This is a genomic window from Curtobacterium phyllosphaerae (assembly GCF_049341865.1).
Classification (GTDB): domain Bacteria; phylum Actinomycetota; class Actinomycetes; order Actinomycetales; family Microbacteriaceae; genus Curtobacterium; species Curtobacterium phyllosphaerae.
Genome location: NZ_JBMPIU010000008.1, coordinates 57,216 through 113,990 on the forward strand (window position 1 = coordinate 57,216; position 56,775 = coordinate 113,990).

General features: G+C 70.9%; 52 protein-coding genes (1 of these 52 cut by a window edge). 28 read left to right on the plus strand and 24 right to left on the minus strand.

The annotated features are described in order from the left end of the window. Positions 1-442, plus strand: the 3' portion of a protein-coding gene (locus ACO0E0_RS13925; RefSeq protein ID WP_422872039.1) for a VOC family protein. It extends 128 nt beyond the left edge of the window; 442 of the gene's 570 nt are visible here — the last part of the coding sequence; the start codon falls outside the window, past its left edge; the stop codon is at positions 440-442. Positions 443-502: 60 nt separating this feature from the next. Here ACO0E0_RS13925 and rsmA read toward each other — a convergent pair whose 3' ends face one another. From rsmA to rsmI, 4 genes are all read right to left on the minus strand, one after another. Then, positions 503-1,405: a 16S rRNA (adenine(1518)-N(6)/adenine(1519)-N(6))-dimethyltransferase RsmA gene (gene rsmA / locus ACO0E0_RS13930; RefSeq protein ID WP_422872040.1), complete on the minus strand. Its 903-nt coding sequence runs from the start codon at positions 1,403-1,405 to the stop codon at positions 503-505. Then, the gene (locus ACO0E0_RS13935) at positions 1,402-2,313 is read right to left on the minus strand and encodes a TatD family hydrolase (RefSeq protein ID WP_422872041.1); all 912 of its coding nucleotides are present in this window, start codon (positions 2,311-2,313) and stop codon (positions 1,402-1,404) included. The genes rsmA and ACO0E0_RS13935 overlap by 4 nt, the downstream gene beginning before the upstream one ends. Continuing rightward, on the minus strand, positions 2,310-3,884 hold the full coding sequence (gene metG / locus ACO0E0_RS13940) for a methionine--tRNA ligase (RefSeq protein ID WP_422872042.1): 1,575 nt from the start codon (positions 3,882-3,884) through the stop codon (positions 2,310-2,312). The genes ACO0E0_RS13935 and metG overlap by 4 nt, the downstream gene beginning before the upstream one ends. A 177-nt stretch (positions 3,885-4,061) precedes the next feature. Then, entirely contained in the window at positions 4,062-4,883 is an 822-nt protein-coding gene (rsmI, locus tag ACO0E0_RS13945; RefSeq protein ID WP_422872043.1) for a 16S rRNA (cytidine(1402)-2'-O)-methyltransferase, read from the minus strand. Positions 4,884-4,973: 90 nt separating this feature from the next. On the opposite strand from rsmI, the gene ACO0E0_RS13950 reads away from it, so the two are divergent. Then, positions 4,974-6,629 (plus strand): dolichyl-phosphate-mannose--protein mannosyltransferase, encoded by a 1,656-nt coding sequence (locus ACO0E0_RS13950; protein WP_422872044.1) that lies wholly within the window; start codon positions 4,974-4,976, stop codon positions 6,627-6,629. A gap of 77 nt (positions 6,630-6,706) precedes the next feature. Here the strand turns inward: ACO0E0_RS13950 and ACO0E0_RS13955 are convergent, their stop codons facing one another. After that, complete coding sequence (locus tag ACO0E0_RS13955; RefSeq protein WP_422872045.1) at positions 6,707-7,378, minus strand: TetR/AcrR family transcriptional regulator; 672 nt, start codon at positions 7,376-7,378, stop codon at positions 6,707-6,709. Between the two features lie 198 nt (positions 7,379-7,576). Here ACO0E0_RS13955 and ACO0E0_RS13960 point away from each other — a divergent pair, with 198 nt between their 5' ends. The 10 genes from ACO0E0_RS13960 (at position 7,577) to ACO0E0_RS14005 (ending at position 21,424) form a co-directional block, all read left to right on the plus strand. After that, the gene (locus tag ACO0E0_RS13960) at positions 7,577-9,133 is read left to right on the plus strand and encodes an MFS transporter (RefSeq protein WP_422872046.1); all 1,557 of its coding nucleotides are present in this window, start codon (positions 7,577-7,579) and stop codon (positions 9,131-9,133) included. Between the two features lie 194 nt (positions 9,134-9,327). Next, entirely contained in the window at positions 9,328-10,185 is an 858-nt protein-coding gene (locus ACO0E0_RS13965; RefSeq protein WP_422872047.1) for a sulfurtransferase, read from the plus strand. A gap of 201 nt (positions 10,186-10,386) precedes the next feature. After that, the gene (locus ACO0E0_RS13970; protein ID WP_422872048.1) at positions 10,387-10,938 is read left to right on the plus strand and encodes a GNAT family N-acetyltransferase; all 552 of its coding nucleotides are present in this window, start codon (positions 10,387-10,389) and stop codon (positions 10,936-10,938) included. After that, positions 10,935-11,990 (plus strand): NAD-dependent epimerase/dehydratase family protein, encoded by a 1,056-nt coding sequence (locus ACO0E0_RS13975; RefSeq protein ID WP_422872049.1) that lies wholly within the window; start codon positions 10,935-10,937, stop codon positions 11,988-11,990. The genes ACO0E0_RS13970 and ACO0E0_RS13975 overlap by 4 nt, the downstream gene beginning before the upstream one ends. Positions 11,991-12,037: 47 nt before the next feature. Then, a complete protein-coding gene (locus ACO0E0_RS13980) occupies positions 12,038-14,050 on the plus strand; it encodes a thioredoxin domain-containing protein (protein WP_422872050.1) in 2,013 nt (670 codons plus the stop codon). Positions 14,051-14,100: 50 nt separating this feature from the next. Continuing rightward, positions 14,101-17,991 carry an ATP-dependent RNA helicase HrpA gene (hrpA, locus tag ACO0E0_RS13985; RefSeq protein WP_422872051.1) on the plus strand — a complete coding sequence of 1,297 codons (3,891 nt, stop codon included), beginning with the start codon at positions 14,101-14,103 and terminating at the stop codon, positions 17,989-17,991. A gap of 27 nt (positions 17,992-18,018) precedes the next feature. Continuing rightward, positions 18,019-18,864, plus strand: a complete 846-nt coding sequence (locus tag ACO0E0_RS13990; RefSeq protein WP_422872052.1) for an amidohydrolase family protein — start codon at positions 18,019-18,021, stop codon at positions 18,862-18,864. Between the two features lie 122 nt (positions 18,865-18,986). Next, on the plus strand, positions 18,987-19,844 hold the full coding sequence (locus ACO0E0_RS13995) for a fumarylacetoacetate hydrolase family protein (RefSeq protein WP_422872053.1): 858 nt from the start codon (positions 18,987-18,989) through the stop codon (positions 19,842-19,844). Then, on the plus strand, positions 19,841-20,596 hold the full coding sequence (locus tag ACO0E0_RS14000; RefSeq protein WP_422872054.1) for an SDR family NAD(P)-dependent oxidoreductase: 756 nt from the start codon (positions 19,841-19,843) through the stop codon (positions 20,594-20,596). The genes ACO0E0_RS13995 and ACO0E0_RS14000 overlap by 4 nt, the downstream gene beginning before the upstream one ends. Before the next feature lie 150 nt (positions 20,597-20,746). Further along, positions 20,747-21,424, plus strand: coding sequence for a FadR/GntR family transcriptional regulator (locus ACO0E0_RS14005; RefSeq protein WP_422872055.1), 678 nt, complete (start codon positions 20,747-20,749; stop codon positions 21,422-21,424). Positions 21,425-21,467: 43 nt separating this feature from the next. Here the strand turns inward: ACO0E0_RS14005 and ACO0E0_RS14010 are convergent, their stop codons facing one another. The 7 genes from ACO0E0_RS14010 to ACO0E0_RS14040 form a co-directional block, all read right to left on the minus strand. Further along, on the minus strand, positions 21,468-22,442 hold the full coding sequence (locus ACO0E0_RS14010; RefSeq protein WP_422872056.1) for an aldo/keto reductase: 975 nt from the start codon (positions 22,440-22,442) through the stop codon (positions 21,468-21,470). Beyond that, positions 22,427-22,819 (minus strand): L-rhamnose mutarotase, encoded by a 393-nt coding sequence (locus ACO0E0_RS14015; RefSeq protein ID WP_422872057.1) that lies wholly within the window; start codon positions 22,817-22,819, stop codon positions 22,427-22,429. Before ACO0E0_RS14015 ends, ACO0E0_RS14010 begins: the two co-directional genes overlap by 16 nt. Beyond that, on the minus strand, positions 22,819-24,240 hold the full coding sequence (locus ACO0E0_RS14020; protein WP_422872058.1) for an alpha-L-fucosidase: 1,422 nt from the start codon (positions 24,238-24,240) through the stop codon (positions 22,819-22,821). Before ACO0E0_RS14020 ends, ACO0E0_RS14015 begins: the two co-directional genes overlap by 1 nt. 139 nt (positions 24,241-24,379) lie before the next feature. Continuing rightward, positions 24,380-25,306, minus strand: coding sequence for a carbohydrate ABC transporter permease (locus tag ACO0E0_RS14025; protein ID WP_422872059.1), 927 nt, complete (start codon positions 25,304-25,306; stop codon positions 24,380-24,382). Further along, entirely contained in the window at positions 25,299-26,285 is a 987-nt protein-coding gene (locus ACO0E0_RS14030; RefSeq protein WP_422872060.1) for a carbohydrate ABC transporter permease, read from the minus strand. The genes ACO0E0_RS14025 and ACO0E0_RS14030 overlap by 8 nt, the downstream gene beginning before the upstream one ends. 117 nt (positions 26,286-26,402) lie before the next feature. Further along, positions 26,403-27,641 carry an ABC transporter substrate-binding protein gene (locus tag ACO0E0_RS14035; protein ID WP_422872061.1) on the minus strand — a complete coding sequence of 413 codons (1,239 nt, stop codon included), beginning with the start codon at positions 27,639-27,641 and terminating at the stop codon, positions 26,403-26,405. Between the two features lie 68 nt (positions 27,642-27,709). After that, on the minus strand, positions 27,710-29,044 hold the full coding sequence (locus tag ACO0E0_RS14040) for an enolase C-terminal domain-like protein (RefSeq protein ID WP_422872062.1): 1,335 nt from the start codon (positions 29,042-29,044) through the stop codon (positions 27,710-27,712). Positions 29,045-29,452: 408 nt separating this feature from the next. On the opposite strand from ACO0E0_RS14040, the gene ACO0E0_RS14045 reads away from it, so the two are divergent. Then, a complete protein-coding gene (locus ACO0E0_RS14045) occupies positions 29,453-29,695 on the plus strand; it encodes a hypothetical protein (RefSeq protein ID WP_422872063.1) in 243 nt (80 codons plus the stop codon). A gap of 34 nt (positions 29,696-29,729) precedes the next feature. Continuing rightward, a complete protein-coding gene (locus tag ACO0E0_RS14050) occupies positions 29,730-30,473 on the plus strand; it encodes a class I SAM-dependent methyltransferase (RefSeq protein ID WP_422872064.1) in 744 nt (247 codons plus the stop codon). Positions 30,474-30,647: 174 nt separating this feature from the next. Here ACO0E0_RS14050 and ACO0E0_RS14055 read toward each other — a convergent pair whose 3' ends face one another. From ACO0E0_RS14055 to ACO0E0_RS14065, 3 genes are read right to left on the minus strand one after another with little or no spacing between them, the layout of a single operon-like run. Then, positions 30,648-31,340 (minus strand): esterase/lipase family protein, encoded by a 693-nt coding sequence (locus ACO0E0_RS14055; RefSeq protein ID WP_422872065.1) that lies wholly within the window; start codon positions 31,338-31,340, stop codon positions 30,648-30,650. Further along, complete coding sequence (locus ACO0E0_RS14060) at positions 31,337-32,116, minus strand: alpha/beta fold hydrolase (protein WP_422872066.1); 780 nt, start codon at positions 32,114-32,116, stop codon at positions 31,337-31,339. The genes ACO0E0_RS14055 and ACO0E0_RS14060 overlap by 4 nt, the downstream gene beginning before the upstream one ends. Further along, positions 32,113-32,886, minus strand: a complete 774-nt coding sequence (locus ACO0E0_RS14065) for an alpha/beta fold hydrolase (protein ID WP_422872067.1) — start codon at positions 32,884-32,886, stop codon at positions 32,113-32,115. The genes ACO0E0_RS14060 and ACO0E0_RS14065 overlap by 4 nt, the downstream gene beginning before the upstream one ends. A 60-nt stretch (positions 32,887-32,946) precedes the next feature. Between ACO0E0_RS14065 and ACO0E0_RS14070 the strand changes: the two genes are divergently transcribed. Both ACO0E0_RS14070 and ACO0E0_RS14075 read left to right on the plus strand, forming a co-directional pair. Then, positions 32,947-33,507, plus strand: a complete 561-nt coding sequence (locus ACO0E0_RS14070) for a dihydrofolate reductase family protein (protein WP_422872068.1) — start codon at positions 32,947-32,949, stop codon at positions 33,505-33,507. 145 nt (positions 33,508-33,652) lie between these two features. Continuing rightward, positions 33,653-34,945 carry an NAD(P)/FAD-dependent oxidoreductase gene (locus ACO0E0_RS14075; RefSeq protein ID WP_422872069.1) on the plus strand — a complete coding sequence of 431 codons (1,293 nt, stop codon included), beginning with the start codon at positions 33,653-33,655 and terminating at the stop codon, positions 34,943-34,945. A 1-nt stretch (position 34,946) separates the two neighbouring features. Here ACO0E0_RS14075 and ACO0E0_RS14080 read toward each other — a convergent pair whose 3' ends face one another. Continuing rightward, on the minus strand, positions 34,947-35,720 hold the full coding sequence (locus ACO0E0_RS14080) for a class I SAM-dependent methyltransferase (protein ID WP_422872070.1): 774 nt from the start codon (positions 35,718-35,720) through the stop codon (positions 34,947-34,949). A gap of 107 nt (positions 35,721-35,827) precedes the next feature. Here ACO0E0_RS14080 and ACO0E0_RS14085 point away from each other — a divergent pair, with 107 nt between their 5' ends. Further along, complete coding sequence (locus tag ACO0E0_RS14085; protein ID WP_422872071.1) at positions 35,828-36,715, plus strand: aminoglycoside phosphotransferase family protein; 888 nt, start codon at positions 35,828-35,830, stop codon at positions 36,713-36,715. 29 nt (positions 36,716-36,744) lie between these two features. Here ACO0E0_RS14085 and ACO0E0_RS14090 read toward each other — a convergent pair whose 3' ends face one another. After that, positions 36,745-37,608: a PHP domain-containing protein gene (locus ACO0E0_RS14090; protein ID WP_422872072.1), complete on the minus strand. Its 864-nt coding sequence runs from the start codon at positions 37,606-37,608 to the stop codon at positions 36,745-36,747. Positions 37,609-37,645: 37 nt separating this feature from the next. Then, positions 37,646-38,869: an alcohol dehydrogenase catalytic domain-containing protein gene (locus ACO0E0_RS14095; RefSeq protein WP_422872073.1), complete on the minus strand. Its 1,224-nt coding sequence runs from the start codon at positions 38,867-38,869 to the stop codon at positions 37,646-37,648. 149 nt (positions 38,870-39,018) lie between these two features. Between ACO0E0_RS14095 and ACO0E0_RS14100 the strand changes: the two genes are divergently transcribed. Both ACO0E0_RS14100 and ACO0E0_RS14105 read left to right on the plus strand, forming a co-directional pair. Continuing rightward, complete coding sequence (locus ACO0E0_RS14100; protein ID WP_422872074.1) at positions 39,019-39,423, plus strand: DUF6640 family protein; 405 nt, start codon at positions 39,019-39,021, stop codon at positions 39,421-39,423. 34 nt (positions 39,424-39,457) lie between these two features. Continuing rightward, a complete protein-coding gene (locus tag ACO0E0_RS14105) occupies positions 39,458-40,345 on the plus strand; it encodes an SDR family oxidoreductase (RefSeq protein ID WP_422872075.1) in 888 nt (295 codons plus the stop codon). Between the two features lie 48 nt (positions 40,346-40,393). On the opposite strand, the gene ACO0E0_RS14110 is transcribed toward ACO0E0_RS14105, so the two are convergent. Then, a complete protein-coding gene (locus ACO0E0_RS14110) occupies positions 40,394-40,864 on the minus strand; it encodes a GNAT family N-acetyltransferase (protein ID WP_422872076.1) in 471 nt (156 codons plus the stop codon). A 149-nt stretch (positions 40,865-41,013) separates the two neighbouring features. Beyond that, on the minus strand, positions 41,014-41,505 hold the full coding sequence (locus ACO0E0_RS14115; RefSeq protein WP_422872077.1) for a MarR family winged helix-turn-helix transcriptional regulator: 492 nt from the start codon (positions 41,503-41,505) through the stop codon (positions 41,014-41,016). A gap of 89 nt (positions 41,506-41,594) precedes the next feature. On the opposite strand from ACO0E0_RS14115, the gene ACO0E0_RS14120 reads away from it, so the two are divergent. The 9 genes from ACO0E0_RS14120 (at position 41,595) to ACO0E0_RS14160 (ending at position 52,610) form a co-directional block, all read left to right on the plus strand. After that, a complete protein-coding gene (locus tag ACO0E0_RS14120; RefSeq protein ID WP_422872078.1) occupies positions 41,595-42,524 on the plus strand; it encodes an NADP-dependent oxidoreductase in 930 nt (309 codons plus the stop codon). A gap of 368 nt (positions 42,525-42,892) precedes the next feature. Then, positions 42,893-44,155, plus strand: coding sequence for an ROK family transcriptional regulator (locus ACO0E0_RS14125; protein ID WP_422872079.1), 1,263 nt, complete (start codon positions 42,893-42,895; stop codon positions 44,153-44,155). 155 nt (positions 44,156-44,310) lie between these two features. After that, a complete protein-coding gene (locus ACO0E0_RS14130; protein WP_422872080.1) occupies positions 44,311-45,984 on the plus strand; it encodes an ABC transporter substrate-binding protein in 1,674 nt (557 codons plus the stop codon). Positions 45,985-46,116: 132 nt separating this feature from the next. Next, the gene (locus ACO0E0_RS14135; protein WP_422872081.1) at positions 46,117-47,100 is read left to right on the plus strand and encodes an ABC transporter permease; all 984 of its coding nucleotides are present in this window, start codon (positions 46,117-46,119) and stop codon (positions 47,098-47,100) included. A 2-nt stretch (positions 47,101-47,102) separates the two neighbouring features. Further along, complete coding sequence (locus ACO0E0_RS14140) at positions 47,103-48,104, plus strand: ABC transporter permease (RefSeq protein WP_422872082.1); 1,002 nt, start codon at positions 47,103-47,105, stop codon at positions 48,102-48,104. Then, a complete protein-coding gene (locus ACO0E0_RS14145) occupies positions 48,097-49,140 on the plus strand; it encodes an ABC transporter ATP-binding protein (protein WP_422872083.1) in 1,044 nt (347 codons plus the stop codon). Before ACO0E0_RS14140 ends, ACO0E0_RS14145 begins: the two co-directional genes overlap by 8 nt. Then, on the plus strand, positions 49,137-50,162 hold the full coding sequence (locus ACO0E0_RS14150) for an ABC transporter ATP-binding protein (RefSeq protein ID WP_422872084.1): 1,026 nt from the start codon (positions 49,137-49,139) through the stop codon (positions 50,160-50,162). The genes ACO0E0_RS14145 and ACO0E0_RS14150 overlap by 4 nt, the downstream gene beginning before the upstream one ends. Before the next feature lie 163 nt (positions 50,163-50,325). Continuing rightward, a complete protein-coding gene (locus ACO0E0_RS14155) occupies positions 50,326-51,600 on the plus strand; it encodes a 6-phospho-beta-glucosidase (protein ID WP_422872085.1) in 1,275 nt (424 codons plus the stop codon). Further along, positions 51,588-52,610: an N-acetylglucosamine kinase gene (locus ACO0E0_RS14160; RefSeq protein WP_422872086.1), complete on the plus strand. Its 1,023-nt coding sequence runs from the start codon at positions 51,588-51,590 to the stop codon at positions 52,608-52,610. The genes ACO0E0_RS14155 and ACO0E0_RS14160 overlap by 13 nt, the downstream gene beginning before the upstream one ends. Positions 52,611-52,773: 163 nt before the next feature. Here ACO0E0_RS14160 and nrdF read toward each other — a convergent pair whose 3' ends face one another. From nrdF to nrdH, 4 genes are all read right to left on the minus strand, one after another. Further along, complete coding sequence (gene nrdF / locus ACO0E0_RS14165) at positions 52,774-53,775, minus strand: class 1b ribonucleoside-diphosphate reductase subunit beta (RefSeq protein ID WP_422872087.1); 1,002 nt, start codon at positions 53,773-53,775, stop codon at positions 52,774-52,776. Between the two features lie 151 nt (positions 53,776-53,926). Continuing rightward, entirely contained in the window at positions 53,927-56,032 is a 2,106-nt protein-coding gene (gene nrdE, locus ACO0E0_RS14170) for a class 1b ribonucleoside-diphosphate reductase subunit alpha (protein WP_422872088.1), read from the minus strand. A gap of 17 nt (positions 56,033-56,049) precedes the next feature. Further along, a complete protein-coding gene (gene nrdI, locus ACO0E0_RS14175; protein WP_422872089.1) occupies positions 56,050-56,466 on the minus strand; it encodes a class Ib ribonucleoside-diphosphate reductase assembly flavoprotein NrdI in 417 nt (138 codons plus the stop codon). Between the two features lie 65 nt (positions 56,467-56,531). Further along, positions 56,532-56,765 (minus strand): glutaredoxin-like protein NrdH, encoded by a 234-nt coding sequence (gene nrdH / locus ACO0E0_RS14180; RefSeq protein ID WP_055951762.1) that lies wholly within the window; start codon positions 56,763-56,765, stop codon positions 56,532-56,534. Between the last annotated feature and the right edge of the window lie 10 nt (positions 56,766-56,775).

Consider the following 56,775-nt stretch of genomic DNA (forward strand, 5'->3'; position numbering starts at 1 on the left):
GGCATCCACCTCCGATCTGGTCATCACCTGGGTCGTCTCGCTGATCACGGCGGCGGCGGGTGTCGCGGTCAGCGTCGCCACCATGACGGTGACCGTCGACACCGCGGTCGAGATCCGTCTCTGGCCGTTCTACCGCCGGCGCGTTGCGTTCAGGTCGGTCGAGCGCGCGGAGCGGATCGACATGCGGGCGACGTGGTCCGGCGGGTGGGGCGTCCGAGTCGGGCTGGGCCAGGGCACGCTCGTGCTCCTCGACAACGGCCCCGGTGTCCGGCTCCGGCTCACGGGCATGCGCGACGTGTCGTTCCGGACCGACGACCCGGAAGCGGTCCTCGCAGCGCTGGCGGCGCACGGCGTGGACGCGACGGCGGGCCGCAGCGCCGGGCAGACGGTGCGTACCGTGCGCGAAGCATCACCGGAGCCGCGGAGTTCGGGCGACGGGTGATGCTCCCTGCGCATCTCGGCGTGCGTGATCCGGGGTGGCTGACGTCACCCGGCGCGCTGGTCAGGTGCCGGCGAGGACCGTCCGACCGAGCCGTGTGAAGTCCTCGGCCGTCAGCTGCTCGCCGCGGAACGTCGGGTCGATGCCCGCTGCCGTCAGGAGCTCCGCCGCACGGGTGCTGTCGCCGAGCACGCCGGACAGGCTCTGACGGAGCATCTTCCGTCGTTGTCCGAACGCGCCGTCGACGAGCGCGAACACCTGGGCGCGGAGCGTCTCGTCGCCCGGCTGCTCGTGTCGGACGAACCCGACGAGCACGCTGTCCACGTTCGGCACCGGCCAGAACACCTGGCGGCTCACCTGCCCGGCGATCCGCCAGTCGCCGTACCACGCGGCCTTGACGCTCGGAGAGCCGTACACCTTGGAACCCGGGTCGGCAGCGAGCCGGTAGCCGACCTCCGCCTGCACCATGACGAGGGCGCGCTCGAGCGACGGGAACGTGCTCAGCAGGTGCAGGAGCACCGGCACGGAGATGTTGTACGGCAAGTTCGCGACGAGGTGGCTCGGGCCGGTTGCAGAACCATCCGCCTCGTCGAGATCGGCGGCGGTGACGGTCATCGCGTCCTGGTGGACCACCCGGAGCCGTGCGGCGGGCTGGAGCCGGGACACCGTCGCGGGGAGCTCCGCTGCGAGCCGTCGGTCGATCTCGACGGCCGTGACGGCGGCGCCGGTCTCCGTGAGCCCGAGGGTGAGTGACCCGAGCCCGGGACCGATCTCCAGCACGCGCGACGCCGACGTCACCCCGGCCGCGACGACGATGCGCCGGACGGTGTTGGCGTCGTGGACGAAGTTCTGTCCGAGTTTCTTGGTCGGGGTGACGTCGAGCCGTGCCGCGAGGTCACGGATCTCGGCGGGTCCGAGCAACCGCGCCGGCGTCCCACCGGGAGGCGACGCCGGGGCGTCGCTCACTCCGACACCGTCACCGGGTCGCGGTCCCACGCGCCGTACACGGTCTCGGTGTTCGACGAGATCTGCGCCGCGAGCATCGACGGGTCGGTGCCGAGTGTCTCCGCCATCGACCGGAGGGTGAGCGGGATCAGGTAGGGCGCGTTCGGCCGACCGCGGTACGGCGTCGGCGTGAGGAAGGGTGCGTCGGTCTCGACCATGAGCAGGTGCCGCGGGGCGACCTGGAGCGCCGACCGGAGCGACGCCGCGTTCTTGAAGGTGACGGTCCCGGCGAACGACATGTACCAGCCGCGTTCGGCGCAGAGCTGCGCGAGGTCCGGCCCGCCGGAGAAGCAGTGGAACACCGTCCGCTCCGGCGCACCGACGCGGAGCAGTGTCTCGACGACGACGTCGTGGGCGTCACGGTCGTGGATCTGGAGCGCGAGGTCATGCCGCTTGGCGATCTGGATGTGGGCCTCGAACGCCCGGACCTGGGCGTCGCGGCCTTCCGGACCCGTTCGGTGGAAGTCGAGACCGGTCTCGCCGATCGCGCGGACCCGGGGCAGGGCCGCGAGCTCGTCGATCCCGGCGAGGTGCTCGTCGAGGAGCCCCTGCGACTCGAGCTCCGGGGTGTCGTTCGGGTGGATCGCGACGGCCGCCAGCACACGCGGTTCACGCGCCGCGATCTCGGCCGACCAGCGCGAGGTCTCGAGGTCCGTCCCGACCTGCACGACGCCGCGGACGCCGACGCTCGAGGCCCGGTCGAGGTGCTCGCGGTAGTCGATGGCGTTCTCGCCGCCGTCGGCGATCTCCATGTGCGTGTGGTTGTCGTACACGGGGACGACGAGCGCCTGCGGCGACGGCGGGTACGTCAGGTCTCGGTGCTGGCCGTTGTCGTCCGCGCCGCGGGAGCGCACGTGCGCGTCGGTCACGCGGACGCCACGGCCGGCTGCTCGATGCGCGGGAAGAGTCCGCTCTCGAGGGGCACCACCGTCTCCGCGCCGGACCACTCGTACGCACGATCGATGCGCTGCTCGGCGATCGACCCGCCGGCCCCGATCGACGCCCAGAGCTTCTCGGTGGCCTTCGGCATGACCGGCGCAGCGAGCACCGCGATGGTGCCGAGTCCGCGGAGCGCCGTGACGAGCACCGTCGCGAGGCGCTCGTGCGTCGCCGGGTCCTTGGCGAGCACCCACGGCTCCTGCTCGGTGATGTACCCGTTCAGGGCGTCGACGAGTTCCCACACGGTGCTGATCGCGTCGTGCGGCGCGAACGCCTGGATCGCCGCGTCAGCCCGTTCGGTCACGGACACGGCGAGGTCGTCGATCGCCCGGTCGACATCGGTCAGTGCTCCGCGCTCGGGGACCGCGCCGTCGTGGTAGCGGCCGATCATCGCGACGATGCGGGAGGCCAGGTTGCCGAACCCGTTCGCGAGTTCCGCCTGGTAGCGCGCGGAGATGTCTTCCCAGCTGAAGTTGCCGTCCTGCCCGAAGGTGATCGCGCGGAGGAAGTAGTACCGGAAGGCGTCCGACCCGAAGGTGTCGGTGATCTCCGACGGCGCGATGCCCGTGAGCTTGGACTTCGACATCTTCTCGCCGCCGACGAGCAGCCAGCCGTGGCCGAACACCCGCTCGGGGACCTCGAGCCCGGCGGCCATGAGCATCGCCGGCCAGATCACGGCGTGGAACCGGGCGATGTCCTTGCCGACGATGTGCACGCTCGGCCAGCGACGCCGGAACTGCTCGTCGTCGACGCCGTACCCGACGGCCGTGATGTAGTTGAGGAGCGCGTCGAACCAGACGTAGAGGACGTGCCCGGTGTCCCAGGGCAGCTTGATGCCCCAGTCGAAGCTCGAGCGCGAGATCGAGAGGTCGCGGAGGCCCTGCTTGACGAAGGCGATGATCTCGTTGCGGACGCTCTCCGGCTGGATGAACTCCGGGTGCGACTCGTACAGGTCGAGGAGCCGCTGCTCGAAGTCCGACATCCGGAAGAAGTAGTTCCGCTCGGACAGGACCTCGACCGGGATCGAGTGGATCGCGCAGACCTGCTCGCCCGCGTACGCCCCGGTGCCCGGGACCAGGTCGCTCGGCTGCTTGTACTCTTCGCACCCCACGCAGTAGAAGCCCTCGAACTCGCCGGCGTAGATGTAGCCGTCGTCGTGGAGCTTCTGCAGGAACAGGGTCACGCCGCGCTCGTGCCGTTCGTCCGTCGTCCGGATGAAGTCGTCGTTGCTGATGTCCACCGTGTCGAGCAGGGGCTTCCAGGCGTCCGCGACGAGCCGGTCCGCCCACTCCTGCGGCGAGACGTCGTTCGCGGAGGCGGTCCGCAGGATCTTCTGCCCGTGCTCGTCCGTGCCGGTGAGCAGCCAGGTGTCGTCGCCCCGCTGCCGGTGCCAGCGCGCGAGGACGTCCGCCGCCACCTCGGTGTACGCGTGCCCGATGTGGGGCACGTCGTTGACGTAGAAGATGGGCGTCGTGATCGAGAACGCGGAGCCGTCGGCCATGCGGACCATCCTACGGCGACCGTCCAGCCGGTTACGGACCGAGCCGGGACCCTGTGGAGAACCCCCACCGAGCCTCCCGTCCGGCGGTTCCCGGTCCGCGTGACGCCACCCTGACCGGTTCGCGCAGAGGTGTTTCCCTGCGCGATGCGGCGAATCTGGGGTTCCGCGTTCGGCCGGTCAGCGCGCGGCGAGCGCACCCTCGTACAGCTCGCGGCGGGACAGTCCCGTCGCGTCGGCGACGGCCTGCGACGCCTCCTTCATCCGCGCACCGGCGGCCACCCGCGAGAGCACGAGCCGGACCCCCTCGGCGAGGTCGACCTCGAGCGCCGCGTCCGACGCACCGCCGACCACCACGCAGATCTCGCCACGGACCCCCTCGGCGGCCCACTCGGCGAGCTCCGCGAGCGAGCCGCGCGTGACCTCCTCGTGCAGCTTCGTCAGCTCCCGGCACACGGCGGCGGGACGCTCGTCGCCGAGCCCCGCGGCCATGTCGACGAGCGTGTCCGCGAGCCGGTGCGGGGACTCGAAGAACACGAGGGTCCGCTGCTCCCCGGCGAGCGCCGCGAACTGTCGTCGACGCTCGGCGCCACGGCGGGACGGGAACCCCTCGAACGCGAACCGGTCGGTCGGCAGGCCGGCGACGGCAAGGGCCGCGAGGACCGCCGACGGCCCCGGGATGACCGTCACGGTGACGCCGGCCGCCGCCGCCGCGGCCACGAGTGGGAACCCCGGATCGCTGATGGCCGGCATCCCGGCGTCGGTGAGCACGACGACGTCGGCGTCCCGCGCGGCCTCGACGATCTCGGCCGCGCGCGCCCGTTCGTTGTGCTCGTGCAGGGCGATGAGCTTCGGGCGGTTCTCGATGCCGAGTGCCCGGAGCAGGTGGATGGTCGTCCTGGTGTCCTCGGCGGCGATCACCGAGGCGTTCGTCAGCGTCTCGATCAGCCTCCGGGACGCGTCGCCGAGGTTGCCGATGGGAGTCGCTGCGAGGACGATCACCACACCATTGTCCAGGACCCGGTGTCCGTGCTGTCCACAATCGCAGGTGCGCCGCCCCGGGGGCATCGGTGTCGTTCGTAGGATGCTCTCGTGACGACAGGCCTGCCGACGACCGACTCGACCCCGCGGTCCATCGACGACGCGCCCCGGGGCACCGGCCCGACGGGGACCAGGCTCGACGCGTGGTGGGGACGCGTGCTCTCCGTCGGCTGGCGGGTGTCGCTCTGGCGCTGGACCGGCCCGCTCGCCGTCGCCCTGCTCGCAGCCGTGCTGCGGCTCTGGGACCTCGGCCGGCCCGACGCGCTCGTGTTCGACGAGACCTACTACGTCAAGGACGCCTGGACCATCACCCATCTCGGGTACGAAGGCACGTGGCCCGCGTCCACCGACACCGACACGAACACCACCAACGAACAGTTCGTGGACGGCCACACCGACATCTACACGTCGGCCGCGGAGTTCATCGCCCACCCGCCGCTCGGCAAGTACCTCATCGGCCTCGGCATGATCGCGTTCGGCAACGGCCAGGACCCGGCGGGCTGGCGCATCGCCGTCGCGCTCATCGGTGTCGCGACGGTGTTCCTCGTCGCCGTCATCGCCCGGTCGCTCTTCCGGTCGACGCTCGTGGGGACGCTCGCCGGCGGCCTGATGGCCATCGACGGCCAGGCGATCGTGATGAGCCGCGTGTCCCTGCTCGACGGCATCGTCGGGTTCTTCGCGCTGCTCGGGTTCGGCGCGTTGCTGCTCGACCGACGCTGGACCGAACGGCGCCTCGACGCCTGGGTCGTGCGGCGGGAGCTCGGCGGTCGGGACACCCTCTGGGGTCCGGCGCTGTGGTTCCGTCCCTGGTTGTTCGCGATGGGCGCGGCGTGCGGACTCGCGAGCGCGACCAAGTGGAGCGGACTGTACTTCCTGGCGTTCTTCGCCGTCTACAGCGTCCTCACCGACATGATGCTCCGCCGGCGCGCGGGCGTCGAGTTCTGGAGCAGCAGCGCGTTCCTCAAACAGGGACCGGTCAACTTCCTGCTGACGGTGCCGATCGCGGCCGTCGTCTACGTCGCGTCGTGGTCGGGGTGGTTCCTCACCCGCGGCGGCTACGACCGCACCTGGATCCAGGACGGCGGACAGCGATGGACCGGCGTGCTCGCCTGGGTGCCGACGAGCCTGCAGAACTGGTGGCACTACCAGACCGAGATCTACGGGTTCAACATCGGGTTGCACACCCCGCACTCGTACGCGGCGAACCCGTTCACGTGGCTGCTCATGGTCCGGCCGACGAGCATGTACTACGAGGGCCAGGACGCCGGTGTCGACGGCTGCACGTCGTCCCGCTGCGGCGAGGCGATCACCGGGATCGCGAACCCGGTGATCTGGTACGCATCGGTGATCGCCGTGGTCGTGCTGCTCGTGCTCTTCGTGGTGCGGCGCGACTGGCGGTACGGGCTCGTCGTGATGGGCGTCGGCGCGGGGTACCTGCCGTGGCTGATGTACGCCGGGCGGACCGTGTTCCAGTTCTACACGGTCGCGTTCGAGCCGTACATGGTCATCGCGCTCGCGGCAGCGCTGGCGCTCGTCCTCGGGTCGCGCGACGACCCGACGGCGGAGCGCCGCCGACGGATCGTCGGGGTCGGGGTGTTCCTCGGGGTCGCGGTGGCGGCGTCGATCTACTGGTACCCGATGTGGACGGCGATCCAGGCCCCGTGGTCGTTCGTCTCGTCGCACTACTGGTTCCGGTCCTGGCTCTGACCCGACGAGTGCCCTGCGGGCCTCGCGGCGCAGCGGACGGGAGGGACGGGACGGGCTGACACCGCGCCTCCAGTCCGTCAGTCGCGCGCGCCGTGCATCGCGCGCTCGAGGTCCTCCTGACCGAGCGGTTCGCCGCGGAGCGACGTCGGCGACGCCGGTGGGCAGATGCCGTCGACGAGGATCTGCGCGTACCGCCGCCACACGTCCGGGCCGCAGCCCTTCGTCCGGTCGGCGACGGTGCCGACCATGAGGACGAGCATCGGGACGTCCCGCGGCTCGAAGCCCTCCCGGACGGCACCGTCGAGCCGCGCCCGCTCGACGATCGCGGTGACGAGGGCGTCGAGCAGCACGCGGCTGCGCCGGACCGAGTCCGACGCGGGGACTGCGTGCACGATCACCTGGGCGAGCGCCCGGTCGCTCGCCCGGAGCTCGAGCGTGCCCATGACGTAGGCACGGAGTCCATCGCGGGCTGAGTCCATGCTCGCGGCGTGCTCAGCCAGCTCGACGAGCGACGCGAACTTGGCCTCGTGCAGGGCCCCGATGATCGCGTCCTTGTCCGGGAACCGGCGGTAGACCGTGCCGACACCGACCCCGGCCTCGTGCGCGATGTCGTTCAGGGTGACCCCGAGGCCCCGCTCCGCGAACAGTCGCCGGGCCGTCTGGAGGATGAGTTCACGGTTGCGCGCGGCGTCGGCTCGGAGCGGCCTGTCCGTCTGCGCATCCCGCTCATCGACCTCGGTGGTGATCACCCCCTGAGGTTAATCACCATTTCTGGGAACAAGCGGATGCAACTCGTCCGTTTACCCGTACACTGGTCCTAAGCGGATGCGGAGCATCCGTTTCCCGCCTGCCGGAGGCATCTCCGCCGCGCACCCCCACCTTCCTCGAGACGCCCGACGGCGCGCGCCTCACCCATCCGCTCTCCACACCGACGGAAGGACGCCCGCATGACGTCACAGACCACGGCACCCACGCCGACCGGATCCGTGCCGACGCACCGCGCCGCACAGAGCCCCTCGAACCTCTCCCCGATCGACAAGAAGGACCACCGCTGGGTGGTCCTCGCCGTCATCGGAATCGCCCAGATCATGGTCGTGCTCGACGCGACCATCGTGAACATCGCGCTGCCCTCCGCCCAGCAGGACCTCGGGTTCGGCAACGACCAGCGCCAATGGGTCGTCACCGCGTACTCCCTGGCGTTCGGGTCGCTCCTGCTCCTCGGCGGTCGACTCGCCGACCTGTTCGGCCGGAAGAACACCCTCGTGATCGGGCTCGTCGGGTTCGCACTCGCGTCGATGCTCGGCGGACTCGCGGACACCTTCGGGCTGCTCGTCGCAGCGCGGGCGCTCCAGGGCGTGTTCGGCGCGCTGCTCGCACCCGCCGCGCTGTCCCTCCTCACGACGACCTTCACCGACATGAAGGAGCGCGCCCGCGCCTTCGGCATCTTCGGTGCGATCGCCGGGTCCGGTGCGGCCATCGGCCTACTGCTCGGCGGCGTGCTCACCGAGTACGCGTCGTGGCGCTGGTGCCTCTTCGTGAACCTCGTCATCGCGGCGGTCGCGCTCGTCGGCACCTTCCTGTTCGTACCCCGTCCGGCGAAGACGGCCCGTCCGCGCATCGACTACCTCGGCGTCGTGCTCATCACGCTCGGGCTCGTCGGGATCGTCTACGGCTTCTCGAACGCCGAGACCAACGGCTGGGACGACGCGTTCACGTACGTCTACCTCGCCGCGGGCGTCGTGCTCGTCGCCGCGTTCGTGTTCGCCGAGACCCGGGTCGAGCACCCGCTCATGCCGCTCCGCGTGGTCCTCGACCGCGACCGCGGTGGGGCGCTCCTCGCGATGGGCCTCGTGGCGATCGGCATGTTCGGGATCTTCCTGTTCCTGACCTACTACCTCGAGCAGACGCTCGGGTACTCGTCCCTCAAGACCGGTTTCGCCTTCCTCCCGATGCCGCTGTCGATCATGTTCAGCTCGACGATCCTCGGCACCCGGCTCCTGCCCCGCGTCGGTCCGAAGGTGCTCATCCTCATCGGCGGCCTCACGGCGGCGATCGGCCTCGCGCTCCTCACCCGCACCGAGCTCGACAGCGGGTACGCGCCGGTCGTGCTCCCCGGTCTGATCGTCATCGGACTCGGGATGGGCCTGGTGTTCTCGTCCGCGTTCTCGACGGCGACGTCCGGCGTCGCCCGTCAGGACGCCGGTGTCGCCTCGGCGATGGTGAACACGATGCAGCAGATCGGTGGCTCCATCGGCACCGCGCTCCTGTCGACGGTGTTCGCCGACGTCGTCCGCGACCAGCTCGTCGGCACCGACGGCGGCAAGCTGGCCCAGGCGAACGCCGCCCTCACCGGGTACCACACCGCGTTCTGGATCTCGTCCTGCGTGCTCGTGCTCGTCGGTCTCGCGGGTGGCCTCGTCATCAATCGGCAGAAGGTCCGGCTCGCGAAGCTCGAGGCGGCGTCGCCGAACGTCACGGGTTCGATCCCGGTCGCCGGCCACTAGCCGTCGGGCCGGCGCGCCTGCAGGCCGCCGCGCCGGCCGCGAGTGAGCAGCAACTGTCGAGTCACCGCCTGGTAGCCGACAGTTGCTGCTCACTCGCGTGCCGTCGTCACCACTCGAGACGCCCGACGACACCACGTTGAGCCGTGTTGCGGACGACCTGGCACCTGTCGGTGGCCGGCGCTATCTTGATCGCCATGCACCTCGTCCCGTCGTCACCGCTCGTGTCGACCCAGTGGCTCGCCGACCACCTCGGGTCGGACGAGCTCGTCGTCATCGACGCCTCCGTGCGCACGCGGGGCATCGGCAGCGCCACCACCTGGGCACCCGCGTTCGACGACTACGTCGAGGACGGCCACGTCCCCGGTGCGGTGTTCGCCGACCTCGTCGACGCCCTGAGCGACCCAGACGCCGACCTCCCGTTCACCCGACCCGACTCGGCGCGATTCGAGCGTGCCATCAGCGCGCTCGGCGTCTCGAACGACGACACCGTCGTGGTGTACGACCGTGACCTCGGACAGTGGTCTGCGCGGGTGTGGTGGTTGTTCCGCTCGTTCGGCTTCGACCAGGTCGCCGTGCTCGACGGCGGCTACGCCAAGTGGCGACAGGAAGGCCGTCCGGTCCGCAGCGGCGCGATGTCCGGCACCGCTCGCGAGCGCCCGGTGACGACGTTCCTCGCGACGGAGGAACGCGCGCTCTGGGCGGACCGTGACCGCGTCGTCCGGGCCGTCGACGGTTCCGAGCCCGCCGCGCTCGTGTGCGCTGCGCCGACGGACATCGTCGGCGCGGCCCCGCCTGAGCTCATCCCCGGTACCACGACGATCCCGGTGCAGGCGCTCCTCGACGCCGACACGAACGCCCTCCTCCGGCCGAAGGCACTCACGGCGGTGCTCGAACCGGTCCTCGCCGCAACGGAGGTCGTCACCTACTGCGGCGTCGGCACCGCCGCCTGCGTCGACGCGCTGGCACTGACGGTACTGGGGCACGAACGGGTGCGGGTCTACGACGGGTCGCTCGCCGACTGGTGGCGGGAGCCGGAGCCGCTCGCGTCCTGACGAACGCCGTCGCGTGCGCGGCGGTGGTGTGCGCTGCGCCGACGTGACAGCGGCGGACGGCGGACGGCGGGTGCCGGTGCCCGCTCGGCCGTGCGCCGCTCCGGGGCGCTCATCCTCCACAGAGCGGCTCACCGGAGCAGGTGTCCACAGCGACGGCCGGGAGGGTCGGGCCGACTCGCGCAGGCGGCTAACGTTGCGCGCATGGTCACCTCCGCATCCACCTGGTCGGTCCGCTCCGTCGAACCCGCCGACGCCGAGCAGTGGGCAGGTCTGTATTCCGGCTACCGCGCGTTCTACCGGCTGCCCGACGACCCGGGTGCCGTGTCGACGACGTGGGGGTGGGTGGTCGGTCGCGAACACGGTCTGCACGGCCTCGTCGCGGTGGACCGCACCGGGCGACTCGGCGCGCTCGCGAACCTCCGGACGTTCGTGCGCCCGTCCGCGGCCGGGTTCGGGCTGTACCTCGACGACCTCTTCACGGATCCCGATGCACGCCGGAACGGGCTCGGCGGGCTGCTGCTCGACGCGGCCGCGTCCCTCGCGGCGGCGGAGGGCACCACCCTCGTCCGGTGGATCACGGCCGAGGGGAACGCCGTCGCGCGTTCGCTCTACGACACCCGTGCGACTGCGACGCCCTGGGTGACGTACGACATGGCGCCCGCGGCTCCGTCCGGCTCGACGGCTGACCCGCGGAGCGCGCACTGGCCGTCGACTCGCTCGGCGACGGCCGACCACGCGGCGGGCACCCGATGAGTGCCCGGCACGCGGTCGTCCTCGGCGGCACCGGCGGCATCGGCTCCGCGATCGTCCGGCGCCTGCTCGCCGCCGACGACGACTGGCGGATCGACGTCCTGGCACGCCACGGCAGCGCCGTCTCGGACGACCTGACGGCCAGCGGCGCCACCTTCGTCCGCGGCGACCGACGCGACGGCACCGTCCTCCGCGAGATGCTCCGGGGCGGCGCAGACCTGCTCGTCGACGGTGTCTGCGCGACCGCGGCCGACGCCGCACAGCTGGCCCCGTTCCTCCCGGACGTGTCCTCGACGGTCATGCTGTCCTCCAAGGCCGTCTACGTCGACGAGCAGGGACGGCACGCGAACTCCACCGAGCGTCCGGTGTTCCCGGTGCCGATCTCCGAGCGGCAGCCGACCGTCGCTCCAGGCGACGGCGACCCGACGAGCCGCGACGGGTACGCGGAGAACAAGGTCGCCGCCGAGCACCTGCTGCTCGACCACGGCGCCCCGGTCACGGTGCTCCGTCCATCGAAGGTGTACGGCGTCGGGATCGGCCGGCCACGGGAGTGGTTCGTGGTGCGGCGGGTGCTCGACGGTCGGGAGCGGATCGTCCTCGCCGACCACGGGCGCAGCGTGGAGCACACGACGGCGGCCTCGGGGATCGCATCGCTGGTCGAGCTCGTCGCCGCGAACCCCGATCGACGCATCCTCAACGTGGCCGACGACCCCGCGCCGAGCGTGCTCGACATCGTGCGGACGATCGCCGCACGACTCGACCACCGGTTCGACGAGGTCCTCCTCGATGCCGACGCCCCGGCGTTCCTCGGGGTCACGCCGTGGTCGACGCCGTCGCCCGTGGTGCTCGACCTCGCCGATGCCCGCGCGCTCGGGTGGGAGCCGCCGCAGTTCGCCGACGCCGTGCTGCCCGAGGTCGACTGGCTCGTCGAGACCGCCAGGAGCACACCCGCGTCGAAGGACGTCCCCTGGGCGGACGACCCGTTCTTCGAGCGACTGTTCGACTACGGCCCGGAGGACGCCGCCCTCGCGCTGCTGCAGTTCGGCCAGAGCTGACGACCCGAGCTGACCGGTCGGGTGTCCACGGGGAGCAGGCTGGGACCATGCCGGAGAGCCAGCCCACCGATGCCCGCCCGCAGCATGGTGACGACGGCCACCCGACCGACAACCGACTCGGTGACGCCGTCAGCCCGTACCTCCGGATGCACGCCGACAACCCGGTCGACTGGCGCGAGTGGGGCCCGGACGCCTTCGCCGAGGCCGAGCGGCGCGACGTCCCGGTGTTCGTGTCGATCGGCTACGCGACCTGCCACTGGTGCCACGTCATGGCCCGCGAGTCGTTCGCCGACCCCGAGGTCGCGGCGATCCTCCGCGACGGCTTCGTGTCCGTCAAGGTCGACCGCGAGGAGCGCCCCGACGTCGACGCGAGCGCGATGATGGGCGCGAGTGCGTTCACCGAGAACCTCGGCTGGCCGCTCAGCGTGTACATGACCCCCGCCGGCCGGGTGTTCTACGCCGGCACGTACTCCCCGCCGCAGCCCGTCGGCGACCACCCGTCGTTCCGGCAGGTCCTCGCGGCCGTCCGTGACGCCTGGACCGATCGCCGCGAGGAGGTCGACGCGAACGCGGACGGCATCGCTGCCGCGATCACCGCGCAGGGCTCGACCGCGGAGACACGCGCGATCCCCCGGCCGGACGACGTGCACACCGTGGTCGAGCGGCTCGCGGAGGCCGAGGACCGCGAGCACGGTGGCTTCGGCGGCGCCCCGAAGTTCCCGAACGCGCCCCTGCTCGAGTTCCTCGTCGAGGCCGGGGCGGACGTGCCGGCCTCGGGCGCGACCGGGCTGGCAGGGCGGACCCTCCGGACGATCGCGCGGTCAGAACTCCGCGACCCGGTCGACGGCGGGGTGTTCCGGTACGCCACCCGCCGCGACTGGACCGTCCCCCACTTCGAACGGATGCTCTACGACAACGCGGGACTGCTCGCCGTCGCCGGCCGGCTGGCGACCTCGCACCCCCAGGCGTCCGCGTCGTCCTCGGTCGCGACCGACGGGTCCGACGGGTCCGACGGGTCCGACGGAGACGGCGACGGCGACCTGGCCGCGGAGGTCGCGTCCGGGATCGCCGGGTTCCTCCGCGACACGCTCCGGACCGACGACGGCGTCTTCGTCGCCGCCCAGGACAGCGAGTCGACGATCGACGGACGCCGTGTCGAGGGGGCGTGGTACCGCCTCCGGGCCGAGGACCGAGCTCGCCTGGACCCCCCACCGCTCGACGACCAGGTCCTGACGGGCTGGAACGGCCTCACGATCCGCGGCCTCGCGATCGCCGGCGCAGCCCTCGGCGACGACGTGATGCTCGCCGATGCCGCACGCGCGGCTGATCGACTGCTCGAGACCGTCGTGGTCGACGACCGGGTCACGGTCCGCTCGAGCACACCCCGCGGTCCGTCCACGGCTGCACCGACCGTCGAGGACGTGGGACTCCTCACCGAGGGGCTGCTCGAACTCGCGCTCGCCACCGGGGAGGTCCGGTACGCGACGGCCGCACGACGCATCGTCGACGGGGTGCTCGATGCCGACGGCACGGTGGTCCTCGTCGGTTCGGCCGACCCGGTGCTCGCCGCTGCGGGGACCGACCCCGGCGAGCAACCCCAGACGGCGATGCGGAGCGGGACGGTCGCCCTCGCATCCGCGCTGTCGATGCTGGCCGAGCTCACGGGTTCCAGCGCATCCCTGACCTCGGCGGAGCACCTGGTCGGGCCGAGGATCGCGGACGGGCTCGCGCAGCCGCTCGGGCACGCCGACGCTCTCGCCCTCGGCCTGGCGTTCGGAGCGCCGGCGCGCGAGATCGTCCTCGTGCTCGGCGATCCGTCGGCGTCCGAGAACGACGGCCTCGTCGCGCGCGTGCGTCGGGAGCGTCGTCCGGGGACCCTCGTCGCCGTGGTGACCACCGAGCAGTGCCGGGCATGGGCGGACGCGGGGTTCGAGCTCTTCGTCGACCGGGCCCCGACCGACCGCGACGAGCAGGGGCCCGTGGTGTACGTCTGCCACGAGATGGTCTGCGACCTCCCGGTGCGGACGCTCGCCGCGCTCGAGGCGACCCTGTCCACATGACCGGCGCCGCGCCTCCAGGCCGGCACGTGCCGCGGTAGACTGGAGGGCTCATGTCTGCCACGCCACTCGCCATCACGTACCCGCCGGAACTGCCGGTGAGTCAGCGCCGTGACGACATCGCCGCGGCCATCCGCGACCACCAGGTCGTCATCGTCGCGGGTGCCACCGGCTCCGGCAAGACGACCCAGCTGCCGAAGATCCTGCTCGAACTCGGCCGCGAGCACATCGGGCACACGCAGCCCCGCCGGATCGCGGCACGCACCATCGCCGAGCGCGTGGCAGAGGAGCTCGGCAGCGAGGTCGGGGACCTCGTCGGCTACCAGGTCCGCTTCGACGACCGGGCGTCGAGTGCGACCCGGGTCAAGCTCATGACCGACGGGATCCTCCTCAACGAGATCCACTTCGACCGCGACCTCGAGCGCTACGACGCGATCATCATCGACGAGGCCCACGAGCGGTCGCTGACGATCGACTTCCTCCTCGGGTACCTCAAGCGGCTGCTGCCCCGGCGTCCGGACCTCAAGATCGTCATCACGTCCGCGACGATCGACCCCGAGTCGTTCTCGAAGCACTTCGACGACGCCCCGATCATCGAGGTCTCCGGGCGGACCTACCCCGTCGAGATCCGGTACCGGCCCCTCGTCGCCGAGACGCCGGCCGACGAGCAGGCCGACAGCGACGTCGACGCCGACCCCGCGGACGGGCGCGAGCAGCCGGACGACCGCGACTCCCTGCAGGGGATCACCGACGCCCTCCAGGAGCTGTCGCTCGAGGAACCGGGCGACGTCCTGGTGTTCCTCTCCGGAGAGAACGAGATCCGCGACGCCGAGGACGCCATCCGCGGCCGGAACCTGCCGGGCACCGAGGTCCTGCCCCTGTACGGCCGGCTGTCCGCGGCCGACCAGCACAAGGTGTTCCGCCCGAGCACGACCCCGGGCATCCGCCGCAGGGTGATCCTCGCGACGAACGTCGCCGAGACGAGCCTCACCGTCCCCGGCATCCGCTACGTCATCGACACCGGGACCGCCCGCATCTCCCGCTACTCGACCCGCGCGAAGGTCCAGCGGCTCCCGATCGAGGCGATCTCGCAGGCGTCGGCGAACCAGCGTTCCGGTCGCTCCGGCCGCACGAGCCCCGGCATCGCGATCCGGCTGTACTCCGAGCAGGACTTCGACCGGCGGCCCGAGTACACCGACCCGGAGATCCTCCGGACGAACCTCGCGGCCGTGATCCTGCAGATGATCTCGCTCGGCTTCGGCGACATCGCGGCGTTCCCGTTCTTGCAGCCGCCGGACTCGCGGGGCATCAAGGACGGCCTCGACCTCCTCCGCGAACTGCAGGCGGTCGACGCGCAGGGTGCCATCACCCGGACCGGCAAGCAGCTCACCCGACTGCCGATCGACCCGCGGCTCGGCCGGATGGTGCTCGAAGCCGGCAGACAGGGCGTCGGGCGCGAGGTCCTCGCGATCGTCGCGGCGCTCAGCATCCAGGACCCTCGGGAGCGCCCCCTCGAGAAGCGCGCGCACGCGGATCAGCTGCACGCCCGGTTCACCGACCCGACGAGCGACTTCCTGACCCTGCTGACGCTCTGGAACCACCTCGAGGACCGGCAGGCCGAGCTCGGGTCGAGCGCGTTCCGCCGCGAGGTCCGGGCCGAGTTCCTGAACCACCTGCGGATCCGGGAGTGGCAGGACCTGTTCCGGCAGCTGTCCCGTGCGGCGAAGCAGGTCGGTGTGCACGTGGCCCGCGAGCGCCGCGACGACCCGGACAGCGTGCACCGTGCGCTCCTCGCCGGGCTCCTCAGCCAGATCGGCCTCCGCGACAAGGAGAAGCGCGACTACCTCGGCTCGCGGAACACCCGGTTCGTGGTCTTCCCCGGGAGCGTCCTCGCGAAGAAGCAGCCGGACGCCGTGATGGCCGCCGAGCTCGTCGAGACCTCGCGCCTGTTCGCCAGGACCGTCGCGCGCATCGACCCGGCGTGGGCGGAGCCGCTCGCGGGCGACCTCCTCCGGCGCACCCACGGCGAACCGCACTGGGAGAAGAAGCAGGGTGCGGTCGTCGCGTACGAGCGCGTGACGTTGTACGGCGTGCCGATCGTCCCCCGGCGCCGCGTGCAGTACGTCCGGATCGACCCGGTCCACTCCCGTGAGCTGTTCATCCGGCACGCGCTCGTCGAGGGCGAATGGGACTCGCAGCAGTCGTTCGACCGCGCGAACCGTCGGCTCCGCCGGGAACTCGAGCAGCTCGAGGAGCGCACCAGACGCCGCGACATCCTGCTCGACGACGAGGCCGTGTACGCGTTCTACGACGCCCGCGTCCCGGCGGACGTCGCGACGACCCGTGGCTTCGAGGGCTGGTGGAAGCGCGCGCGGACCGAGACCCCGGAACTGCTGACCATGCGTCGGCAGGACCTGCTCGACGAGGACACCGCGGAGAAGGCCCAGGACGAGGACGAGTACCCGACCGAGTGGCGGAGCGGCGACCAGCGCCTCGGGCTCCGGTACCGGTTCGAGCCCGGCGCCGACGACGACGGCGTGTCCGTGCAGGTCCCGCTGCCGCTCCTGCCCCGGATGCGCGAGGAGGGCTTCGACTGGCAGGTCCCGGGTCTCCGGAAGGAACTCGTCACCGCGCTCATCAAGGCGCTCCCGAAGCAGATCCGCAAGAACGTCGTCCCCGCGGCCGACTGGGCGGAGAAGCTCGTCGCCGAGCTCCCCGCGGATGCGCCGACCGCCCCGACCGAGTCGTTCCGGGCAACGCTGGCCGGCACGATCCGCCGTCTGGTGCACGTCACCGTCACGGAGTCGGACTTCGACATGTCGCGCGTCCCGGCGCACCTCCTGCCGACGTACGCCGTGGTCGACGAGCACGGTCGGCGGGTCGGGTCCGGCAAACAGCTCCCCGCGCTGCAGGAGTCGCTGAAGGACCGCACGCAGGAGAGCGTCGCGCGTGCCGTCGCGGCCGGCGGCGACACCGGCGGGCCCGGTGGACGGGGGCGGGGTCGCCAGGGTCGCGGTCCCGACGGGGTCGCCGGTCGGCCGGGAGGCGCGGCTGCGGTCCCCGGGACGTCGGAGCGTTCCGGCCTGGTCGCCTGGCCGGACGAGGACCTGCCGCGGACCATCGACATCCGGCAGGCCGGCGGCACGATCCGCGCGTACCCGGCGCTCGTCGACGAGGGACGGACCGTCGGCGTGCGGTTGCTCGCGACGGAGCAGGACCGGGCGCTCGCGATGCCGGCGGGCGTCCGGCGGCTGATCGCGCTGGCCGTCCCGAGCCCGGTCACGTACGTGCAGGCCCACCTGACGTCGCAGGAGAAGCTCGCGCTCGCAACCAGCCCGTACCCGTCGACGAACGCGCTGTTCGACGACGTCCTGGTCGCCGTGGTCGACGCGGTCGTCCGCGAACGGCACCCCGACGGCATGCTGTTCACCCGCGCGGCGTTCGAGGGGGCGCGCGACGCCGTCTCCGCGACGCTCGTCGACAGCATGTTCGCTGAGGTGTCGTCGCTCGCCGCCGTGCTCACGGCCCGACGCGGTGCCGAGCGGGCGCTGAAGCAGGCGACGAGCATGGCGCTCCTCCCGGCGCTCACGGACATGCGGCAGCAGATCGAGCGACTCGTGTTCCCGGACTTCGTGTCGCTCGGCGGGGTCGATCGGCTCCGCCGGGCCAGCGTGTACCTCGCTGGTGTCGAGGCCCGCGTGACGAAGCTCCTGCAGAACCCCGGCCGGGACCGCGGGTGGATGAACGAGGTCGACACAGCGACGCTCCGCTACGAGGAGGCCGGCGGCGCGTTCCCACCCGAGCCCGGCAGCCACCCGGAGCTCGTGCACGCGCGCTGGATGCTCGAGGAGTTCCGGATCTCCCTGTTCGCGCAGGAGCTCCGCCCGGCCGAGACCGTGTCGTTGCAGCGCATCACGAAGGTCCTGGCCGCCGCTCGCGCCTGACCCCGCGGGTCGTGGGATGCTGCACGGGTGATCATCGACGCTCATCACCATCTGTGGGACCCCGCCGTCCGCTCGTACCCCTGGATGACCGACGAGGTCGCCGCGATCCGCCGCCGGTTCGCCCTCGACGACCTCGTCGCGGCGATCACCGGCACCGGCGTCGAGGAGACCGTCGTGGTCCAGGCGGTCCACGACGTCGACGAGACGGCGGAGCTGCTCGCGGTCGCCGCCGGACGCGGGCCCGTGGTCGGCGTCGTCGGCTGGGTCGACCTCACGGCACCCGACGTCGCCGACGTGCTCGCGCAGCTGCAGGCGACCGGACCCCTCGTCGGCATCCGTCACCAGGCGCAGGACGAACCGGACGCGGGCTGGCTCGCGCGACCCGAGGTGGTCCGGGGGGTGTCCGCGGTGGCCGCCGCGGGCCTCCCGTTCGACCTGCTGGTCCGTCGGCGCGAGACGGACGCGGCACTCGCCCTCGTCGACGCGCTCCCGGCGGCGACGTTCGTGCTCGACCACGCCGGCAAGCCCGAGATCGTCGACGATGCCGGCACGGGTGGTCCGGTCGCGGCCGAGTGGCGCGCACGCATGCGGATGTTCGCGGCACGGCCGAACGTGGTCGGCAAGGTCAGCGGTCTCCTCACCGAGGGCGGTCCGGACTGGCGAGAACGCCCAGTCACCCGGTACGTCCGCGAGCTCGTCGAGATCCTCGGTCCCGAGCGGTCGATGTTCGGGTCGGACTGGCCGGTGTCGACGCTCGCGGCTCCGTACGGCGAGGTCGTCGCGGTGACGGCGGGCGCCCTCGACGACCTGTCCGACGCCGAGGGCGGCGCAGTGCTGCACGAGACGGCGACCCGCGTGTACCGCCTCGACTGATCCGACGTCTCATCGGGCTCGGCCCGGTCACTCGGTCCGCGGAGGCCGTCGGCTGGCGGGAACCACCAGCGCAGACATAGGATGTCTGTGCTGCATCGGAGCAGCGATGACATGGAGGAACGATGAAGTTCGCACGACTCGGCCCCATCGGCGCGGAGATCCCGGTCGTGATCGACGACGACGGCACGGCCCGCGACCTCCGCAGCGTCACGACCGACATCGACGGGGCGTTCCTCGCCGACGACCCGGTGGCCACGGTCGGAGGTGCACGGTCCGCCGGCGCGCTCCCCGTCCTCGACGGTGCGGACGGCCTCCGCCGCGGAGCACCGGTCGCCCGCCCGGGGAAGGTCGTCTGCATCGGCCTGAACTACCGGGACCACGCCGCGGAGACCGGTGCAGCGATCCCGACCGAACCGATCGTGTTCATGAAGGACCCGATGACGGTGATCGGTCCCGACGACCAGGTCCTCGTGCCCCGGAACAGTGTCAAGACCGACTGGGAGGTCGAGCTCGCGGTCGTGATCGGGCGCACCGCCCGGTACCTGGCCGACCGAGAGGCGGCCCGCGCCTGCATCGCCGGCTCCGCGATCGCGAACGACGTCTCTGAGCGGGAGTTCCAGATCGAACGCGGCGGCCAGTGGGACAAGGGCAAGTCGTGCGAGACGTTCAACCCGCTCGGCCCGTGGCTCGTGACCCCGGACGAGTTCGACCCCGCGGGCGACACCGGTCACCGGCTCCGGCTGGCCGTGAACGGCGACGGACGGCAGGACGGCACCACGGCGGACATGATCTTCCCGGTGCTCGAGATCGTCCGGTACCTGTCGCAGTTCATGGTGCTGTACCCGGGCGACGTGGTCAGCACGGGGACGCCGGCCGGGGTCGCGCTCGCCGGCCACCACCCGTTCCTCACCGCCGGCGACGTGATGGAGCTCGCCATCGACGGACTCGGCACGCAGCGCCAGGAGGTGGGGCAGGCATGAGCGACTTCGACGGTCTCCGCGCAGTCGTCACCGGCGGCGCATCCGGCATCGGTGCGGCGATCACCCGCACCCTCCAGGCCCGCGGCGCGACCGTCGCCGTCCTCGACCTCCGCCCCGGGACCGCTCCGGACGGCGCGGTCCGGATCGTCTGCGACGTGTCCGACGACGCGTCGGTCCGTGCCGCCGTCGCCGACGCGGCGGAACAGCTCGGCGGCATCGACGTCCTCGTCAACAACGCGGGCATCGGCGCCCAGGGCACGGTCGAGGCGAACGACGACGCCGAGTGGCACCGCGTCTACGACGTCAACGTCCTCGGCACCGTGCGGCTCACCCGGGCGGCCCTCCCCTGGCTCCGGGCGTCGGACAGCGCCGCCGTCGTCAACACCTGCTCCATCGCCGCGACGGCCGGTCTCCCCGAACGCGCCCTGTACAGCGCGACGAAGGGTGCCATCGCCGCGCTCACCCGGGCGATGGCGGCGGACCACCTCCGGGAGGGCATCCGCGTCAACGCCGTGAACCCCGGCACTGCGGACACCCCCTGGGTCGGGCGGCTGCTCGACTCCGCGCCCGACCCGGCCGCGGAACGGGCCGCCCTCGAGGCGCGCCAGCCACACGGTCGTCTCGTCGCGCCCGAGGAGGTCGCCGAGGCGGTCGCGTACCTCGCGAGTCCGAACGCACGCTCGACGACCGGGGTCGACCTCGCAGTCGACGGCGGCATGCAGGCGCTCCGTCTCCGTCCAGCAGGCCAGTGACGATGGTCCGGCGCACCAGGTAGCCGGTCCGTCGGCACGGCCGACGCGACCCGCGCCTCCAGGCCCGGACGGCCGGACCAGAGGCGCGGTGCACGTATCGTGTGCACGACCGGTCCGACAGGGCCGCACGCGCACCCACGGGAGGCTCACATGGCATCGCTGACGGACGACGCGATCGCGCGCATCCAGCAGATGATCGTCGACGGCGAACTGACGCCCGGACAGCGCCTGCCGCCCGAGAAGGAGCTCAGCGAGTCGCTCGGCCTCTCGCGCAACAGCCTGCGCGAGGCCGTCAAGGCACTCGAGCTCATCCGGGTGCTCGACGTGCGACGTGGGGACGGCACGTACGTGACGAGCCTCGAGCCCGGCGTCCTGCTCGAGGCGGTGTCGTTCGTGGTCGACATGCACCACGATCGATCGCTCGTCGACCTGCTCGAGGTCCGACGCATCCTGGAGCCGGCGTCCGCGGTGCTCGCGTCGGCCCGGGCCACGGACGCGGAGATCGACGGCCTCGCGGAGCTGATGACGACGATCGACGAGTCCACCGGCGTCGAGGACCTCGTCGCCCACGACCTGCTGTTCCACTCGACGATCGCCGGCATCGGCGGGAACGCCTACCTCACCGGGCTCCTCGACGCGCTGTCGAGCAAGACCGTGCGCGTCCGGGTGTGGCGGGGCCTGACGCAGGACGGCTCGGTGCGGCGGACGCTCGACGAGCACGCGGCGATCGTCGACGCGATCCGTCGCCGGGACCCGCAGCTCGTGCAGGCACTCGTGACGGCGCACGTCGAGGGTGTCGAGCGCTGGTTGCGGCGGTCGCTCGACTGACGCCGCGGCGGTGGGACCCGGTCGAGACCAGGCGTCGACGGGCTCAGGCGGGCAGCAGCCCCTCGGCCACGAGCGCGTCCCACAGCGCCGAGGGCACTGACACCCCCGCCCGCGCGACGTTCTGCCGCACCTGCTCCGGGCTCTGCACCCCGACGGCGATCGCCCGGACCGCGTGCGCGCCTCCCGCCGTCGCTCGGAGCGGGAACGCGAGCGCGGCCTCGGGGAGCGTCACACCGTGTTCCAGGCACACCGACCGGATCGCGAGGACCCGCTCGAGGAGCGGCGCGGGCACCGGTGCGTAGTCGTACGTCAGCGAGGCGTCGGGGAGCTCGACCCCGAGCAGGCCGGAGTTGAACACCCCCACGGCGACGACCTGCACCCCGAGCTCGGCGCACCGGGCGACGAGTGCCGCTGCCGGTTGCTCGAGCAGGGTGTACCGACCGGCGAGCATGATGACGTCGACGAGCCCGGTGTCGACCGCCGCCGACAGAGCCGCCACCGAGTTCGACCCCACCCCGACGGCGCGGAGCGCGCCCTCGTCGCGGAGTCCGGCGAGCGCCGGCAGCGCCGTGGCGAGAGCCGGTTCGAGCCCGTACACGTCCGGGTCGTGCAGGTACGCGATGTCGACACGGTCGAGGCCGAGCCGGTCCAGGGACTCCGACAGCGACCGGCGGACGCCCTCGGCCGACGCGTCCCACGACCGGACGAGGTCGTTCGGCACCGCGAACCCGTCGTCGTCGACCCCGTCGCCGGGACCCGGCACGAGGCGGCGGCCGACCTTGGTGCTGAGCAGGTACGAGTCCCGCGGGCGCGACCGCAGTGCAGCACCGAGCCGTCGCTCGGACAGGCCGAGGCCGTAGTGCGGGGCGGTGTCGAACCCCCGCACGCCGGCATCCCACGCGGCGTCGACGGTGGCGCGGGCGTCCTCGTCGGAGATCGCCCGCGCCAGGTTGCCGATGCCGGCACCGCCGAACCAGAACGGCCCGCGGTCGAGGTCGAGCGTCACCGGGTCGCCCATCCGGACGACTCGGACGACCCGGCTGGATCGGCCGACCCGGCCGGCTCGGACGCCGTCGCGAGCTGGTCGGCGAGGCTCCAGACCCGCGGCACGCCGTCGTCGTTCCCGGAGTAGTCGTCCGAGGCCGCCAGCAGCGGGTTCACGATGGCCTGCCACTCCGCGTTCACCGGGTCGTCCGCGAGCACCCGGCGCATCGAGCGGTAGTCCTCGACGTCGATGACGTGGAACAGGTCGAGCCCGTCCCGCCAGATGCGCCAGTCGTGCACCCCGGCGTGCCGCAGTCGGTCCGCGAGCGCGGCGGGCACGACGGCGTGCACGCGCTCGTAGTCCTCCTCGGAGCCGGGTGCGAGCCGGGTGTGCACGGCGACGTGCTCCATCAGGCGGCGGAGCCCGGACCGGCAGCACCACCGGCGGCACCACCGGCGGCACCACCGGCGGACCCGCCAGCACCGCCCGCCAGCACGGCCGCGCCCTCGTCGGTCAGGAACAGCTCCACGACGGGCACCGCGACGTCCGGCCGGACGATCGGCAGCGTCAGGGTGATCGTCCCGGCGGGCTGCCCGCCGACCCCGGTGGTGAGCGCCCGCACGCTCGGGTCGATCACGCGGATGTCGATCTCGGACGCGTCGTTCAACAGCTGCGCGTACTCCACGAGCCCAGCGAGACCCGCGAGGTGCACGTTCTCGAACGGCCAGGCGAACAGGTGCAGGTACAGCCGGTTCCCGCGCAGCGTGTACCGGGTGTTCGCCGGCGGGGTGGCCGTCGTCGGCCCGGCTCCGTAGATCGACCGGGCGTGCCGGTGCATCCAGTCGCCGATCCCCGCGAGCGTCGTGCGGGACACGGCGTCGAGCTCGCCGCGTCCGGTCGGTCCGACGTTCAGGAGCATGTTCCCGTTGTTCGAGACACCGTCGACGAGCATCCGCACGAGGAGGTCCACGCTCTTGACGGTGAGGTTGTCGCGGTCGTACCCCCACGACCCGTTCAGCGTCTGGCAGGCCTCCCATGGCACCTGCACGCCGTCGACCTCCATCGGCTTCTCGGGCTGGTACTGCTCGGGCGTGACGATGTCGCCGGGGATGTCGAGCCGGTCGTTCACGACGATCCCGGGCTGCAGTCGGCGGGTGAGCGCCATGAGCTCGTCACTCCCCCAGTCGTCGCGCCCCTTGCCGCCCCACACGTCGTGGTGGTCGTCCTCGCGGTACGAGAAGTCGTAGAACAGGTAGTCGATCCGTCCGTAGTTCGTCAGGAGCTCCTCGACCTGCCCGTGCAGGTACGCCCGGTAGCGCGCCATGTCCCGGCCGTCGTTGAGCGCCGCGATGGCCTCCTCGCCGTCGTTCCGCCGCGGGTGGTGACCGTCGATGGTGAAGTCCGGGTGGTGCCAGTCGATGAGCGAGTGGTAGAAGCCGACGCGGAGACCCTCGGCGCGCACGGCGTCGACGAACTCCCGGACGAGGTCCCGCCCAGCGGGGGTGTTCGTCGCCTTGTAGTCGGTGAGCGCGGAGTCCCAGAGGCAGAACCCCTCGTGGTGCTTCGTCGTGAGCACGACGTACTTCATGCCCGCTGCCTTCGCCCGGCGCGCCCAGTCGGACGGGTCGAAGAGGTCGGGGTCGAAGTGGTCGAAGTACTTCTGGTAGTCGGCGTCGGTGATGTACTCGCGGTTCTTCACCCACTCGTGCCGGGCCGGGAGCGCGTAGAGGCCCCAGTGGACGAACATGCCGAAGCGTTCCTCGGCGAACCAGGGGGCGATCCCCCCGGCCTGCTCGGCCGTGTCCGGAGCGGTCTGGTCGGTGATGGTCATGTGGGGCGGGTCCCTTTCAGGCGGTGGCGGGGTGTCGGACTGGAGGCGCGGCGTAGGTCGGTCGCGCACGTGCGGGTGGGGAGGGGGGTCGGGTCCGCCGGCGGTTCCGGCGGTGGTTCCGGCGCGGGGACGAGGCGAGCTAGCGCCCGCCGAGTCCGGAGGTGACGATCCCCTTGACGAGGTGCTTCTGCAGCAGGACCAGGAGGATCACCGTCGGCAGCATCGAGATGACCGACGCCGCCATCACGAGGTTCCACTGCGAACCCTGCTGCCCGAAGAACTGCTGGAGGCCGAGCGGGATCGTACCGTGGGCCTCGACGTCGTTGACGACGACGAGCGGCCAGAGGAACGAGTTCCAGTAGGCGATGAACGAGAACACCGCGAGCACCGCACACGTCGGCCGGGCGAGCGGCAGCATCACCGAGAAGAACGTCCGGATCGTGCCGGCCCCGTCCACGCGGGCCGCGTCGTCGAGCTCCTGCGGGATCGTCAGGAAGAACTGCCGGACGAGGAACGCCCCGAGCGCGGTGAACGCCCACGGGATGATGAGCGCCTGGAACGTGTCGACCCAGCCGAAGCCCTGCATCATCACGTACATCGGGATGACGAGGACGTCCTGCGGGATCATCAGCGTCGCGAGGAACAGCACGAACACGGTGTTCCGCCCACGCCAGCGGAGCCGCGAGAACGCGTACCCGCTGATCACCGAGACGGCGACGTTCAGCGCGGTCCCGGCGGCGGCGACGAACACGCCGTTGAGGATGAACCGCGCGAACGGCAGGTACGTGAACGCCTGCTCGTAGTTCTGCCACTCGAACGCCGAACCCCAGAGCGTCGGCGGGGTCGTGAAGGTCTCCGACGCGGGCTTGAGGCTCGTGGACACCATGTAGACGAGCGGCGAGATGAACAGCAGCGCCACGAGGCAGAGGAGGACGTACCCGATCGTCTGCCGGACGCGACCGGTGCGCCGGACCGGGGCACGGCCTCCAGTCCGGCGGAGCCCCTTCGGGTTGACGGTCCGGTTCGTGGACGTCAGCGGCGTCCGCTGTGCCGTCGAGCTACTCATAGTGCACCCACCGCTTCTGTCCGAGGAACTGGATGGCCGTGATGCCGAGGATGATGATGAACAGCACCCACGCTCCGGCCGACGCGAGCCCGAGCTGCTGGTTCTGGAAGCCCGTGTTGTAGATGTACTGCACGATCGTCTCGGTCGAGGTCCCCGGGCCGCCCTTCGTCAGCACGAACGGCTGCACGAACACCTGGAACGACGTGATGAGCGTCATCATCGTCGCGAAGAAGATCGACGGGGAGATGAGCGGGAACTTGATGTTCCAGAACGTCTTCCAGGAGCCGGCGCCGTCGAGCTGCGCCGCTTCGATCTGGTTCTCCGGGACCGCGTCGAGCGCCGCCGAGAAGATGAGCATGTTGTACCCGAAGCCCTGCCAGACGCTCATCGCGACGACGGCGAGCATCGCCCAGCGGTCGTCGGCGAGGAAGTTCGGCGCATGCACCCCGACGGTCGACTGCAAGGTCGCGTCGATCGCACCGCCCGGCTGGTAGAGCATCCGCCACACGACGACGTTCGCCACGATCGGTGTCACCGTCGGGATGAAGAAGAGCACCCGGAAGACGTGCCGACCCCTGATGCGCGGCGTCAACCACGCCGCGAGGCCGAGCGACACGACGAGGTTCGCCGGCACGTACAACACGACGAACAGCACCGTGTTGAGGATCACCGTCCGGAAGATCGGGTCGGAGAACAGCCGCACGTAGTTGCTGAAGCCCGCCGAGGACCGCTCCCCGATGAGCGGCCAGTTCATGAAGCTCACGACGAGCGAGGCGACGATCGGGACGACGGTGAAGACGACCAGACCGACGGAGTGCGGCCCGGCGAACACGGCGCCCCACCACGATCGGCGGCCGACCTCGTCAGCGGGTGCTGGACGACCGGGTCGCCGCGGTGTGCGGGTCCCGCCGGCGATCGCGACGGCGGCGCCGGGAACGGCGCTGTCGGGGATCGTCTCCTGGACGGTGGGCGTCGACATCGACTGCCTCCTGTACGTGCTGCTCGGGGTGGGGAGAGGAGGACGGGAGGCGCGGGGCGGGGTCGACCCGCGCCTCCCGTCCGGAGGGTCACCGACCGGGGCCGGCGGCACCGTCGCCTACTGGGAGGAGCCGAGCTGGCTCGCGATGGAGGACATCGTGTCCTTGCCGGACTGCTGTCCGTTCACCGCCTGGAGGGCGTACTGCGTGAAGAGCTGGCTGAGCTGGTCGCTCTGCTTGTTCCCGGGCAGCGGGGTCGACTTCGCGAGCGCGTCCTTGAGCGTCGTCTCCGCGCCCTCGATGCCGGCGCTGCTGTACCACGACGGCTGCGCTGCGGTCCGGCCGGGGAATGCACGCCCCTGCTCGGCGAGCGAGGTGAGCACCTTCTCGCCGGTCATCGTCGTGATCGCCTTGTACGCCACCTCGGGGTACTTGCACTGCTTCGAGATGCCGAAGCCCGAGCCGGCCGCGAACGACGACGGACCGGAGGTGCCGGACGGGAGCGTCGTGACGCCGAGGTCGAACGTGACCTTGGCCTTCTGGCTGATGAGCGACCAGGGGCCGTCGGTGTACATCGCGACGTCGCCGCTCACGAACGCGTTCGAGTCCGCGGAGCTGTCCGAGCTGGCCTGCGAGGCGTAGCCCTTCTTGACCATGCTCGCGAGCCAGTCGAGACCGTTCGCGAACTTGGTGTTCGTCGCGTCGAGCTTGCCGTCGCTGTCGATCACGCGGCCGCCGTTGTAGCCGAGGATGAGTGACTCGAGGTTGAGGTCGGCGACCGTCGTGCCGAACATCGTCTTGCCGGCGGCCTTGAACTTCGCGCCGTCGGCCTCGAAGTCGTCGGTCGTCCACCCCGGCTTCGGGTCCTCGACGCCGGCGGCCTTGAACGCGTCCTTGTTGTAGAACGCCAGGATGGGACCGGTGTCGTAGGGCAGCCCGTACAGCTTGCCGTCGACCTTCATGCCGTTGATCGCGGTGGTGTCGAACGCGCTGAGGTCGGTGTTGTCCTTCTTCGCGTAGGAGTCGAGCGGCACGAGCACGTCCGTGTAGTTCGCGGCGCGGAGGCTCTGCAGACTGACGATGCACGGTGCGCTGCCCGTGCTCAGCTGGGTCCGGAGCTTCGTCCAGTAGTCGTTGAACGGGGCGCCCTGGATGGTGACCTTCGTGCCGTCGGCGGTGTCGACCGCGTTCGCGACCTTCTGCCAGGCGGCCTTGTCCTCCTTGCCGGCGATCCACATCGACCAGACGAGGTCGTCCTTGCTCTGGCCGGAGGTCCCGCTGCTCCCGGAGGAGCATGCGGTCAGCGCGAGCATTGCGGCGGCTGCCGCTGCGATGCCGGCGACGAGACGTCGTTTCATCGGTGTGTCTCCACTTCGTCGTGGGTGGGGGTGAGGGGGATGGCGTGTCGGATCAGGGGTCGGTCAGCTCAGGCGACGTGCGCCGGGGCGGGTTCGTGTGCGGTGCTGCCGGCCCACACGGGCCCGTCGGGGTACTCGAACGTGCGGAGCGAGTCCTCGAGCATCTCGGTCCCGGCGCCCGGGGCCGTCGGCGGCCAGTACCGCCCGCCGGAGACGTCGACCGGGGTGACGAAGTGCTCGTGCAGGTGGTCGACGAACTCGATGCAGCGGTCGTCCGTGGTGCCGGACACTGCGACGAGGTCGAACATCGACAGGTGCTGGACCGCTTCGCACAGGCCGACGCCACCGGCGTGCGGGCAGACCCGCACGCCGTGCTTCGCGGCGAGGAGCAGGATCGCGAGGTTCTCGTTGACCCCGGCGACGCGGGTGGCGTCGATCTGGAGGACCGAGGCCGCACGCGCCTGGATGAGCTGCTTCGCGATGACCCGGTTCGCCATGTGCTCGCCGGTCGCGACCGGGATCGGGGCGATGCGACGGGCGATCGCAGCGTGTCCGAGCACGTCGTCGGGGCTCGTCGGCTCCTCGACCCAGGCGACACCGAAGGGCGCGAGGTGCTCGATCCACGCGACCGCCTCGTCGACGTCCCACCGCTGGTTCGCGTCGACCGCGATCTTGATGTCCGGGCCGACGACGCTCCGGGCGATGCCCATCCGGCGGACGTCGTCCTCGATGCTGCCGCCCACCTTGAGCTTGATCTGCCGGAACCCGTCGTCGACCGCCTCGCGGCAGAGCGTCGCGAGCTTGGCGTCGTCGTACCCGAGCCAGCCCGGGGTCGTCGTGTACGCCGGGTAGCCCTCCGCGAGCAGCGCGGCGCGGCGTGCGGCGCGGTGCGGCTCGGCAGCCCGGAGGAGTTCGAGCGCCTCGGTCGGGGTCAGCGCGTCGGTGAGGTACCGGAAGTCGACGAGGGCGACGAGCTCCTCGGGACGCATCCCGGCGAGGAGCTCCCAGAGCGGCAGTCCGGCGCGCTTGGCCTTGAGGTCCCAGAGCGCGTTCACGACGGCGCCGATCGCCATGTGCATGACGCCCTTCTCCGGGCCGAGCCAGCGGAGCTGGGAATCGTGGACGAGGGACCTCCACGTGGCGCCCATGTCGTCGAGGAGCGTGTCGACGTCGTGGCCGACGACGTGGTCGCGGAGGGCGTCGATCGCGGCGCTCTGGACCTCGTTGCCGCGGCCGATGGTGAACACGAAGCCCGTGCCGACCAGTGCGTCCGCGGCGTCCGTGCCGATCTCGACGTAGGCGGCGGAGTAGTCGGGGTCCGGGTTCATCGCGTCGGACCCGTCGTGGTCGCGCGACGTGGGGAATCGGACGTCCCGGACGGACATCGTCGTGATCCGGCTCACTGTGGCTCCTTCGCAGCCGATCGTCGTCGATCCGCTGCGAGTCATACAAACATCGGATGTCTCTTGCGTCAAGAGCCATTTTCGCTTGATTACTGCGCGCTTCAGCTCCAGAGTTCCGATGTCTTGGCGGTTCCGGGCCCACGAACGGGAGGCGCGGTGCCGGTCGGACGCGCACCGCGCCTCCCGCCGGTGTGCGGCCCTGCCCGGGCGTACCCCGATCGGCCGGCGATGACCCCCGTCCGGTCGGGGTGCTGTCCCTCGTTCTTTCGACCGTGTTACAGCCCGCCGTGCGCTGCCCGTGCGTCCGCGGATCGCACTCCCGCTCAGCCGGTCCGCGCGGATATCGTCCTGCTGCGCGGGGACGCCGTGCCGCCCGCTACGCCCGAACCGGATCGGATGCCCCAGACCATGGCCTTCGCACTGCACCGTTGGACCCGTGAGACGTTGCTCGCCCGCCTCGAGGCGAACGACGCCATCGACGCCGCAGCCGGCATCGACGAGTGCGCCGCCGCACGCGAACGCCTCCAGCTGCTCGGTCTCGGCGACCGACTCGAGGCCAGCGTCATGACGCCGGACGAAGCGATCGACGCGTTCCACCGGCTCCGCGACGACGCGAGGGCGATCGTCCCGCAGCGGGTCGACGCCGACTGACCTGAGGTCGATCGCGCCGTGGCAGGCTGGCGGGGTGAGCACCGATGCTGAGCACGCCCTGTCCTTCGGCGCCGTCGCCGACGTCTACGAACGTGGCCGCCCGGGGTACCCGGTCGAGGCCGTCGCCTGGCTGCTACCGGCCGGCGCCCGCCGGGTCGTCGACCTCGGCGCGGGGACCGGCAAGGCCACCCGGGTCATCGCCCCGCTCGTGGCCGAGACCATCGCGGTCGAGCCGGACGGCGGCATGCGGACGCAGTTGCAGCAGGGTCTCGGGGCCGTCCCGGGGCTGACGGTCCTCGACGGCAGCGGCGAGCACATCCCGATGCCCGATGCCTCGGTGGACGCCGTCGTCGCCGCGCAGGCATGGCACTGGGTCGACCCCGCGGTCGGATCTGCCGAGGTGGGACGGGTGCTCCGCCCGGGCGGCACGTTCGGACTGGTCTGGAACATCCGCGACGAGCGCGTGCCCTGGGTCGCCGCCCTCACGGCGATCATGCAGCAGCCGCACGAACACGTCGAGTCCGCCGTGGCACCGGACGTCCGCGCACCGTTCGGCGAGGTCGAGCGGCACGCCGTCCCATGGGTCCACGAACAGGACCGCGCGGCGTTCGTCGACATGGTGGCGTCCCGGAGCTACGTCAGCACGCTGCCCGATGCCGAGCGAGGGGACGTGCTGCGGCGCGTGCGGGACCTGCTCGACACCCATCCCGCCCTCGTCGGCCAGGACACGATCCCCGTCCCGTACACGGCGTTCTGCTTCCGAGCAGTCCGCCCCTGAGCCGGGTGCTCCCCTGCCCCCCGCCCCCCTCACCCCCGCGAGCGTGCACTTCTGCCCCGTCCGGAGGCGCTGAACGGGGCGCAACTGCACGCTCGCGGACGCGGCGGGCGGGCCGCGGGCGGGCGGGCGCGCGGGCGCGCGCGGGCGCGCGGGCGCGCGGGCGCGCGGGCCTCGTCAGCCCGCGTCCGCGTCCACGGCATCGAGCACGGCCCGGTACGTCCGCGGGTCGCTGAGGATCCGGAAGTGCCCGCCGACCTCGAGCCGGACGTTCCGTGCTCCCGCGAGTTCGCTCCCGTCCGGGATCATCGTGTCGAACACCCCGAACACCGACGTGATCCGGGCATTGACGGCGACGTCCGCGGCGAGCGCCGACAGCGTCGGGTCGTGCACCGAGAACGCCCGGAGTGCCGGGGTCGGGCCGAACCGGGCGTAGGCGCTCCCCCCGAACGGCGTCGCGATCGCGACCATCCGGTCGATGCGGCCGTCGGGATCGAGCCGCGTCATGGCGTACTTGCCGATCAGTCCGCCCTTGCTGTGGGCGAGCAGGAGCGCGTCGCCGAGGCCCTCCTCGGCGATGCGCCGCATCACGATCGCCGCGCTCTCGGCGACCGGTCGGAGGTTGTGCTGCAGGTCGGTGACGACGTACACCGGGTGACCGTGCTCGTGCAGGGCGTCCATCAGCGGCCGCAGGAAGTGCCACGTCTCGTAGATGCCGGGCAGCACCACGATCGGCTGTCGATCGCCGGAACGGTAGTCGTCGGCGGTGGTCGGTCCGAGGCTCCGGACCTGCCAGACTCCCGCGTAGACCCAGTCGGCCACCCACCACACGGCGGTGCGGAGCCGCGCCCGGACCGTTCGACCGCTCATCGCCCGGCACGCTCCCGAGCTCGGTCCGCGACGAACGCGGCGATGCGCGCACCGAGCGCGACCGGCCGGTGTTCCGGCAGCTGGTGCGGCCCGCGCAGCTCGACGAGGTGTGCGTCGACACCCGCGGCAGCCACCCGCTCGACCCATCCGTGCCGGGCGATCGGGTCCGCGGTCCCCCGGACGACCAGGACCGACACGGCGACCATCGGGAGGGCGTCGAGGAGTCGGTACCGGATCATCGCCCGGAGCGCCGACGGGTACTGCCGCCGGCTCCGGACGTAGTCGGTGAGCACGACGGCGTTCATGCGCACCCCCTCCACGAACCCGTCGAGGAACAGCCCGAGCGCCTGCTGCCGGACGGTCTGTCGGCGGTCGTCCACGACGGGGTCGACGAGCACCACCCCGGAGACGACCGTCGGGTGTCGCAGCGCTGCCTCGACGACGACCTGGGACCCCATCGAGTGCCCCACCAGGACTGCCCGGTCCATCCCGACCGCCGCGAGTGCCCGGACGACGACGTCGGCGAGGTCCGCGATGTCCATCGGACGGCCGGGTGCCGGGAGTCCCCCGTGGCCCGGGAGGTCGACGGTGATCGTCCGGTGCGAGCGCGACAGCACCTCGTGCACGCGCCGGAACGAACGGTGCGACATGCCGATGCCGTGCACCAGGACGACGGTCGGGCCGGACGCAGCCCGGACGTGTCCGGCGGGGGCGAGCGTCCGCGTGCGCACCACGGCCCCGTCGACCTCGACGACGCGGACGAGCGGGCGCGTCACCGCAGCCGACCGACCGACTGCACCCGCAGGAACTCGTCCACGATCGCCGCCACCGGCCCCGGCTGCTGCTCGTGCACGTGGTGGGCGCCGGGGAGCTCGATGAGCGCCCCCTCGCCGGCGACCCCGACGAGACGGCGTCCCCAGTCGTGCCCGGACAGCGCATCCGCGTGCCCGCGGACGACCAGCACGGGCACACCGAGGTCGGCGACGCGTTTGAACAACGGCTGCCGGATCGCGCTCGGGAGCAGCGGCAGGGTCGCGCCGACGCTCCGCAGGAACCCGCCCGTGACCCGGAGCCGGATCGACGTCGGCTCCCGGAACCAGTCCCGCACGAGGTCCGCCGCCTGCCGCCACGGCTGACGGCGGCGGTCGTCGACGACCGGGCCGAGCAGTCCGACGCTCGTCGCGAGGTCCGGCGCGCGGTTGCCGAGCTCGACGGCGACCTGGCCGCCGAAGCCGTGCCCCACGACGAGGCAGTCGACGACGTCGTGGGCGCGGAGCGCGCCCTCGAGCACCGCCGCGAAGTCCGGCGCACGCAGCAGGCGCGCGGTGTCCGGGACACCGCCGAACCCCGGCAGGTCCACCGCGATCGTCCGGTGCCCGCGGGACAGCGCCTCGTGCAGTCGCCGGACGGACCGGGAGGACCCGGCGAGCCCGTGCACGAGGACGACCGTCGGGGCGAGCGTGTCCCGGGTCCGTCCGGCCGGCGCCAGGGTCCGCAGCCGCACGGTCGCTCCGTCGATCACCACGGTCTCGACGAGGGCTCGCATGCCTCGACGATACGCGGCGCACCCTGGTGCCCGGGCGTGCGCAGGCGCTAGCGTCTGGCCATGCGCAAGGTCTCCACCGGGTTGTTCTGCTCCGTCGACGGTGTCGTGGGCGAGCCGTACCGGTTCCAGTTCGACAGCTTCGACGACGAGCTCGGTGCGGCGCTGACCGCGTTCATGGCGTCGACCACGGCCGGGATCCTCGGCCGGACGTCGTACGAGGAGTGGGCCGACCACTGGCCGCGGATGGCGCCGGACTCCGGCGACCCGTTCGCCGCCTTCATCAACCCGCTCCCGAAGTACGTCGCCTCGCGCACCCTCCGGGGCCCGCTCGCCTGGCAGAACTCGACGCTCGTCGACGGCGACCTCGTCGAGTTCGTGCGGGACCTCAAGCAGACCGACGGCGGGGACGTCGCTGTGTTCGGGAGCATCTCCGTGGTGCGCCAGCTGCTCTTCGCGGGCGTGCTCGACGAGCTGCAGCTCATGGTCCACCCCGTGATCGCCGGCGACGGACAGCGGCTCTTCCGCGCGGGCGACCCGACGACACGGCTGTCGCTCGTCCGCTCGGACACGACGAGCGCCGGGAACGTCCTGGTCACCTACGCGGTGCGACCGCCGGCCTGAGCGAGCACTCCGCCCGGACCTGTGTCAGGGTGGGTGTCGACGACCTGCCCGACGGCGCGCACCGCGTCGTCAGCCACCCGCGGCGACCCCGCGGAGAACCAGCGCCACGGGAGCCCGCGGCAGCATCGACACCGCAGGAGAGCCCATGCCGAACCGTCCCCACATCGTCATCGTCGGCGGAGGGTTCGCCGGGATCGCGACGATGAAGGCCCTGCGGAACGCGGACGTCGACGTCACGCTCATCGACCGGCACGTCTACAACATGTTCCAACCGCTCATGTACCAGGTCGCGACGGGCGGCCTCAACGCCGGGGACGTCACGTACTTCCTGCGCAGCCTCCGCGCCAAGCAGCCGAACGCGAACTTCCGACACGGCCTGCTCCGCCACATCGACCCCGAGGCGCAGACGGTCGCCCTGAGCGACGGCGAGGAGATCGGCTACGACGCCCTCGTCCTCGCGAACGGCGTCAACACGAGCTACTTCGGGACGAAGGGTGCGTACGAGTACGCGTACTCGATGTACTCCCGCTCGCAGGCGCTCCGCATCCGCGACGAGCTGTTCACCCAGCTCGAGAAGGCCGCCGCCGGTCAGGACACCATGGAGGTCCGGGTCGTCATCGTCGGCGGCGGCGCGACCGGCGTCGAGATGGCCGGATCGCTCGCCGAGCTGCGCGACCAGGCCCTGAAGGACGCGTACCCCGAGATCGACGCGTCGAGCATCAAGATCACCCTCGTGCACCGCGGAGGCGAGCTGCTGAAGCCCTTCGCGCCGCGGCTCCGCCGGTACGCGGCGAGGGTCCTGCGGAAGCGCGGGGTCGTCCTCCGCCTGAACTCCGGGGTCGAGGAGGTCACCCCCGACGGCGTGGTCGTCGCCGGCGGCGAGTTCATCCCCGCCGAGGTCGTCGTGTGGGCCACGGGTGTCGCCGCGCACAAGGAGGTCGGGTCCTGGGGCATGCCGCAGGGTCCCGGCGGCCGCATCCAGGTGAACGACGACCTGACCGTCAAGGGCTTCGACAACATCTACGCCGCCGGCGACATCGCCGCGCAGGACGACGCCCTCGCGCAGCTCGCTCAGCCCGCGATCCAGGGCGGCGACCACATCGGCGAACAGATCGTCCGCACGCTCGCCGGCCGGCCCCGGGAGCGGTTCCGCTACCACGACAAGGGCACCATGGCGACGATCGGCACGAACGCCGCGGTCGCCCAGCTCCGCGGTGGCATCACGATGATCGGCCCGGTCGCGTGGGCCGCGTGGGTCGTGGTGCACATCGCGAGCCTGCTCGGCAACGGCAACCGGATGTCGACCCTGACGCACTTCTTCGTCCGCTACCTCTGGGCCATGCGGAAGCGGGCGATCCCGATCGTCGGCGACGTCCGCCCGGTGCGTCCGAACGGCGACCGCGAGCCGGAGTCGTGGCAGCTGGAGAAGTCCGAGTAGGTCAGCGCCCCACCACGAGCACGAGCGACCCGTCGAACTCCGGGGTCGTCCGGAGCGCACCCCAGCGACGATCCCACGTGCCGTCGTCGAGGTCCCGCTGGAGGTCGTGGACGAACCGGGGCTCGACCTCGGCCCCGACGAAGCTCCAGGCCGAGTTCGCCCGCCGTGCCCCGGGGTCGAGCAGCAGCTCGGGGCGACCGTAGTACGCCTCGCTGAACCCGTCGGTGCACGCGAGCGGGATGGGCAGCGGCCGCACGTCGACGTCCCCGCCGAGCCCCGCCGCGATGCGGTCGAGGGTCGGGTAGCGCCGGGCCTCGGTCGCGATGACCTCCGGTGCGTACGTCGCGAGCCACGACCGGTCGAGGCGCGACGGGTCGCAGGTCAGCACGAGCACGGGCCCGCGGGTCACCCGACGGAGTTCCGCCAGTCCGCGTTCGAGGTCGCCCCACTGGTGCACCGAGAACGTCGTCATCGCGGCGTCGAATGCGTCGTCCTCGAACGGCAGGTCCTCGGCGGTCGCGTCGATCGCGACGGCGAGGCCCGGTCCCCGCTGCACCCGCATCGCAGCGGAGGGCTCGACGGCGGTCACGGACCGGTCCTCGGGCTCGTACGACCCCGCGCCGGCGCCGACGTTGAGCACCGTCGTCGCGTCGCCGAGGGCGAGTCCGATCGCCGCCGCGAACGCCGGCTCGGGTCGACGGTGGTCCCGGTACCCGACCCCGATCCGCCCGTAGTCCGCGTCCCCCGCCGATCCGTCCGTCACTCGCGTCGTCATGGGGGCACGGTACCGGATGGCGGACGGGAGGCGCGGGGCCGGCGCACCACGCGCCTCCCGTCCGGTGTCCGCTCGCGTTCCGCACCCGGCTGCGGCAGGCTGGTCCCGTGGACATCGACGCCGACCTCGCGCGCCGACTCGTCGCGCAGCAGTTCCCGGCCTGGGCCGACCTGCCGGTGCGTCCCGTCGACCTGCCCGGCTGGGACAACCGGACGTTCCGGCTCGGCGACACGATGAGCGTGCGGCTGCCGAGCGCTGCGCACTACGTCGCCCAGGTCGAGAAGGAGCAGGTCTGGCTCCCCCGTCTCGCCCCGTACCTGCCGCTGCCGATCCCGGCGCCGATCGCGCTCGGACAGCCCGGCGAGGGCTACCCGTACCCGTGGTCGGTCTACGGCTGGATCCCCGGGCGACCCTCGGCCGCCGACACGATGGGCGACACCGTCCGGTTCGCGACGGCGCTCGCCGAGTTCCTCCGTGCGTTCGAGTCGATCGACGCCGCGGACGGACCCCCGCCGGGTGAGCACAACTTCCACCGCGGCGGTGCGCTCGCGGTCTGGGACGACCAGGCACGGGCGGCGCTCGGCATCCTCCGGGGGCGGATCGACACCGACGTCGCACGACGGGTCTGGGACGACGCCCTCGCGACGACGTGGACGTCGGACCCGGTGTGGGTGCACGGCGACGTCGGTCCGAACAACCTGCTCGTCGACGACGCCGGACGGCTCACCGGGGTGATCGACTTCGGCGGATGCGGGGTCGGCGACCCGGCGTGCGACCTGACGATCGCGTGGCAGGTCTTCGACGGTCCGTCGCGAGCGGTCTTCCGGCACGCGATGGACCTGGACGACGGGACCTGGGCGCGGGCCCGCGGCTGGGCGCTCTGGAAGGCGATGATCGTCGCCGCCGGGATGATCGGGACGGTCTCGCCGATGCCGACCCGGTCATGGGGTGTCCTGGACCGCGTGCTCGCGGACGGCGGTCGCGACCGGAGGTGAGCCCGTCCCGCAGGAGCACACGAGGGTGCTCAGCGCGTCCAGAAGTCCTCCGGGCGGGACCCGGCTCGGAAGCCGTAGTGCTCGAGCATCGCGGTCGCCTCCGGGAAGTTCGCCGCGAGCGCCTCCGGCACGTGGGCGTCGCTGCCGAACGACACCGCTCGACCGCCCTCCTCGCTCCACCACTCCGGGACCCACGACCACAGGCGGCGGGTGTTCATCTCGAGCGCCCGACCGGACGCGGCGAGAGCACGCATCGCGCCGCGGAACCCCTCCTCGAACCGCCGCGGGTCGAACGGTCCGACGGCGTCGGTCGGCCACGCACGGACGGCGTAGTCGATGTGGGTGAAGACGGCGAACCGGTCGGACCCGGCGACCATCCGCGGGATCTCCTCGAGGTACGCCCACATCACCGCGTCCGGGTCGTGGTGCCGGTACAACGTGACCGGTTCCGTGCGGTCGCCGCCCGACGCACCGTCCAGGCCGATCGGCAGCATGTGGAGCGACCCGTTCACCCGGTCGATCATCCCGGACCCGAGGACGTCGGCGGCCTGTGCGTCCCAGAGGTGCGGTTGCCCGAACTCGACCCCCGTCATGACGTGGAGCTCGGGGAACGCCGCCCGGCACCGTTCGATCGCGTCGAGCCAGCCGGCCAGGTCGAATGGTGGGAGCCGCACGAGTCCGTCGTCGTCGACCAGGGACTCCGCATGCTCCCCCATGTCGCCGGGGTCGACGCGCCACTGCGGCTCGAGGTCGAGGTGCTCGGTGAACACCAGCGCCGGCAGGCCGATCCGCACCGCCCGTTCGCAGGTCCGGACCATCCGGCCCGGGGACGCCGGATCGGACCCGCTGTCCCAGGAGAACTCGCTGTGGACGTGGGCATCGGCGGGGAGCATGGGACCATCGTGCCGTGTGCCGTGCGCGACCGCCACCTCACTCCGCGGTCGACAACTCGACCTTCGTCCAGCCCGGCTCACGACGGTCGAACGCGGCGTAGGCATCGATGGCCGAGCCGATGCCCTCGTGCTCGGTGATGAGCGCGGTCGGGTCGAACTGCCCGGCGGCGACCATGTCGATGAGGGGTGGGGTCACCGAGTGGTGGTCGCAGTTGCCCATGCGGATCGTGAGGTTCTTGTTCATCGCCTGCCCGAGCGGGTACGCCTCGAAGGTGGGCGAGTACACACCGATGATCCCGATGCGCCCGTACTTCGCCACGACCTCGATGCTCCAGCGAGCGACCTGGGAGGGGCCGTCTCCCGGCTTCCATTGGTGGTGGCTCCCCTGGCCGGCGGGATCCGCGTCCGGTGCGACCTCGGCGACCTCGGCGTCGAACTGCTCGGCCTGCTCCGGGGACACCGCTGCGGGCCCGTGCTTCGGACGCTCGGCATCGACGCCCACTGCATCGATCACGCAGTCCGCTCCGATCCCGTTCGTCAGATCCATGATCGTCTGCACGGGGTCCTCGGTGTCGTAGTTGACGACCTCGGCGTGTTGCGCGAGCGCCTGCGCCAGCCGGGTCTCGTTGCTGTCGACGACGATCACGCGCCCGGCTCCCTGCTTGAACGCCGACGCGATCGCGAACTGCCCGACCACACCGGCGCCGAACACGACGACGACGTCCCCCCGGGTCACCCCGGCGAGCTGCGCGCCGAACCAGCCGGTCGGGAAGATGTCCGACAACAGGATCGCCTGCTCGTCGCTGACGTTCTCCGGGAGCCCGTGCATGGTGTTCTGCGCGAACGGCACGCGGACGTACTCGGCCTGGAGCCCGTCGAACGACCCGGCGCCCTCCGGTCCGCCGAAGAACGCGGTGCCGGCGGTGGGGCCGTTCGGGTTCGCGACGTCGCACTGCGCCGTCTTGCCCATCCGGCAGTACCGGCAGGCACCGCACGAGATGGTCGAGTTGATCACGACGCGGTCGCCAGGGGTGAACCCTCGGACTGCGTCGCCGATCTGCGTGACGACGCCGACGGCCTCGTGTCCGAGGATCGTGCCTTCCTGCATCGGGGCCATCGTGCCGCGGACGAAGTGCAGGTCAGTGCCGCAGATCGCGCTCTTGGTGATCCGGACGATCGCGTCGCGCGGGTCGAGGATGATGGGCTCGGGGACGTCGTCGAGTCGGATGTCGCCGATGCCGTGCCAGACCACTGCCTTCATGGGGTGCTCCTTGTCGCTCGTTGGTCGAGATCCCGTCGGACGGTACCCGCGTCGTGCTCCGAGCCGGGGGACGGCGTGTCCAGGTGCGGGTCGGGACCATCGTGCCGTGTGGCGTGCGCGGTCGCCATCGCGCGCGTAGACCGGGCGGCATGCGTCAGATCACCGTCACGCGGGCCGTCCTCACCGTCACCGCGCTGTACGGCGGCGTCGGGGGGTTCATCGCCGACTGGAACACGACCCACATCCACAACCCGAACTGGCCGCCGCACGCCAAGTTCCACAACGCTCAGACGATGAGCCTCGGCGCGGGGCTGGCGCTGCTGACGCTCGCCGTGGTCTGGGGCGGCCGGGGTCGCTGGTCGGCGTCCCGACTCGCCCTCGCGACGGCGTTGTCCTCGCTGTACCCGGCGACCCAGCTCTCCGCGCTCCTCTACCCCGGGACGGCGCTCGTCGACGATCCGGACGATCGCCGCGGTCCGCAGGGGTACATCGCCGCGGGTCTGCTCGTCCTCGTCGCGGTCGTCTCCCTGGTCGAGCGTCGACGTCGTCCCTGAGCGCCCGGACGACGACCGCGAGCAGAGTGGGTCCATGAGCCAGTACGACAAGAAGGACCCGAACACCCTCTACCCCGCGCCGCCGTACCCGGAGCAGGAGCAGTCGCTGCCGGGTGCCGCGTACAAGATGGACCCGAAGCCCGACCACGGCGAGGAGAGCTACCTCGGCCTCGGACGACTCAAGGGCTTCCGCGGCATCGTCACCGGCGCCGACTCCGGCATCGGCCGCGCCGCCGCGATCGGCCTCGCCCGCGAGGGTGCCGACCTCGTCCTGTCCTACCTGCCCGACGAGCAGGAAGACGCCGAGGAGGTCCGCGACCTCCTCACCGCGGAGGGCCGGAAGATCGTGCTGTTCCCCGGGGACATCTCGGACGAGCAGTACTGCATCGACCTCGTCCAGAAGGGCGTCGACGAGCTCGGCGGCCTCGACACGCTCGTCATGGTCGCCGGCCGGATGGACAGCAACGACGACATCCTGACCCTCGACACCACGATGTTCGACTCGACGTTCAAGACGAACATCTACTCGCTGTTCTGGCTGACGAAGGCGGTCGTCCCGCACCTCGAGCCGGGCTCCACCATCGTCACGACCGGGTCGATCCAGGCGTCGACGCCGTCGGCCGACAAGATCGACTACGCGGTCTCGAAGGGCGCGATCAAGCTCTTCACCGAGGCCGTCGCCCAGCAGCTCGCACCGAAGGGCATCCGCGTCAACTCGGTCGCCCCGGGTCCCGTGTGGACCCCGCTGCAGCCCGGGTCCGACGACGCCGAGACCGTCTCGACGTTCGGCCAGGACTCGCCGTTCGGCCGTCCCGGGCAGCCCGCGGAACTCGCCGCGGCCTACGTGCACCTCGTCAGCCCGGAGTCGAGCTACAGCTCCGGGTCGACGATCACGGTCGCGGGCGGCACGCCCGCGTTCTGAGTCGGGGACGGGAGGCGCGGTGCCGGCCGGTCCCGCGCCTCCCGTCTGTCACAGGGTCTTGGCGAGCGCGACGGAGAACGGGCTCTCGACGTAGGGACCCCAGAGGGCGATCCGGTGGTAGCCGCGGCGCTCGAAGAACTCGAGCGCACGGAGCATCTGCGGTGCCGTCTCGTACACGACTGCGGGCGCGCCGAGGTCGGCCGCGGCGATCTCGAGTTCCTGGAGGATGCGGGTGCCCACCCCGTGGGTCCGCATGTCCGACCGGACGTACAGTCGACGGATCTCGTACACGCCGTCCCCGACCGACGCGAGACCGCCGCAGCCGAGGGGCGTCCCGACCCGGTCGTGTGCGACGAAGTGCGCCGCCAGCATCGGCGCGCTGAGCTCCGTCCCGAAGTCCGACCGCTGCCCGACGATGCCGTCCGTCTCGATGCGGGCTGCGGCCCGGAGGCGCATGGCGTGCTCGGAGTCGAACGGGGTGGCGTCGACCGTGAACGACCAGGATTCGTCGACGGGCATCGGTCCGGACATGCTCAACAGCCTCGCTCTCTCTGCACTCGATCACCATAGGGGCCGGGACGCCGAGCCCGCTCCTGCCGGGGCGCGTGCCGTCCTGATGGATCGATCAGGTCAGGGATCGACAGGCCCCCGGGTCCATGCGGGTCTCCTCACGACCGGCGGCGGCGGGTCGATCTCGGCGGCGCGGCACGGAGCTGCTCCTGGATGGTCCCGAGGATGCGCGCGAGGTCGTCGGCGTCGGCGTCCGAGACGTGTGCGAAGAGGAGTCCGTGCACCGTCGCGATGTGCCCGGGGAACACCGTCGCGAGCACGTCGCGACCGGCGTCCGTGATGGCGACGACCGTGCTCCGCTCGTCGTCCGGTGACGGCGAGCGTGTGACGAGCCCACGTTGTTCGAGCAGTTGCGCCTGGTAGGTCAGGCCGCTGCGGCTGTAGACGACGCCGTCGGCGAGGTCGGTCATCCGCTGCACTCCGTCGGGCGCGTCGCCCAGGCGTGCGAGGAGTTGGAACTGGACGGTGCTGAGCGCACCGGCATCGCGGAGCTGCGCCTCGACCGCCGGCCGGAGGAGCGCGCCGACCTCGGTGAAGGCGAAGTACGCGCGGAGCTGTGCCGGGGTGAGGGCGGTGACGGGTTCGACCATGCATCGATCCTACCTGTTGATTCGAGTTCGAAGCAGTGCTACCATCGGATCATCGCTTCGAATTCGAAGCACTATGACAGGAGATCATCATGCACGCAGTCCAGTTCCACGAAGTCGGCGGACCCGAGGTCCTCGCCCTGGCCGAGGTCGACCAGCCGGTCCCCACGGCCGGACAGGTGCGCCTCCGCGTCGCCGCATCGGCGTACAACCCCGCGGACAACAGCATCCGCGCCGGGTCCCTGCCGATCCCGATCACGCTCCCGCACATCCCGGGGTACGACGTCTCCGGCACCGTCGACGCGGTCGGCGACGGCGTGTCCGGACTCGAGATCGGTGACGCCGTGATCGGGTTCCTGCCGATGGAGCGCGACGGCGGCGCCGCCGAGTACGTCGTGGCCCCCGCGGAGTCGCTCGTGTCGGCACCGACGAGCATCCCGCTCACGGACGCGGCCGCACTCCCCTCCGTCGCCCTGACCGCGTGGCAGGCGCTCTTCGACGAGGGCCGGGTCCGCGACGGGCAGCGGGTGCTCGTCGTCGGCGCCGGGGGCCCCGTCGGCGGGTACGCCGTCCAGCTCGCCGCACGGGCCGGAGCGCACGTCGTCGCGACGGCCAGCCCCCGCAGTGCCGACGCCGTCCGGGCAGCCGGTGCCGCCCAGGTCATCGACCACACCACCACCGACCTGCTCGACGCGGTCGACGAACCGGTCGACGTCCTGCTGAACCTCGCCCCGATCGACCCGGAACGGTTCGCCGCCCTCGTCGCGCTCGTCCGCGACGGCGGCGTCGTCGTCAGCACCACCGCGTTCATGGCGACCCCCGGGGACGACGCCCGCGGTGTGCGCGCTGCGACGGTGTTCGTCCGGTCGGACCGTGAGCGCCTCGCCGAGCTGGTGTCCCTGGTGGACGAGGGTGCACTCACGGTCGAGGTCGACCGTCGGATCCCGCTCGCCGACCTGCCCGCGCTCCACGCCGAGGCCGCGACGGGCGGGGTCACGGGCAAGGTCGTCGTCCGGCCGTGAGCCGCGCACCGTCGGCTTGACGAGTGAGCAGCAATCGTCGAGTTCCATGCCCGGACCCGACGATTGCTGCTCACTCGCGGACACCGGTCGGACGGCAATGGTGGGCGGGCGGCAATGGTGGAGCGCTCCGGAAATCGAACCAGACGAGGCCCCCCGACAGGGGCGCGCCCCTCGCGGGACGACTCCACCATAGCGGATGGCCGACGCGACGTGGGCCGGGGCGGACGGGAGGCGCGGGACGGCCCCGACCCGCGCCTCCCGTCCGGACGTGCGATCGCGGACCGCGACCGGGCTCTGCGTCGGGTCGTCCGAGAACTCTCAGGAAACAACCCTTTCTGTAATGAAGGTTGTTCGTTACAGTCCTGGACATGTCGAAGCCGTCGCCGGGCCAGCCCGCTCTCCTCCGAGAGCTGAACGACCGGGCTGCCCTGACGCTGCTGCTCGAGGCCGGCCCGCTGACCCGCAACGAACTCGCCACCCGCACCGGCCTCAGCAAGCCGACCGCGGCGGAGATCATCCGCCGCCTCGAAGGCGTCGAGCTCATCCGACCGGCCGGGACCAAGCCCGCACCGCGCGGCCCGAGCGCCCTGGCGTACGAGGCGATCGTCGACACGAGTCTCGCCGTCGCGATCGACGTCCAGCTCGTCGACGTCCGGGCCTGCGTGGTCGATGCACGAGGGGGGCACCACCCGGTCGACGAGTACCGGCTCAGCGACGCCGAGATGCAGGGCGACTCGATCGTCCTGATCCGGGCGGCCATCGACCGGGCGACCGCACTCGCCGGCGTCCGGGCCGATGACGTCATCGCGGTGTGCATCGGCCTGCAGGCCTCGGTCGACCACGCCGCCGACACCCTGTCGTTCACCGACACGCTCCTCGGCTGGCCCCGACAGCAGGTCGCCGGCACGCTCTCGGCAGCCCTCGGTCTCCAGGTGATCCTGGAGAACGACGCGAACCTGGCCGCCATCGCCGAGCGGAACGCCGGCGCGGGCCGGTGCACGAGCTCGTTCGCCCTGATGTGGATGGCCGAGGGCCTCGGCATGGCGCTCGACATCGACGGACGCGTCCACAGCGGAGCCACCGGCGCCGCGGGCGAGGTCGGGTACCTCGGCGCCCCGATCGAGGCACTCGCACTCGACCCGGACGCCGAGATCGTGGCCGACCTGATCCTCGAGTCCGCCGTCGCCGACCTCGCGCACGCGCACGGGATCACCGGCCCGGACGGCACCGCGCTTGACTGGCGCGGCGTGCTCGCCGTCCTCGGCGGACTCGACCCGAAGCACCCGTTCTTCGCCGCCCTCGGCCAGCGCGTGGCCTACAACGCGCTCCCGGCCCTCGCGGTCGCCGACCCCGAGGTGCTCATCCTGCACGGCCCGACCGGCGTGGCCGGCGGACCGGCACTCGCCGCGGCGGCCACCGCGTGGCTCCGCACCAAGACCCGCTGGGCGACACCCTTCGTCGCACCCGGCGTCACCGCAACACCCGTCCTGTTCGGCGCACGGCACGTCCTCATCGACGCCGTGCGCGCCGCGCTCGCTCGACGTCTGTCGGGTGTCGATGGATCCGGGGCCAGCGCTGCCCCCGGTGACACGACGTCCCGTCCGGCGTCACTGGAACGCGCCCCGCAGTAGTCCCTCCGACTCCACGTCCACGACCCCCCCCCCCCCCGGCCACACCGCCCACGGCCATCCGGCCGACACCTCGACACGATCGTCGCGACGCTCTCGGTCGCTCCGTTCGTGTACCCGCCACGACCGCGCGTCATCCCCCGAAGGTGAGTGAAACCATGTTCAACCCGATCCGATCGCGTCGGCGCAGCGGCGCCGCGCCGTCCCGTTGGCGGCGTCTCGGCGCCGCGGTGGCAACCGTCGCGGCGACCGCCCTCGTGGTGACCGGCTGCAGTGCCGGGGGCGCGTCGTCCTCCGGCGGGTCCGCCCTGTCCATCGCGAACGTCGGCGGCGCCACGTGGACGTGCGGGTTCAACCCGTTCAACCCGGCGGTGAGCCAGGAGGCCTTCGGGTTCGCCTACGAGCCGCTCGTCTACGTCAACACCCTGAAGAACGGCGCCGAGACGCCGATGCTCGCGAGCGAGTCGAACTGGTCCTCGGACTACAAGACCCTGACCTTCACGATCCGGAGCGGGGTGAAGTGGAGCGACGGCACCGCGCTGACCGCCAAGGACGTCGCGTACACGTTCAACCTGCTGAAGGCGCACAAGGGTCTCGACCTCAACGCCATCTGGCAGTCCGGGCTGCAGTCGGTCACGCAGGACGGCTCGAAGGTGGTCTTCCAGTTCGACGCCGCAGCGCAGCCGTACTTCTACTACATCGCCGACCAGACCCCGATCGTCCCGTCGCACATCTGGTCGGCGATCAAGAACCCGACCACGTTCACGAACGCCAAGCCCGTCGGCTCCGGCCCGTACAAGGTCGCGAGCTGCACGCCGCAGAACATCCAGTACACCGCGAACACCGGGTACTGGCAGTCCGGCAAGCCCGCCGTCAAGGTCGTCAACTACCCCGCCTACACCGACAACTCCCCGGCGAACCAGGACCTGGCGAACGGGAAGGCGCAGTGGGGCGGCCAGTTCATCCCGAGCATCGACAAGTACTACGTCGCGAAGGACAAGGCGCACAACCACTACTGGTCCCCGCCAGTGGCGAACGTGAGCCTTGCGTTCAACCTGAAGCACGCCACCACCGGCAACGTCGCGGTCCGACAGGCCATCGCGTACGCACTCGACCGCAGCGAGATCGCGAAGGTCGGCGAGGACGGCCAGCAGCCCGCCGCGAACCAGTCCGGCATCGTGCTCCCGACGTTCAAGGACTGGTACGACCAGGACCTCGCGAAGCAGTACGACTACACGCAGAACACCGACAAGGCGACCCAGCTGCTCGCGTCGGCCGGGTACTCGGCAAGCCACCCGCTGAAGCTCACCGCGCTCTCCGTCAGCGGGTACACCGACTGGGACGCTTCTCTGCAGGAGATCAAGCAGGAGCTGGCGAAGGTGAACGTCGACCTGACGGTGCAGGACCTGGCCGGTCAGACCTACAACACCCGGCTCTACCAGGGCGACTTCGACCTCGCGTACATCTCCGAGACCGGCGGACCTGTGCCGTACTACGAGCTGCGGCAGGAGCTCTACAGCGGCAACACCGCCCCGCTCGGACAGAACGCGTCGACGAACTACATGCGGTTCTCCGACCCGGCGGTCGACAGGCTGCTCGACGCCTACCCGAGCGCGTCCGAGTCGGGGCAGCACGAGATCGTCAGTCAGCTGCAGAAGGTGATGCTCACGCAGGTGCCGATCATCCCGACGACCGAGCAGGTCACGTGGTTCCAGTACAACACGAAGAACTTCACCGGGTGGCCGAGCAAGTCCGACCCGTACGCACTGCCCGCGCCGTACTCGATCCCGGACGTCGAGCAGGTCCTCCTGCACGTCAAGCCCACCAGCTGACCGGTCGGCCGGGGCGCGTCAGCGCCACCAGCCACGCGGTGTGCCGGGGCGCGCGAGCGCCCCGGCACCCCACCCTCGTCCTCCCGCCCGCTCGACCCATCGGAGCACCGCCGTGAACTCCAGGACCGCACCATGAGGTACGTCACCAGACGCCTCGTGCTCTTCGTCATCACCCTCTGGGTGGCGTTGACCGTGAACTTCTTCATCCCCCGACTCATGCCGGGCAACCCGGCCGAGGCGATGATGGCGCGGTTCCACGGTCGGGTGAACCCCGCTGCGCTCAAGGCGCTCGAGGTGGCGTTCGGCGTCAACACCCAGAAGCCGCTCGCCGTCCAGTACCTCGACTACCTCGGGAACACGTTCACCGGCCACTTCGGGATCTCGTTGACGTTCTTCCCGCAGGACGTCGGCACCGTGATCCTGCAGGCGCTCCCGTACACGCTCGGTCTCGTCGGGGTGACGACGATCATCGCGTTCCTCGCCGGCACCCTCATCGGGCTCGTCGCCGGCTGGAAGCGCGGCGGTGTCGTCGACGCGATCCTCCCGCCGGTGTTCGTCGTGACCGGGGCCCTGCCGTTCTTCTGGATCGGACTCCTGCTCGTCCTGCTGTTCTCCGTGACGCTCGACCTGCTGCCGAACCAGGGCGCCTACGACGTCACCCAGATCCCGGGCATGAACGGTCCGTTCATCCAGAGCATCCTGTCGCACGCCGTCCTGCCGGCGGTCACGATCCTCATCGTCTCGATCGGCGGTTGGATCCTGACAATGCGCAACAACGTCGTCACCATCCTCGCCGACGACTACATCCGGATGGCCCGCGCGAAGGGCCTTCCGAACGCCATGATCATGTACCGGTACGCGGCACGGAACGCGGTGCTCCCGAACCTCGCCGGGTTCGCGATGTCGCTCGGGTTCGTGGTCTCCGGGTCGATCCTCGTCGAGTACACCTTCAACTACCCGGGCATCGGCTACATGCTGCTGCAGGCGGTGAACAACCAGGACTACCCGCTCATGCAGGCGATGTTCGTGATGATCACCGTCACCGTCCTCGTCGCGATCCTGGCCTGCGACTTCCTCACCGTGATGCTCGACCCGCGCGCCCGGACGGAGAGCTGACCATGGCGTCCACGACCTCCACCTCGACCTCCTCCCTGGCGACCGCCGACCCGATCGTCGCGACCGTCGACGGCTCCAGGTCGCCGAAGCGTCGGCGCAGCGGCGGGTTCCGCGCCGTCTGGCACGCGATCCGCGGGAACGGCAAGGCCCTGACCGGTGCGATCCTCCTGTTCGTGTTCGTCGTCGCGGCATGCTTCCCGAACCTGTTCACGAGCGTCACCAAGCCGAACGAGCGCGCCTTCGGACTGAGCCTCCCGCCGAGTGGGGCACACCTCCTGGGGACCACGTCCTACGGGCAGGACGTCTGGGGACAGCTCGTCTGGGGCACGCGCGAGACGCTCGTCGTCGCGGTCATCGCCGGCGCCCTCGCGAGCGTCCTGTCCGTGCTCATCGGTGTCGCCGCGGCGTACCTCGGCGGTTTCGCCGACGACGTCCTGTCGTTGCTCATCGACGTGTTCCTCGTCATCCCCGCCTTCCCGCTGATCATCGTCATCGCCGCCTACGCGAACGGCGGCAACCTCGCGGTGATCATCGGCGTCCTCGTCGTGACCGGGTGGTCGTACGGAGCGCGACAGCTCCGGGCGCAGGCGCTGTCCCTCCGACGCCGCGACTTCCTCGAGTCCGCTCGGGTGCGCGGCGAACGGCCGCTGTACATCATCGTGTGCGAGATCCTGCCGACGATGGTGTCGCTCATCGCGGCGAACTTCCTCGGTGCGGCGCTCTATGCGGTCCTGACCGCGGCGGGCCTGCAGTTCATCGGACTCGGGAGCCCGAGCTCGGTCAGCTGGGGCACGATGCTGCACTGGGCGCAGTCGGGCGAGGCACTGCAGACCGGTCAGGCGTGGTGGATCATCGCGCCCGGTCTCTGCATCGCCCTGCTCGGTGCCGCGTTCGCCCTCCTCAACTACGCGTTCGACGAGATCTCGAACCCGGCACTGCGGCCCGTTCGCCGTGTCCGGACCGGTCGTCTGCGCAGCACGCCGACAAGGAGCAACGATGTCTGAGTTCCCCGATCGGTCCGCGTCGGCCGACCCCGACGACGCACCCCTGCTCGAGGTGCGCGACCTGACGATCGTCTACGACACGTCGTCCGGTCCGGTGACCGCCGTCGACGCCGTCGACCTCACCGTGCGCCGCGGCGAGTTCGTCGCCGTGGTGGGCGAGTCCGGCTGCGGGAAGTCCACGATGCTCTTCGGCATCGCTCAGCTCCTCAGCCCGCCCGCCCGGATCACGACCGGCTCCGTCCTGTTCCGGGGCGAGGACCTCGTGACGATGAACGACCGGCAGCTCGCGCCGACCCGCTGGCGGCACCTGTCGGTGGTCATGCAGTCGGCGATGAACGCGCTGAACCCCGTCGCCCGGATCGGCGCCCAGTACGCCGACACCATGCGTGCACACGGGGTGCGCGACAAGGCCGAGGTCCGGCGGCGGTCCGAGGAGGTCCTCGCCCTCGTCGGCATCGACCGCATCCACCTGCAGAGCTACCCCCACCAGCTGTCCGGCGGCATGCGGCAGCGGGCCATGATCGCGATGGCGCTGCTGTTCTCCCCCGACCTCATCATCATGGACGAGCCGACGTCCGCCCTCGACGTGGTGGCGCAGCGTTCGCTGATGCTGCAGATCAAGGAGCTGCAACGCCGGCTCGGGTTCGCCGTGCTCTTCGTGACGCACGACATGTCGCTCGTGAGCCACTTCTCGGACCGGCTGCTCGTCATGTACGCGGGGCAGGACGTCGAGCTCGGGGACACGCGGACCGTGTTCGACTCGCCCGCACACCCGTACTCGCGCGGACTGCTCGACGCGTTCCCGTCGATCCGCGGCCCGAAGAAGCCGCTCGCCGGCATCCCGGGTGCTCCGCCGGCCCTCACCGCGATGCCGCGCGGTTGCCGGTACGCACCACGCTGCCCGCTCGCCTACGCCGACTGTCACGAGGTGGTCCCCGACCTCTACGAGGTCGACGGCGTCGAGGCCAGGTGCCTGCTGTACAGCGACGACCACCAACCGGACAGACCGGCCGAACCGGCAGGAGCCACGTCATGAGCACGACCGTCGGGACACCGATCCTCGAGGCCCGCGACCTCTCGCGCACGTTCCGCGTCGGCGGCTTCGGTGCGCGCCACGAGCTGCACGCGGTCGACGGCGCGACCTTCGCGATCAACCGGTCCGAGATCGTCGCGCTCGTCGGCGAGTCCGGCAGCGGCAAGTCGACGATCGCCCGGCTCCTCGCGCAGATCCACGCACCGACGTCCGGCGAGATCCTGTTCGACGGTCGGCCGTTGACGAGCCTGCGGACGCATGCGGACCGGATGCGCTACCGCGCCGCCGTGCCGATGGTGTTCCAGGACCCGTTCTCGTCGCTCAACCCGTCCTACCCCGTGTCGCACGGCATCCTCCGCGGGCTCAAGCTGCACCGTCCGGAGTTGGACGCCGCCGGACGGCAGGCGGAGGCGGAACGCGTCGCCGAGGTGGTGGGGCTCACCCCGGCCGCCGATGCGCTCGAGAAGTACCCCTACGAGATGTCCGGCGGCCAGCGCCAGCGCATCGGGTTCGCACAGGCGCTCGCCTACCACCCAGAGGTGATCCTGGCCGACGAACCGGTCTCGATGCTCGACATCTCCGTCCGCATCGGCCTGCTCAACGTGATGGCGAAGCTCCGCGACGACGAGGGCGTGTCCCTGCTCTACATCACGCACGACATCGCGAGCGCGCGGTACGTCGCCGACCGCATGATGGTGATGTACGCCGGCCAGGTGGTCGAGTCGGGTCCGGTGGAGGACGTCCTGCAGGCGCCGATGCACCCGTACACGCAGCTGCTCGTCGCGGCCGTCCCCGATCCTCGCGCGACGCTGACGGTCACTGCGGCGCAGGCGGCCGGTGAGCCGCCGAAGGTCATCGACCCGAAGCCGGGCTGCCGGTTCGCCGACCGGTGCCCACTCGTCCGCGACGTCTGTCGCTCCGTCACGCCCCCGCTGCTCACGCTCGAGCCCGGACACGAGGTCGCCTGCCACGTCGCCGCGGACCAGGTCGGGCGCGGCGAGGAGTCGATGGCGACCGCGGCATGAGCGACACGAGCCGCACGAGCCAGCGGGCCGGGCCCCGGCCTGGGCGCAGCCGCGGGCCGGAGCCCGCGCTCAGCACACCACTCGGAGGGCGACACCCGTCCTCCACCCACGACGTCGTCGTCGACGGCACCCTGCCGGTCGACCCGAAGGGACAGGTACCACAGTGAAACTCACGGTCATCGGTGGAGGCTCCACCTACACGCCCGAACTCGTCGACGGCTTCGCCCGGCTCCGGGACCAGCTGCCGATCGACGAGCTCTGGCTCGTCGACCCGGACCCCGTCCGCCGCGAACTCGTCGGCGGCGTCGCCAAGCGGATGTTCGCGCACGCCGGCCACCCGGGCACCATCCACGTCACCGACGACGTCGTCGCCGGCGTGTCGGACGCCGACGCGGTCATGTTCCAGCTCCGGATCGGCGGACAGGCGGCCCGGCAGCGGGACGAGACCTGGCCCCACGACGAGCACTGCATCGGCCAGGAGACGACCGGACCCGGTGGGTTCGCCAAGGCGCTCCGCACGGTGCCGGTGGTCCTGGAGTACGCCGAGCTCGTCCGGAAGCACGCGAAGCCGGACGCGTGGATCGTCGACTTCACGAACCCGGTCGGCATCGTCACGCGGGCGCTGCTCGAGGCCGGGCACCGTGCCGTCGGACTCTGCAACGTCGCGATCGGGTTCCAACGCCGGTTCGCCGCGGAGTACGGGGTCGACCACACCCAGGTCCGTCTCGACCACGTCGGTCTCAACCACCTGACGTGGGAGCGCGGCGTCCACATCACCGATGCGTCCGGGGTCGAGCGGAACGTGATCGACGACCTCGTCGGCGCGCAGCTCGAGCACGTCGCGGAGAGCGTCCACATGGCACCGTCGCTCCTCCGGCTGCAGCGCGCCGTGCCGTCGTACTACCTGCGCTACTTCTACGAGCACGACATCGTCCTCGACGAGCAGCTGCACGAACGGACCCGCGCCGAGGCCGTCATGGACACGGAGCGGGCGCTGCTCGCGAAGTACGCGGACGAGTCCGTCGTGACGAAGCCCGCCGAGCTCGAACAGCGCGGCGGTGCGTACTACTCCGAGGCGGCGATCGACGTCCTGTCGTCGATCCTGTCCGACAAGGGCGACGTGCAGGTGCTCAACGTCCGGAACGACGGCACGTTCGACTTCCTGCCGGACGACCACGTCATCGAGGTCCCGTCGCGGGTGCACGCGTCCGGGATCACGGCGCTCCCCGTGACCCCGCTCGAGACGGACAAGGCCGCGCTCGTCGCCCACGTCGCCGGCTACGAACGGCTCGCGCTCGACGCCGCGGTGCACGGGGGACGGGACCGCGTCGTCCAGGCGATGCTCGCGCACCCGCTCGTCGGGCAGATCGACCGGGCCGAGAAGCTCACCGACCTGCTGCTCGCCAACAACGCGGAGCATCTGCCGTGGACTCGCTGACCCCGGTCGTCATCGCGGTCGACGGAGGCGGCTCGAAGACCGACGTCGTCGCCGTCGACCTCGACGGCCGGGTCGTCGGCCATGCGCGGGGACCCGGGACGAACCCGCAGACGCAGGGCTGGGGCGTCTCCGGACGGATCCTCGACGACCTGCGCGGTCGGGTCCTCGCCGCCCTCGACGGACGGGCGATCCTGACGACGCACGTGTACCTCGCCGGGATGGACTTCGAGGAGGAGATCGTCGAGGCACGCGCCGCGCTCGCCCACTGGGACGCCGACGGCGGGGTACCCGCGGTGCTCGACAACGACCTGTTCGCCCTCCTCCGCGCCGGCACCCTCGCACCGGACGCCGTCGCCGTCGTCTGCGGCACCGGCATCAACGCGATCGGTGTCCGTGCAGACGGTGCGACGGCCCGGTTCCCGGCGATCGGCGACCTGTCCGGCGACTGGGGCGGCGGTGCGTTCCTCGGCAACCGTGCGCTCTGGCACGCGGCCCGCGCCGAGGACGGGCGTGGTCCTGCGACCGCGCTCCAGCTCGCAGTGCCCGCGGCGTTCGACCTGCCGGACGTCCAGTCTGTGACCCAGGGCTTCCACTTCGGGCGGATCCCGGGCTCCGCGATCAACCGGCTCTCCCCGGTCCTCTTCGAGGTCGCCGACGGCGGGGACGAGGTCGCCCGAGCCGTCATCGACCGGCAGGCGGAGGAGATCGTGCTGCTCGTCGTCGCGGCGATGCGACGACTCGGTCTCGAACGCACGACGTCCGAGCGGTCGGTGACGGTGGTGCTCGGTGGTGGTGTGCTCGCCGCCCGGCACCCGCTGCTCTCCGATGCGGTCACGGCTCGACTGGCCGCGGCGGCGCCGAACGCGGTCCCGGCCTGGGTGACGGCACCGCCGATCCTCGGCGCCGGTCTCGCAGCGCTCGAAGCGGTGGGGGCCCGACCGGACGCACTCGAGCGCTACCGGTCGGAGATCCCGCAGCTGACACGGGGAACGGCGACCGTGCCGCGCTGAGCCCCGCCGACCCGTGCCCCGCCGGGCACCCCCGGCCCCGGCCCCGGCCCCGGCCCCGGCCCCGGCCCCGGGCGAGGATGCAGAAACCCCCAGTGCCGCCCTCGCGGGACTGGGGGTTTCCGCATCCTCGGCGCCGGATCGACTCCGGGACGGGCGGACTCCGCTAGAAGTCCCAGTCCTCGTCCTCGGTGCTCTCCGCCTTGCCGATGACGTACGACGAACCGCTCCCGGAGAAGAAGTCGTGGTTCTCGTCGGCGTTCGGGGACAGTGCCGACAGGATCGCCGGGTTCACGTCCGTCGTCTCCTTCGGGAACATCGGCTCGTAGCCCAGGTTCATGAGCGCCTTGTTGGCGTTGTAGTGCAGGAACTTCTTGACGTCCTCGGTCAGGCCGACACCGTCGTAGAGGTCCTGCGTGTACTGGATCTCGTTGTCGTAGAGCTCGTACAGCAGCGAGAACGTGTAGTCCTTGATCTCCTGCTTGCGCTCCTCCGACAGACCCTCGAGCCCCTTCTGGAACTTGTAGCCGATGTAGTACCCGTGCACCGCCTCGTCGCGGATGATGAGGCGGATGAGGTCGGCCGTGTTCGTCAGCTTGGCGCGCGAGGACCAGTACATCGGCAGGTAGAAGCCGGAGTAGAACAGGAACGACTCGAGCAGCGTCGAGGCGACCTTGCGCTTCAGGGGGTCGTCACCGGTGTAGTAGTCGAGGACGATCTGCGCCTTCTTCTGCAGGTTCGGGTTCTCGACCGACCAGCGGAAGGCGTCGTCGATCTCGGGCGTCGACGCGAGGGTCGAGAAGATCGACGAGTAGCTCTTGGCGTGCACCGACTCCATGAACGCGATGTTCGTGTAGACGGCCTCCTCGTGCGGGGTGATCGCGTCGGGGATGAGCGAGATCGCGCCGACCGTGCCCTGGATCGTGTCGAGCAGCGTCAGCCCGGTGAACACGCGCATGGTGAGCTGCTGCTCGTCGTGCGTGAGGGTGTTCCACGACTGGACGTCGTTCGACAGCGGTACCTTCTCGGGCAGCCAGAAGTTGTTGACCAGACGGTTCCAGACCTCGACGTCCTTGTCGTCCTGGATGCGGTTCCAGTTGATCGCGCTGACCTGGCGGATCAGCGGGATGGACTTGCCAGTCGCGTGGACCGGATCGGTGAGCGTCATGACTTCTTCCTGCGTTGTCGAGATGGTGATGGGGGCCGGACGGGAGGCACGGTGCGGGCTGGCACCGTCCCTCCAGTCCGGAGGCGGTCGCTCGAGCGACTACAGCATGCACGACGCCCGAGGCGTCACAACATGCACGACGCCGGAGGCGTCACAACATGCACGAAACGCAGCCCTCGACCTCGGTGCCCTCGAGGGCCATCTGCCGGAGGCGGATGTAGTAGATCGTCTTGATGCCCTTGCGCCATGCGTAGATCTGCGCCTTGTTGATGTCGCGCGTGGTGGCGGTGTCCTTGAAGAACAGCGTCAGGGACAGGCCCTGGTCCACGTGTTGCGTCGCCGCGGCGTAGGTGTCGATGATCTTCTCGGGGCCGACCTCGTACGCGTCGGTGTAGTACTCCAGGTTGTCGTTCGTCATGAACGGCGCCGGGTAGTACACGCGACCGAGCTTGCCTTCCTTGCGGATCTCGATCTTCGACGCGATCGGGTGGATCGACGACGTCGAGTGGTTGATGTAGGAGATCGACCCGGTCGGCGGCACGGCCTGCAGGTTCTGGTTGTAGATGCCGTGCTCCTGGATCGACGCCTTGAGCGCCTTCCAGTCGTCCTGGGTCGGGATGGCGATGTTCGACGCGGCGAAGAGCTCCGCCGTCCGAGCCGTCGCCGGCACCCACTCCTGGTCGGTGTACTTGTCGAAGAACTCCCCCGACGCGTACTTGGAGTCGCGGAAGCCGTCGAACGTCGTGCCGGTCTCGATCGCGATCTTGTTCGAGGCGCGCAGGGCGTGGAACAGCACCGAGTAGAAGTAGATGTTCGTGAAGTCGATGCCGACGTCCGAGCCGTAGTGCACGTGCTCGCGGGCGAGGTACCCGTGCAGGTTCATCTGGCCGAGGCCGATGGCGTGCGACTTGTCGTTGCCGGCCTCGATCGAGCGGACCGACGCGATGTGCGACATCTGCGACACGGCGGTGAGGCCGCGGATCGCCGTCTCGATGGTCTTGCCGAAGTCCGGCGAGTCCATCGTCAGCGCGATGTTCAGCGAGCCGAGGTTGCAGGAGATGTCCTTGCCGATCTCGTTGTACGAGAGGTCCTCGTTGTACGTCGTCGGGGTGTTGACCTGCAGAATCTCCGAGCAGAGGTTCGACATGTTGATGCGGCCCTTGATCGGGTTCGCGTTGTTCACCGTGTCCTCGAACACGATGTACGGGTAGCCGGACTCGAACTGGATCTCGGCGATCGTCTGGAAGAAGTCACGCGCCTTGATCTTGGTCTTCTTGATCCGGGCGTCGTCGACCATCTCGCGGTACTTCTCGGAGATCGCGACGTCGCCGAACGGCATGCCGTAGACCTTCTCGACGTCGTACGGCGAGAACAGGTACATGTCCTCGTTGTTCTTGGCGAGCTCGAACGTGATGTCCGGCACGACGACACCGAGCGACAGCGTCTTGATGCGGATCTTCTCGTCGGCGTTCTCGCGCTTGGTGTCGAGGAACCGCATGATGTCCGGGTGGTGTGCGGAGAGGTACACCGCACCCGCGCCCTGCCGCGCACCGAGCTGGTTCGCGTAGGAGAAGGAGTCTTCCAGCAGCTTCATCACGGGGATGATCCCGGAGGACTGGTTCTCGATCTGCTTGATCGGGGCACCGGCCTCGCGGATGTTGGAGAGGCTGAGGGCCACGCCGCCGCCGCGCTTGGAGAGCTGCAGCGCCGAGTTGATCCCGCGGGAGATCGACTCCATGTTGTCCTCGATGCGGAGGAGGAAGCAGGAGACGAGCTCGCCGCGCTGCGCCTTGCCGGTGTTGAGGAACGTCGGGGTGGCCGGCTGGAAGCGGCCGCCGATGATCTCCTCGACCAGCGCGACCGCGAGGTCCTGGTCACCCTGCGCGAGGCCGAGGGCGGTCATCACGACGCGGTCCTCGAAGCGCTCGAGGTAGCGCTTGCCGTCGAACGTCTTGAGCGTGTAGCTCGTGTAGTACTTGAACGCGCCGAGGAACGTCTGGAACCGGAACTTCTTGGCGTAGGCCAGGTCGTTCAGCTGCTCGACGAACGAGAACGGGTACTGGTCGATGACCGCACGCTCGTAGTACTCGTTCTCGACCAGGTAGTCGAGCCGCTCCTTCAGGTTGTGGAAGAAGACGGTGTTCTGGTTGACGTGCTGCAGGAAGTACTGCTTGGCGGCCTCGCGGTCCTTGTCGAACTGGATCTCCCCGTTCGGCCCGTAGAGGTTCAGCATGGCGTTGAGGGAGTGGTAGTCCATCCCCGTCGCCGACGTCGTCAGATCGACGTCTGCAACTGCTGCGTCCAAAATGCATCCAATCCTGTGTTGACCGCCTGCACGTCGTCAGGCGTTCCGAAGAGTTCGAATCTGTAGAGCACGGGGACGTGGCACTTGCGCGCCACGACATCGCCGGCGAGCCCGTAGGCGTCCCCGAAGTTGGTGTTCCCGCCGACGATGACGCCGCGGATCAACGACCGGTTGTGCTCGTCGTTGAGGAAGGCGATGACCTGCTTGGGGACGGCGCCGTGGCCGTTCCCCCCGCCGTAGGTCGGCAGGACGAGCACGTACGGCTCGTCGACGGTGAGCGGAGGCTCCTTGGCGCGGAGCGGGATGGCGACCGCCGGCCGCCCGAGCTTCTCCACGAAGCGCGCGGTGTTGCCCGAGACGCTCGAGAAGTACACGAGGTTGCTCATCGTGCGCCTCCTGGTGCTGACCGGGTGCGGACCGTCCGGCCCGGCACCCGGTGCGTGGCGAAGAGTCAGGCCAGCTCGGCGGCGAGACCGGCGATCTTGTCCGGGCGGAAGCCGGACCAGTGGTCGTCGTCCGTCACGACGACCGGAGCCTGCAGGTACCCGAGGCTCTTGACGTGCTCGAGGGCGGCGTCGTCCGTGGAGACGTCGTGGATCTCGTACTCGATGCCCTTGTTGTCGAGCGCGCGGTAGGTCGCGGTGCACTGGACGCAGGACGGCTTGGTGTAGACGGTGACGGCCATGATCTCCCCT

Coding starts and splice junctions, on each gene's coding strand:
- metG (WP_422872042.1), bottom strand. CDS start 3,884: ATGGCCGACGGCTCCGCGTTCTCGATCACGACGCCCATCTTCTACGTC.
- ACO0E0_RS13960 (WP_422872046.1), top strand. CDS start 7,577: ATGACGTCACAGACCACGGCACCCACGCCGACCGGATCCGTGCCGACG.
- ACO0E0_RS13965 (WP_422872047.1), top strand. CDS start 9,328: ATGCACCTCGTCCCGTCGTCACCGCTCGTGTCGACCCAGTGGCTCGCC.
- ACO0E0_RS13970 (WP_422872048.1), top strand. CDS start 10,387: ATGGTCACCTCCGCATCCACCTGGTCGGTCCGCTCCGTCGAACCCGCC.
- ACO0E0_RS13975 (WP_422872049.1), top strand. CDS start 10,935: ATGAGTGCCCGGCACGCGGTCGTCCTCGGCGGCACCGGCGGCATCGGC.
- ACO0E0_RS13980 (WP_422872050.1), top strand. CDS start 12,038: ATGCCGGAGAGCCAGCCCACCGATGCCCGCCCGCAGCATGGTGACGAC.
- hrpA (WP_422872051.1), top strand. CDS start 14,101: ATGTCTGCCACGCCACTCGCCATCACGTACCCGCCGGAACTGCCGGTG.
- ACO0E0_RS13995 (WP_422872053.1), top strand. CDS start 18,987: ATGAAGTTCGCACGACTCGGCCCCATCGGCGCGGAGATCCCGGTCGTG.
- ACO0E0_RS14000 (WP_422872054.1), top strand. CDS start 19,841: ATGAGCGACTTCGACGGTCTCCGCGCAGTCGTCACCGGCGGCGCATCC.
- ACO0E0_RS14005 (WP_422872055.1), top strand. CDS start 20,747: ATGGCATCGCTGACGGACGACGCGATCGCGCGCATCCAGCAGATGATC.
- ACO0E0_RS14010 (WP_422872056.1), bottom strand. CDS start 22,442: ATGGGCGACCCGGTGACGCTCGACCTCGACCGCGGGCCGTTCTGGTTC.
- ACO0E0_RS14015 (WP_422872057.1), bottom strand. CDS start 22,819: ATGGAGCACGTCGCCGTGCACACCCGGCTCGCACCCGGCTCCGAGGAG.
- ACO0E0_RS14020 (WP_422872058.1), bottom strand. CDS start 24,240: ATGACCATCACCGACCAGACCGCTCCGGACACGGCCGAGCAGGCCGGG.
- ACO0E0_RS14025 (WP_422872059.1), bottom strand. CDS start 25,306: ATGAGTAGCTCGACGGCACAGCGGACGCCGCTGACGTCCACGAACCGG.
- ACO0E0_RS14030 (WP_422872060.1), bottom strand. CDS start 26,285: ATGTCGACGCCCACCGTCCAGGAGACGATCCCCGACAGCGCCGTTCCC.
- ACO0E0_RS14035 (WP_422872061.1), bottom strand. CDS start 27,641: ATGAAACGACGTCTCGTCGCCGGCATCGCAGCGGCAGCCGCCGCAATG.
- ACO0E0_RS14045 (WP_422872063.1), top strand. CDS start 29,453: ATGGCCTTCGCACTGCACCGTTGGACCCGTGAGACGTTGCTCGCCCGC.
- ACO0E0_RS14055 (WP_422872065.1), bottom strand. CDS start 31,340: ATGAGCGGTCGAACGGTCCGGGCGCGGCTCCGCACCGCCGTGTGGTGG.
- ACO0E0_RS14065 (WP_422872067.1), bottom strand. CDS start 32,886: ATGCGAGCCCTCGTCGAGACCGTGGTGATCGACGGAGCGACCGTGCGG.
- ACO0E0_RS14070 (WP_422872068.1), top strand. CDS start 32,947: ATGCGCAAGGTCTCCACCGGGTTGTTCTGCTCCGTCGACGGTGTCGTG.
- ACO0E0_RS14075 (WP_422872069.1), top strand. CDS start 33,653: ATGCCGAACCGTCCCCACATCGTCATCGTCGGCGGAGGGTTCGCCGGG.
- ACO0E0_RS14080 (WP_422872070.1), bottom strand. CDS start 35,720: ATGACGACGCGAGTGACGGACGGATCGGCGGGGGACGCGGACTACGGG.
- ACO0E0_RS14090 (WP_422872072.1), bottom strand. CDS start 37,608: ATGCTCCCCGCCGATGCCCACGTCCACAGCGAGTTCTCCTGGGACAGC.
- ACO0E0_RS14095 (WP_422872073.1), bottom strand. CDS start 38,869: ATGAAGGCAGTGGTCTGGCACGGCATCGGCGACATCCGACTCGACGAC.
- ACO0E0_RS14100 (WP_422872074.1), top strand. CDS start 39,019: ATGCGTCAGATCACCGTCACGCGGGCCGTCCTCACCGTCACCGCGCTG.
- ACO0E0_RS14105 (WP_422872075.1), top strand. CDS start 39,458: ATGAGCCAGTACGACAAGAAGGACCCGAACACCCTCTACCCCGCGCCG.
- ACO0E0_RS14110 (WP_422872076.1), bottom strand. CDS start 40,864: ATGCCCGTCGACGAATCCTGGTCGTTCACGGTCGACGCCACCCCGTTC.
- ACO0E0_RS14115 (WP_422872077.1), bottom strand. CDS start 41,505: ATGGTCGAACCCGTCACCGCCCTCACCCCGGCACAGCTCCGCGCGTAC.
- ACO0E0_RS14120 (WP_422872078.1), top strand. CDS start 41,595: ATGCACGCAGTCCAGTTCCACGAAGTCGGCGGACCCGAGGTCCTCGCC.
- ACO0E0_RS14125 (WP_422872079.1), top strand. CDS start 42,893: ATGTCGAAGCCGTCGCCGGGCCAGCCCGCTCTCCTCCGAGAGCTGAAC.
- ACO0E0_RS14130 (WP_422872080.1), top strand. CDS start 44,311: ATGTTCAACCCGATCCGATCGCGTCGGCGCAGCGGCGCCGCGCCGTCC.
- ACO0E0_RS14135 (WP_422872081.1), top strand. CDS start 46,117: ATGAGGTACGTCACCAGACGCCTCGTGCTCTTCGTCATCACCCTCTGG.
- ACO0E0_RS14140 (WP_422872082.1), top strand. CDS start 47,103: ATGGCGTCCACGACCTCCACCTCGACCTCCTCCCTGGCGACCGCCGAC.
- ACO0E0_RS14145 (WP_422872083.1), top strand. CDS start 48,097: ATGTCTGAGTTCCCCGATCGGTCCGCGTCGGCCGACCCCGACGACGCA.
- ACO0E0_RS14150 (WP_422872084.1), top strand. CDS start 49,137: ATGAGCACGACCGTCGGGACACCGATCCTCGAGGCCCGCGACCTCTCG.
- nrdF (WP_422872087.1), bottom strand. CDS start 53,775: ATGACGCTCACCGATCCGGTCCACGCGACTGGCAAGTCCATCCCGCTG.
- nrdE (WP_422872088.1), bottom strand. CDS start 56,032: ATGGACTACCACTCCCTCAACGCCATGCTGAACCTCTACGGGCCGAAC.
- nrdI (WP_422872089.1), bottom strand. CDS start 56,466: ATGAGCAACCTCGTGTACTTCTCGAGCGTCTCGGGCAACACCGCGCGC.
- nrdH (WP_055951762.1), bottom strand. CDS start 56,765: ATGGCCGTCACCGTCTACACCAAGCCGTCCTGCGTCCAGTGCACCGCG.